This window comes from Halomonas sp. I1, from assembly GCF_032334135.1.
Lineage (GTDB): Bacteria > Pseudomonadota > Gammaproteobacteria > Pseudomonadales > Halomonadaceae > Halomonas.
On the sequence record NZ_JAVXUS010000001.1, the window covers coordinates 508,263 to 563,209 of the forward strand.

Sequence of the window (54,947 nt, forward strand, 5' to 3'; positions counted from 1 at the left end):
AGCAGAGCGCTCCCCCCTAGAACAACACACCATCTACCTCTCTCGTTCACGCGCGTCCCGTCGACCCTGATGCTCGTCGCTCGTCGCTCGTCGCTCGTCGCTCGTCGCTGGGCTATCTTTGGGGCCAATGCTTGATCAACCGCCGCAAGGAGAGCCCCATGACCGTGATGACCGCCACCGCCATCGAGGAGTTTCTCGACGAGGTCTTTCCACAACGGGCCGGTACCATCGAGGGTGTCGACGAGATGCGCGCCACCATGAGTCTGGCCATCGAGGACGAGCACCTGCGGCCCGGGGCCTGCGTCTCCGGGCCGACCATGATGGGGCTGGCCGATGTCTGTCTTTATGTGGCGATCCTGGCGCAGATCGGGCCGGAGCCGATGGCGGTCACCAGTGACCTGCATTGCCGTTTCCTGCGGCGAGCCCGGGGCGACCGTGACCTCATCGCCAATGCGCGGCTCGTCAAGCTGGGCAGCCGTCTGGCCGTCGGTGAAGTACAGTTGTTCTCCGCCGGGGACGAAGCGCCGGTGGCACTGGTGACGGCGACCTATGCACTACCCGAAAGCGACTGATCCTTGCCGCGTGGCCTTCATGGCCCGGGAGAAGCCCGCAGCACGGTGCCGGCCAGGGTCAGCCACCCCAGTATCAGCAGCAGGCCTCCCAGCGGGGTCAGTGGTCCGAGCCAGCTCAGTCCGGAGAGGGCCAGGCCGTACAGCGATCCACTGAACAGCAGCATGCCGAATGCCCAGAGAGCCAGCACCAGGCGCTGGCCGGGCAACGGCACGGTCGAGCGCCAGGCCAGCACGCCGAGCATCGCCAGTGTGTGCCAGGCCTGATAGCGTACGCCGGTCTCGAAGGCGGTCATCAGGCGTGGCGTCAGCTCGTGCGCGAGCATGTGGGCGCCGAAGGCGCCGATCATTACCATCAGGGCGCCGGACAGCGCCGTCGTCAACCACCAGGGGCGATCGTGCATCGTGGGTCTCCATCGGTGACGCGCTTACCGTACCCGCCGAAGCGCTGAGGCGCTACAATAGGGCCCGACAAGTGCCACAGGCAAAGAGGCGAGAGGGTGCCATGCAGATCCATCTCAATGGCGAAGCGCAACATCTGGACAGCGAGATTTCGGTAGCGCAACTGGTCGAGACTCTCGGGCTGACCGGTCGCCGTATCGCCGTGGAGGTCAACGAAGAGATCGTGCCGAAGAGTGTTCACGGTGAAACGTGCCTGGCCGACGGGGATCGGGTGGAAATTGTCCATGCCATCGGCGGAGGTTGAAGGAAGACACTGATTTATCGCTGCGCTCGCAAGAAAAATCAGCGCTTTCCCCAGCGCCATAGGAGAAATACACGTATGACCGACTTCACCCAGGATACGCCGCTGCGGGTCGCCGGCCGTGAATTCAGCTCGCGGCTGTTGGTCGGGACCGGCAAGTATCGCGATTTCGACGAGGCCAGCGCGGCGATCGCCGCCAGCGGCACCGAGGTGGTGACGTTCGCGGTCCGCCGCACCAATCTGGGGCAGGACGCGTCGGCCCCCAATCTGCTCGATGTGGTGTCCCCGGAGCGTTATACGCTGCTGCCCAACACCGCCGGGTGTTTTACCGCCAAGGACGCGGTACGTACCTGCCGTCTGGCCAGGGAGCTTCTCGATGGCCATAACCTGGTCAAGCTCGAGGTGCTGGGTGACGAGGCGACCCTGTATCCCAACGTCGTGGAGACCCTGTCCGCTGCCGAGACGCTGGTCAACGACGGCTTCGATGTCATGGTGTACACCAGCGACGACCCCATCGTCGCGCGCGAGCTCGAAGCCCTTGGCTGCTGTGCCGTGATGCCGCTCGGCTCGCTGATCGGCTCCGGTCATGGCATCCAGAATCCCTACAACACGCGCCTGATCATCGAGCAGGCCGGGGTGCCGGTCCTGATCGACGCCGGTATCGGCACTGCCTCCGAGGCTGTCCAGGCCATGGAGCTGGGGTGCGATGGCGTACTGATGAATTCCGCCATCGCCCATGCTCGGCAGCCGGTATTGATGGCCAGTGCCATGCGACAGGCGGTGAGTGCCGGCCGCGAGGCCTTTCTTGCCGGCCGCATGCCGCGTCGCCAGGAGGCCGAAGCGTCGTCGCCCATGGCGGGCCGTATCAACGGCTGATACCCGTCGGCTTTACCGATGCGGTTTTCCGGTTCGGTTGTCCGACACCGTTTCTCGATCCAGCGACCCGATAGTGAACCACGCATGAATGAACCCGATACCACCGGTCCCGAACGTCCGGACGCCCCGCTGCATCGTCGCGGCATCAAGAGTTATGTGCTGCGCGCCGGTCGCATGACCGCCGCCCAGACCCGTGGCCTCGATGAGGTCTGGCCGCGCCTGGGAATGACGCTCGACGCGGGGCGTCTGGACCTGGACGCTCTGTTCGGGCGCCGGGCACCTCGCGTGGTGGAAGTCGGCTTCGGCATGGGAGCGTCGCTGATCGAACAGGCAACGTCACACCCAGATACCGACTTCATCGGCATCGAGGTCCACGCGCCCGGTGTCGGCAAATTGCTCGACGAGGCCGACAAGCGGGGCCTCGCCAATCTGCGGGTCTATCGCGAGGACGCCCTGGCGGTACTCGAACGCTGCCTGCCCGAGGCCGGCCTGGACACCGTTCAACTGTTCTTTCCCGACCCCTGGCCGAAGAAGAAGCACCATAAGCGGCGCATCGTCCAGCCGGCCTTCGTCGAATTGGTGCGTACGCGTCTCAAGCCGGGGGGCACCCTGCACATGGCCACCGACTGGGAGGCCTATGCCGAGTGGATGGCCGAAGTGATGGCGGATGCACCGGGCTATGCCAATATTGCCGATGCGGACACCGCACCCTATGTGCCGCGTCCCGACTATCGGCCGCTCACCAAGTTCGAGGCCCGCGGGGAGCGTCTGGGACATGGTGTCTGGGATCTGATTCACCGTCGCGACGACGGCTGACGCCACTGCGGTCGAGAGTCGATGCCGGGGCGCCGGGCCGAATGGCAGGGCGCTCGCTCCGGCGCCCGGTCGGGCTCGCCGTGACATCATGACCGTCGGCGCCGCGTCCCTGACGGCGGCCCGCATACAGGGCCGCACCGGCACCGACGAGCCCGAACAGCATGCCGATGACCCCCATCGTGCCGGGGAGTTCGCCGAACATCAGTGCCGTCCAGGCGAGGGTCATGGCCGGTGTCAGTGCGACCAGGCCGGCGCTGTGCCCCACGCCGAAGCGCCGCAGGCTCTCCACGAAGAACCCGTAACCGCCGAAAGTGGCCAGCACGATCAGCCAGATCAGGGCCATCAGAGTGTCCAGGCTCGGCGTCGGCGGGGCCAGGGAACCGCCCATGCCGAGGGCAGCGAGGAAGAAGACGCCGGTGGCAGCTGCCAGTTGTGCCGTCAGGCGGGCTTCCAGAGGCAGCGCCACCGACTGTCGCGTCGTGAGGGCACTGCCCAGGGTCACGCAGGCCACGGCCAGCAATGGCAGGCCATAGGCCCAGAACGGTGCGCCGCCGGCGTGTCGCAGGTCGCCCAGCACGCTCAGTGCGGCGCCCAGGGTGGCCACCGTCATGCCCAGCCACTGCAGGGGGCGGGTACGCTCGCCGAGCCACCCGCTGGCCAGGGTGATGGCGGCCAGTGGCTGTAGCGCGCCGATCAGTGCCGCCACTTCGGCACTGACCCCTGCCTTGATGGCCAGCAGCATGGTCAGCAGGTAGCCGCCCACGGTCAGGCTGCCGACCAGTGCCTCGTGCGCCAGCGCTCGATGGTTCAGGCCGCGCATGCTGTATGGCCGGGACCGCCACCACCACCAGCCGCCTGCCAGCAGTGTCGCCAGGGCGAAACGCCAGGCGTAGAGCGCCAGTACCGGTGTGTCGACGGCGACCGCCAGCCGACTCCCCACGAAGCCACTGCTCCAGCACACCACGAAGCCGACAGCCACGGCCAGGCCGCCCAGGGCCGGTGAAAAGCGTGATAGCGCGATGTGGCGTAGCCGATGGGTGGTGCCCGTCATGATGCCTCCGGACCTGGGGTGGTTGGTCAGGACAGGCTGACGGGTTTAAAGTGTTTCGTGAATCGAAACTTATTGGACCGAGCATTCAATATGGCTGAAGTCTTGTCGGACTCGCTGGATCTCGAGGCGCTGCGCAGCTTCGTGGCGGTGGTGCGATTGGGAAGCCTGGCGGCGGCGGCCGAGCAACGCCACCGCACCGTCAGCGCGTTGAGCATGCAGATCAAGCGGCTGGAGGCGCGACTGGAGACCACGCTGTTGATACGTGGTGCACGAGGTGTGAGTCCGACCCCCAATGGCGAGGCCTTGCTGGGCGAGGCACGGGAGCTGTTGCGTCGACACGATGGCCTGGTGGCCAGGATCAGTGGGCGGGGACTGAGCGGGCAAGTGCGTTTCGGCATGCCGGAGGATTATGCCAGCCGCCTGGTCGGACGCCTGCTGCCCGACTTTCTGGCGCGGCACCCGGATGTGGTCCTGGAAGCGGTCACGGCGCCCAGCGGCGAGCTGGCGCGTCGCCTGGAGCGGGGCGAGCTGTCGTTGATCGTGGCCCTCGATCGCCCCCATCGGCTCAGCGGCGGCGAGCCGCTGTGGCGCTCCACACCGGTCTGGGCCGGGGCGCGGGATCTCGTGCTGACCGCGGATCACCCTCTGCCATTGGCACTGCATCCCGAGGATTGTCCCTATCGTCAACTGGGCATCGAGGCCTTGGGCACCATCGATCGCCCCTGGCATGCGGTTTTTACCAGTACCAGCATCCATGCGGTGGAAACCGCGGTGGAGTCGGGACTGGCGGTGAGCATTCTCGAGCGGGACCGCCTGACGCCGACCATGAGAGAGCTTGGCGTCGCGGAAGGCCTGCCGGTGCTGCGGGGCTGCGAGGCACAGTTGCACTATGGGCGTCGAGTCTCTGCCGAGTCCTGGCCGGCGGTGGAAGCGCTGGGCGAACTGATCAAGCGACAGCTTGGCCAACGGGAATGAATAATGCCCGAGGGCAGGAGCTTCGCGGGACTCAAAAAAACCTGGGGCTCAAAAAAAGAAAGCCGCCCTGGGCGGGGCGGCAAAAGACCGTGACTAGCAATGAGGAGGAGAAACCCGGGCAAGAGACTGGCAGGAATCCTGCCCCGGCATGGCGCCTCATCAACGCCATGTGTGTAGAGTAAATCATTCTCATTTGATCTGTCAACGCAAACGAGAATTTTTTTTATTACGTTCTGGCGTCCGAAGGCCTTCAGCCGGCCAAGCGTAGCCAGAGGGGAAGCGTGGCCATGGCGATTAAGGTCTGGCCGGTGATCAGGGCCGCCATCAGTTCGGCATCGCCGCCGAGCTGACGAGCCAGGATGTAGGCGGAAGTGGCAGTGGGCAGGGCGGCGAAGAGCAGGACGATGTCGCGACTCACCGGATCCAGGCGCAGGATCAGGGCCAGACCGAGCACCAGGGCCGGCATCAGTGCCAGCTTGGCCAGGTTGGCGGTCCAGACGGCGGGGTCGAGCCGCAGTAGCGCGCGTGGCCGCAGGGCGACGCCAACGGCCACCAGGCCGAGCGGCAAGGCGGCCCGACCGAGAAGCTCCGCCGTGGGAGCGCTCCAGCCGGGCAGGCCGATGCCGCTGAGGTTCAAGGCGATACCCAGCAGACAGGCCAGGATCAGGGGGTTGCGTGCCAGGGCCGCGAGGCTGGCGCGCATGCCGCCAGTGTCGAGCGTACCGGCGCCAATGAAACAGGCCACGCACAAGACGTTCACGACCGGCACCATCAGTGCCACGGCCACTGCCGCGACGGTGGCGCCGGCCTCACCGTGCAGGGCCGCGGCGCCTGCCACGCCAACGTAGGTATTGAAGCGAAGCGCACCCTGAAAGACCGAAGTAAACGCCGGTGCCGCCAGACCCAGCCGACGATTGGCGACCCACAGGGCCGCGCCCAGCAACCCCATGGCGCCGAGCAATGCAAGGGCCACACGACCTACTGGGACTTGCTGGATATCGGCACCAGCCAGGGTCGAGACCAGCATGGCGGGGAACAGCAGGAAATAGATCAGTCGCTCCATGCGCGGCCAGAAGTCGCCCCCTGGTTGCTCGAGACGACCGAGCAATGCGCCCAGCAGGATCAACAGGAAGAGGGGCCCCAGGGCTCCTGCTACGCTTCCCATGACACCTCCTCATTTCAATGTCGTCGGACCCCGCCCGGGAGTGGCTTGGATTCGCAGCCGCTAAGGAAGCGCTGCACAAATCGACGAGCGGAGCGAAGCGCAAGGCGCACGGAGCACAGGAACCGGAGCCTATGGGGTATAGGTGAGGATTCCGAGCACCGCGCAACGCAGTGATTTGCCCGCGCAGGCATTTGTGCAGTGTTTCCCTAAAGGACTATCTTGCCATCATCGGCAGCATGACTTCACCGTCATGCTCGAGCCGGAGACCGATTGGCGCCGATCTGGTGTCGAGGAAGCGAGGAGTGGCCATGATGACGCGGCGTTGGCGATATCTGTCGGTAGGGGGCGTCGTGCTGTTGGCAGCATGCGTTCTGCTGGCCTATCAATGGTGGCGTGCCGGAGAAGCCGGGACGGAGCTGGAGGGCGGTCCCATTTCGTTGCCGTCGACCCATGGCGAATTTTCGCTCTCGCAACTGGACGAGGATCAACTTGCGGTGATCTTCTTCGGCTATACCTGGTGCCCGGATGTCTGCCCCATGAGCCTGGCAGTGGTTCGCCAGGTACGCCAGCAGCTACCTGCCCGGCATCGCGATAGGGTCGTGCCGGTGATGATTTCCGTCGATCCCGAGCGCGATACGCTGGCACGACTGGAGACATACCTCGCTTCCTTCGGAGACGACTTCATCGGTGCGACCGGCAGTGCCGAGCAGCTCGAGGATATTGCCGAACGCTATGGCGTGGTATGGCGCAAGGTCGAGGCACCGGAGTCGTCCATGGACTATACCGTCGATCATACCGCGTCGCTCTATCTGGTGGACCCGCATGGCGAGATTCACCAGCGTGTCCTCCACTCGCCGACACCGGGCCCGCTCGAAGCCGCACTGAACGAGACGCTCGGCGCCATGTGAGACGTTTTTGATCTGCAGAACGATGACGGCCGGCTCGTCGGAGCCGGCCGCGGGAACGAGGGTCACTGGCGAAGGGTCACTCGGATGCGCTGGTGCCTTCGGTGTCGCCGCTCTGCTCGGTACCGGCATTGCCTGCCTCGTCCGCGGGGGTGACGTCGAGCAGTTCGACCTTGAAGACCAGTGTCTCGTGCGGGCCGATGGGGCCCTGACCCTGGGCACCGTAGGCCAGGTCGGAGGGAATCACGACTTCCCAGGTATCGCCCACGCTCATCAGCTGCAGGGCCTCCTGCCAGCCGTCGATGACCTGGCCGACGCGGAAGCTGACCGGTTCGCCGCGTTCGTAGGAGCTGTCGAAGACGGTACCGTCGATCAGCTTGCCTTCGTAGTTGACCTGGACGGTGTCTTCGGCATTCGGTGTGGCACCATCGCCGGATTCCAGCTCACGATACTGCAGGCCTGAGTCGGTGACCGTGACGCCATCCTTCTCGGCGTTCTCTTCCAGGAAAGCCTCGCCTTTGGCCTGATTGGCCTCGGCACGCTTCTTGGCCTCGGCGGCGCGCTGCTGCTGTGCCTGCTGCTGGAATTGGGCCAGGGTGTCGGCCATTTCCTGATCGCTCATGGCCAGCTCGTCATCGGCGTAGACATCGCGGATGGCCTGGGTAAAGGCGTCGATGTCGAGATCGGAGACGTCTTGCTGGATGCTCTGACCCAGGGTCACACCGAGGCTGTAACCCAGGCGTTCCTGGTCGGATTCGGGAGCGGCAAGAGCCAGGGGAGCGGCGGTCAACAGGGCCGCCAGTGACGCGGAAGTCAGCAGTGTCTTCATGAAAAAGCCTTGTGGTCCGGCGCCTTGGCGCCAAGAGTGTATGGAACCCATGAGACTCTAACAGGGCCGGACCGGTTCCGCATCCACACACCGGGAGGGCATCCTGCCCGGTGAGTCAACGCGGGAAAGGCGTCACACGACCATGACGGGACAGTGTGCGGAGCCGGCGACCCGCTGGGCGACACTGCCCAGCAGCAGGCTCTTGTCACCGTTGGTGCCCTGGGCACCGATCACGATCAGGTCGCACTCTCGCTTGCGGGCAAAACGCACGATGGTGCGTGAAGGGCGCCCGCCCTTGACGAAAGCCCGTACCTTGTCGGCCGGAACGCCCAGCTCGGTAGCGCGTGTCTTGGCCTGGACGGCGATCTCGGTGGCGTAGTCCTTGAGAGCGTCGTCCGGGATGTCCAGTTGCTCGGGGCGAACCATCGACAGCGAGGCCTCGAGCAGGCTGTGGTGCTTGAACACGCACAGGACGTAGAGTTCGGCGCCGGTCAGCTGCTGCAGGCCCACGCCCTTTTCCAGCGCCTTGACGGCGCCCTTGGAGCCGTCGACCGGCACCATGATCCGATTGAACATCGTCACCTTACTCCTTGTGTCCGGGTAGAATCGCTTACCTGAAGGCGAGGTCGCGCAGGAACAGGGCGATCTGCGGGAACAGGATCAGCAACGCGGCCGCCAGCACCAGCATGAAGATGAAGGGCGGCGTGCCCTTGATCACGTCCAGGTAGGGGCGCTTGAAGATGGCAATGGCGGTGAAGATGTCGCAGCCGAAGGGCGGCGTCGCCGAACCGATGGCCACCTGCAGCGTGATGAGGATACCGACGAGTACCGGATCGAGGCCTGTGGCGTCGATGGCGGGTGTGAAAACCGGCGTCAGTACCAGGATCACCACGATGGGGTCGACGAACATGCAGGCGACGAAGAAGGCAATACAGATGGCGATCAGCACTCCCGTTGGCCCCGCCTCGTTGATACCCACGGCCTCGAGGATGGCCTGGGGAATCTGGGCGAAGGAGATGATCCACGAGAAGCTGTTGCCCACCGCTACCAGGATGAAGACCACGGCAGTGATCAGGCCGGTGGACTTGGCAATGGCGTAGATGTCATTGACCTTCAGCGAGCGGAATACCACGAATTCCAGCAGGATCGCGTAAAGCACGCAGGCCGCTGCGGCTTCGGTGGGACTGAAGATACCGCCATAGATGCCGCCGATGATGATCACCGGGAAGCCCAGTGGCCAGAGTGCCTGACGCACGGCTGAAAGGCGCTCCCCCCAACTGGCCTTGGGTTCGGTGGGTACGCCACGCACGACGGCGTAGATCACGCAGTAGGTAGCGAACATGGCCAGGATCATCAGTCCAGGGCCGATCCCGGCGATGAACAGCTCGCCGATGGAGGTGCCGGAGATGATCCCGTAGATGATCATGCCGATGCTCGGCGGAATCAGAAAGGCGATGTCACTGGAGTTGATGATCAACGCCAGGCTGAAGGAGTCCGAGTAGCCGGCCTTGAGCATGCGCGGACGCAGCGGCGAGCCTACCGCTACCACGGTGGCCTGGGTGGAGCCGGACACGGCGCCGAACAGCGTGCATGAGGCCGCCGTGCTGACCGCCAGGCCGCCTTTGATATGGCCGATGAAGGCCATCACCATGTTGATCAGCCGATTGGCCGACTGGCCACGGGTCATGATATCCGCGGCGAGGATGAACATGGGCACCGCAATCAGCGATGCCGGCCGTATACCGGCCATCAACTGCTGGATCAGGGTTTCCATCTGGCCCAGCCCGCCGAACATCATGTAGAACCCGATGATCGCCGCGGTCGCCAGCGGAATCATCATGGGAAAGCCCAGCAACAGCAGGCCGATCATGGTCGCAACCATTATTGTCGTCATCTTGCATTCCCCCGGGCGAATCGCCCTGCGTCAGACTTCCGTTTCCGTATCCTTGTAACCGTCGACTACCGAGGTCGACAGGTAGACATCGCGTGACGTCAGGTTCTTGATGGCCGTGAACAGGTATTGAATACCCGTGATCACAAAGCCCAGCGGCACCCAGACATAGATGATGAAGATCGGGAAACCGAGCGCCGGCAGGATGCGCCCCTTGTCATACAGGTCGAGGATGTAGAGGAGCGAATAGTAGGCCAGGAAGAACATGATCAGAGAGGTGAACAGCGCGATTGCCACCATCAGGGCACGACGACCGCCCACCGGCAAGGCATCGTAGATCGCCGACATGCGGATGTGGCGGCCATGGCGCGCCGCGTAACCGATGCCCGCGAAGGTGATCATGATGATCAGGATGCGGTTGACCTCGCCGGTGAAGAACAGACTCTCGCCGAGCAAGAAGCGTCCTATGACATTGGCGATGGTATTGGTGGCCATCAGCAGCACACCGATGGCGAGAATGATCGCTTCCAGCTTGCTGATCAGGGTATCGATGGTGCCCAGTATGCCGGGCAGGCCTGAATGATAGTGCTTTTCGGATTCATCGTCGGTCATGGCCGCGCTCCCTTCAGCAGACATGGCGAAATAGTGGATGCCCCATTGAGCAGCGTAACCGTTGCCGGCACTGTGCGGTGCGCGACAGATCAACGTTGGGTGAACGCTGAAGGGTGTCGGCAACTCGCCGAATTACGCATCGAGACTCACTCGGGGCGGGCCCGCCTTGACCCCGACCGCCGCTCGTGGTGCCTGTCGACACCCGCGTCAGGGCCGTAAACAAATCGGGGGCAGCGTAGCTGCCCCCGATTGGTGCGGGAACGGGTCGTGATCAGCCCTCGTCCTGGCTGGTCTCGCCCTCATCCTGTTGCACGGCCTCGAGGTCGGCCTTGAACTGGTCGAGCAGCTTCTGGCCCTGCTCGCCGGTCATCTCGATGAACTTCTCCTCGACCTGGGGAGCACGCTCCTTGAAGGCCTGGATCTGCTCATCGTCCAGACGAGTGACGGTGACCTCGTCGGAGGCTGCCTTGATCTTCTCGAGGGATTCCTCGGACAAGCCCTGGATGTGCTCGATGGTGTGGTCATAGGCCGCGTCGGAAGCGTCCTGCACCAGTTGCTGGTCTTCTTCGGAGAGGCCCTCGTAGAAGTCCTGGTTGGCCATCATGGCGGTGGTGAACCAGCCATGACTGGTGAAGGTCAGGTGCGGTGAAACCTCGTAGAGGCCGCCGGATTCGATCCAGAAGATCGGGTTTTCCTGACCGTCGATGATGCCGGTCTGCAGGCCGCCGTAGACCTCACCCCAGGGCAGGGGCGTCGGGGTGGCGCCGAAGGCGTTGTAGGTCTCGGCCAGCAGCGGGTTGGTCATGGTGCGGATCTTCTTGTTGTCGAAGTCCTCCGGCGACGTGATCGGCTCGTCGGCGGTCACCACCATCTCGCCTTCCGGGTACATCTTGAGCAGCTCAAGCCCGTGCTCGGCGTAGAGCTTCGGGAACATCTCGTTGATGGCCTTGCTCTCGTCGAAGAACTCCAGAACGGTGTCCATGTCCGTGGGCATCAGATAGGGAATGAAGAAAATCTGAGCCGAGGGGATGAGCGAGCCGGTGAAGCCGGGCGACTGGTTCACGAACTGCAGGATCCCATTCTGGGTCTGCTCCATGATGTCGTCGGACTCGCCCAGTTCGCCGAAGCGATAGACCTGTACGGTGTGGTCGGAATTATCTTCGACATAACCCTTGAACGCCTGAGCGAAGACATCCTGAACGTCGCCCTCGTATTCCTCGTGGGCATAGCGCCAGTTGTCGGAATAGGCGGCGGTGGACATGCCGAGCATCAGGGCACCGATGCTCGCGGTAGTCAGCAGCTTGTATGCCTTCATTCTTGTGGTTCCTCTGCAGGTTTTGCCGGAAAATCAATGACTCATCGACCGGCGTAAAATCGATAGTGTCGTTTTCTCGCCGTTCACGCAGTTAATTTCAGGCTAGCGTGGGGGTTATAAGGGGTCAAGCTGGCTTTGCAGCTTTCCCAGGGCCAAAAGGTGTGATTTTTTCTGCAGTTGATGGCCGAAGGGCAGAACTTTTTCGAGAGACGGGAGGGGGTGGGAAATCTCGGAAAGACGGATCGAGCCGTCGTGACTGTAGGCCTCCAGGCGAAGCAGGCACTCGCATTCGGCATCGAGCTCGGCCTGTTTGATGCGCTGGCGCAGGGGGGCCACGCTCGGTCGCTCCCGTTCGGTCGGCTTGAGATCGCGGCGCAAGCGCCTCAGTGGCGAAATGACATCGTGCTGCCATGCCACTAGGTCAGCAGGCACTGCGCTGGCGCGCAGGCCATGACGATACAGCCAGCAGCGCCACAGCAGTTCGGTGATCTCGACCCCGGCCTCGTCCTGCAATACCAGGCAGGCTGACTCGATGCCCTCGCGGGCATAGAGCGCCAGGGCGAAGTCCCAGAGCGGATCGCCGTCGAGACGTGCCCGCAAGGGCGTGGATAATTCGGTAGAATCGTCGCTCATCATGACACGGTGGCCGCCTCGAGGCGGTGATCTCACGCAGACGAGTGGAGTCCGCATGATCGCACTGCGCCAAGTATCCCTGCAACGCGGCCCCCAGAGCCTGCTCGACGCGGCCGACCTGACCCTGCACGCCGGCTACAAGACGGGCATCGTCGGTGCCAATGGCGCGGGCAAGTCGAGCCTGTTCGGGTTGCTGCTGGGCGAGCTGTCGCCGGACCGCGGCGAACTGGAGATGAGTGGCGGTCAACGTATCGCGCACATGGCCCAGGAGGTAGAGGCGCTCGAACGCAGCATCATCGACTATGTGCTCGATGGTGACCGAGCGCTGCGCGATGCCGAGGCGGCCCTGGATGAGGCCCGCGAGCGTGGTGATGCGCACCGCGAGGCAGAGCTGCACGGCGCCATCGAATCGCTGGACGGCTACAGTGCGCCGGCCCGAGCCGCCCAGCTGCTGGTCGGCCTGGGCTTCGGCCAGGCCGATCTGGATCGCCCCCTGGCATCGTTTTCCGGGGGGTGGCGGATGCGTGTCAACTTGGCGCGAACCCTGTTCACGCCGTCCGATGTGCTGCTGCTCGACGAGCCGACCAACCACCTGGATCTGGATGCTCTGTTGTGGCTTGAACAATGGCTGTCCCGCTATCCGGGCACCCTGTTGTTGATCTCCCATGATCGCGATTTCCTCGATGCAGTGTGTGACCACATCGTGCACTTCGAGCAGCGTTCCCTGGTGTTGTATCGGGGCAATTACACCACCTTCGAGCGGACCCGGGCCGAGAAGTTGGCCTTGCAGCAGGCCGAGGCCGCCAAGCAGCAGGCACGCAAGGCGGAAATCGAGCGCTTCGTGGCGCGTTTTCGCTACAAGGCCACCAAGGCACGCCAGGCTCAGAGTCGTCTGAAGATGCTCGAACGCATGGGCGACATTGCCGTGGCGCATGCCGATTCGCCCTTTCACTTCCGCATTCCCGCGGCGGACAAGGTGTCGCACCCCCTGATCGTGCTGGATGACGCCGCGCTCGGCTATCGTCATGAAAGCGTCGAGACACGGCAACTCGAGGCCGTGAACCTGGCATTGCAGCCAGGGCAGCGGATCGGCCTGCTGGGACCCAACGGCGCGGGCAAGTCGACCCTGATCAAGTCGCTGACCTCCGAGTTGCCGCTGCTGGAGGGCCACCGGGTCGAGGGCGAGCACTTGGCCATCGGTTACTTTGCGCAGCACCAGCTGGAGGGGCTGGACCTGTCAGCCTCTCCCTTCCTGCATGTGCAGCGCCTTTCGCCGACTGCCGCCGATGCGGAGATCCGGCGTTTCCTGGGCGGTTTCGGCTTCCATGGCGATGATGTCTTCGAAGAGGTCGCGCGCTTCTCGGGTGGCGAGAAGGCGCGGCTCGCGCTGGCCCTGGTCGCCTGGCAGCGCCCCAACCTGCTGTTGCTGGATGAACCGACCAACCACCTCGACCTGGAGATGCGCGAGGCCTTGACCGAGGCACTGGCCAGTTTCGAGGGCGCGGTGATCGTGGTTTCACACGATCGCCATCTGCTGCGGGCCACGGTGGATGAGTTCTGGCGAGTGGCGGATCACCGAGTGACGCCTTTCGATGGTGACCTGGAGGATTATCGCGCCTGGCTCAAGTCGCGCCTGGAGGAACAACGCCGCGAGGCTCGAGCCGACAAGGCTGAGCGACAAGGCGATGAGGCTGAGTCGAAGGAGGACCGCAAGGCCTCGCGCCGGGCCGCCGCCGAACTGCGTGACAAGCTGCGGCCGCTCAAGCGTGATCGCGATCGTGCGGAGCGCGACATGGAAGCGACGCAGGCGTTGCTGGATGACGTCGAGTCGGCCCTGGCCGATGCCGAGCTGTACACCGACGAGGCACGCAAGGACGAGCTGAATGCGCAACTGGCGCGACGGGGCGAGCTGGCCTCGCGTCTCGAGGAGCTCGAGCAGCACTGGCTGGCCGCCGAGGAGGCGCTGGAGCGGCTGGAGGCCGAACTTCAGGCCTCCTGATCGCTCCTGCACGACGCTCGGCTATTTATTCAGCCTTTCCCTAAGGGGTCAGGACGGGAGCTGACGGGCCGGGTGTCAGGATGAGGCGCGACCGGCCTCTTGACGGGATGAGGCCTCGTCATCGTGTCGGCGGGGTTCGTCACGCATCTGCTCGGCGATCGCCTCCCGCTCGCGGCGCTCGTCGTCGAGACTGCGGCGGGGCAGGACCAGGTTCAAGGTGATCGAGACCAGGGCCGCCACGACGATCGGCGAACCGCCAAACACCAGTTGCAGCATCTGTGGCAGGCCGGCGATGGCGTCCGGGGCCGCATAGATGCCCAGGCTCAGTGCCAGGGCCAGGCTGACGATGGTGACGTTGCGCGACGAGAGTTCATCGCGGATCAGCAGTTGGATGCCGGTCATGGTGATCATGCCGAAGACCGTGATGGTGGCGCCGCCGAGCACCGGATAGGGAATGGTCGTCATCAAGGCACCGAACTTGGGCATCAGGCCGGCCAGCAGGATGAAGACGGCGGCGAGGGCCAGTACCGTGCGACTGATGACCTTGGTCATTGCCACGATGCCGACGTTCTGGCTGAACGAGGCGGTCGGCAGGGCACCGAACACCGAGCCCACGGCGGTGCACAGGCCATTGCCAAGCAGTCCACCGGCGAGTTCCTTGCGATCCAGTTCGCGATCCATGCCTCCCACGGTGGTGGCCGAGAGGTCGCCGATGGTCTGCACCGAGTTGATCACGCAGATGATCACCATGGATAGAATGGCCGCTGGATGAAAGGCCAGCTCGAAGGGCAGCAATGTCGGGGCGCTGAACCAGTTGGCGTCGCGGACCGGGGAAAAATCCACCATGCCCATCGCCAGTGCCAGGACATAGCCCACCAGGATGCCGCAGATGATCGCCGAAAGCTTGAGAAAGCCGCGGGCAAACTGCGAGACGACCAGCACCACCACCAGGGTCAGGAGTGCCACCAGCCACTGGCGAGGCTCGCCGAAACCAGGCTGGCCGATTCCTCCCGCCATGTAGTTGACGGCAATGTCATAGAGCGACAGGCCGATCACCAGGACCACGGTACCGGCGACCACCGGCGGGAAGAAATGACGGATACGGTGAATGAAGAGCCCCACCAGGATCATGGCCCCGCCACCGATGATCTGGGCGCCGAGAATGCCCCCCAGGCCGTACTGGGCACCCACTGCCGTCAGGGTCGGCACATAGGCGAAACCGACGCCGAAGATGGTCGGTAGTCGGGCGCCGAAGCGCCGGATGCCGTAGAGCTGCAGCAGCGTCGATATGCCGGAGGCGAGCAGCGAGATCTGAATCAGTAGCATCTTTTCTTCAAGGCTCGCCCCCACGGTACCGGCGACGATGATGGGGACGGTGACCGTGCCCATGATCATCGCCAGGATATGCTGGAGTGAAAGGGGCAGGGCGCGTGTCATGGGGGGGCGCCCCCGGAACTCGAAGACGGAAGTGCTGTGGCCGGAATCTGGCATGAGGACAATCACCGCTTGTTTTTGTACACAATTTGTCTGCGGTCCATTGTCCACTTTGTGTAATATATTTCCATGAATTTTGTGTACAACTAAAGGAGGGGGCGATGCCGAGGTGCCGGTTCGCCCGGCCATGGCCAGGTGAGCAGTCGACGCCGTACGACAGGTGGTCAGCGGCTCTCGAGCAGGAAGGTCACGGGGCCATCGTTGACCAGGGAAACCTGCATGTCGGCGCCGAATCTGCCGGTGGCCACATGGGGCCAGGCGTTCCGCGCCCGTTCGACGAGGTAATGGAAGAGACGCTCGCCGTCATCCGGTGGCGCGGCGCTGGAAAAGCCGGGACGCAGCCCCTTGCGGGTGTCGGCGGCGAGCGTGAATTGCGAAATCAACAACAGGCCACCTTGGGCCTGCTGCAGGTTGTGGTTCATGCGGCCCGCGTCGTCGGCGAAGACGCGATAGTGCAGCAGCTTGTGCAGGAGTCTGTCGGCCCGGGCCTCGTCGTCTTCCCGCTCCACACCGATCAAGGCCAGCAAACCATGCTCGATGGCGCCGACGCATTCATCGTCGACGCTGACACTGGCGTGGTTGACGCGCTGGATCAGGGCTTTCATGGGGCAGACTCCGAGCGGTTGGGGTGATCGTCCGGAGCCTAGCATGACCTCGGTTCAGCGACCCAGCAGGGCGTCGCGAAAGTCCTCGTCCAGAGGCGCCTCGCCGAGCCAGATACCGAACAGTGCGTTGGCCAGTGCCGGCTCGGCTCGGGAATAGATGGCGTCACCATTCAGCTCGAGGGTCAGGCGTTCTCCGTTCCAGCCGAGAGCGTAACGATCGCCGGGAGTGACGCTGCGGTAGCGGGTGTTGAAGGCATCCAGTGATGGCCGAAGGTCCGCAAATGTGGCTTCACCGAGCTGTTCGCGGAGGGTGTCGCGGGTGACCTCGGCGAAGTCTTCGGCCTCGATGGCGTGAAAGTACTCCAGCACCAGGCGCCGTGGCACCTCGGCGGATTGCGGCGCGGGACGCGGGTAGCCCTCGGCCTGGTAGTAGGCGCCGGCATAGGCATCCCAGACCATGTAGCGGAACAGCCCGTGGCCGATCAACTGGAAGTCGCGGCCGTCGACCTCCTGGGTTGAGGCGAAGCGGGCGTCTTTCACCGACACCTCAGCGACGGCGGGCGTGGCGCCTAGAGTCAGAATCAGCAGCAGGGTGGCGAGCTGCCAGCGTCGGGTCGGCATGGACGATCTCCTTGAGGGGGGGCTTGATCATACCGACATCGATTTTTTGTAATGGTTCTGTACAGGTTTTTTGCGGCCTCACCAGGCGCGACACAGCATGATGTCGCAGTGGGGCTCGGCCAGAAGGCGTTCGGTGATCTGGCTGTGACGTCCCAACTGCCCTCGGCTGCCCAGGGCCAGCAGGTCCGGCGACTGGCGTCGCAGCTGTGTCATCAGCACATCCAGCGGTTCGCCCTGCTGCAACTCGAGGGTGAGCTCCGGCACATCGTCGAGTTCGGCCATCAACTGCTCGGTTTCCTGCTCCAGGTGGCGCCTCAGCCGTTCGACCTCGCGGTCTCGCCAGCGAGCATAACCGGTGTCGGAGCCCAGCTCCCGTTCGCCGGGAATGTTCCAGGCGTGCAGCAGCGTCAGGCGTCCTTCGGGAAAGCGCTTGAGCGTCTCGCGCAGGGTATGTCGCGAGGTCAGCGAGAAATCCACCGGGACCAGGATATCGTTCCAGTCGCGGTTGGCGGGTTGGCTGACGGAGAGTACCGGGCAGGGGGCGCTACGCAGGACCCTGGCCAGGGTGGTGCCGTGCACGAGGTCGGGATGGCCGCGCTTGCGGTGAGCGCCGAGAATGATCATGTCCGCCTCGCGCTCGTGGGCCTCGCGGATGATTTCGGCATAGGGCGCGCCGGTGACCGTCTGGATCAGGCTGGCCGGTTCGGCCAGAGCGTAGTCCTCGCGGATATCGGTGAGGGTGGTCCCGATGTCCGTCACCACGGCTTCCTCGAGGTCGTGCAGTACCCGCCTCGGCAGATAGGGGTCGAGCACGTGGACGATGTCGAGGCGCGCGCCACTCTCGGCGGCCAGTCGAATGGCTCGGGCGAAGGCGGCACGGTTCTCGGCGGAGAGGTCGCAGGCGAACAGCAGGGTGCGGGTCATGGCACAGCCCTCTTGATGCCGGGAGAGACCTTCAGGATGGGTGGCCCCGGCGCCCCGCGCAAGTGATGGGCGTCACCACCAGGCGTGAAAGTGGTGTACCGGGCCTCGGCCATGCCCCACGGCGAGCCGCTGGCTGGCATCCAGGGCACGGTGGAGCCACTGCTTGGCCTCGCCGATGGCGGTGACGATCTCGGTATGGCCGGCATCCGGTGGCAGGTGAGCAAGGTGCGCGGTGATAGCGGAAGAGAGCGCGCAACCGGTGCCGTGCAGGTTGTCGGTATCGATGCGCGGGGCCGGCAACCAGGCGCTGTCGGAGGGGGTGGCCAGCAGGTCGGGGCATGCCTCGCCCGGCAGGTGGCCGCCCTTGAGCAGCACATAGGGGGCCGAAAGCGCCTGCAGGCCGGGGAGCATAGCCTCCATGGCATCGGGGCTGCGGGGCGCTCGGGTGTCGAGCAGCACGGCGGCTTCCGGCAGGTTGGGGGTGATCACGTCGGCCAGCGGGACCAGGATGTCACGCACCGCGGCGATGCCGGCGTTATCCACCAGAGTATCGCCGCTCTTGGCGACCATCACCGGGTCGAGCACGATCCAGCGCGGGCGATGGCGGCTCAGGGCGGCACCGATCGTCTCGGCCACCTCGCGACTGGCTACCATGCCGATCTTCACAGCGTCGATACGCACGTCGTCGAGCAGGTTCTCGAGCTGTTCGCCGATTGCCGCGGGGGATACCGGATGCACCTGTTCCACCCCCTGGGTGTTCTGGGCAATCACCGCGGTGATGACGTTGGTGGCATAGGTGCCCAGGGCGGAAAGGGTCTTGATATCGCCCTGCAGGCCGGCACCGCCGGACGGGTCTGAGCCGGCAATGGTCAGGGTATGGGGGATGGTCTTCGAGGCTGGCATGGTCGTGTCGTCCGTGCTGTCGGGAGTCGCCGAAAGTGGCATTCAGCATACTGCACGTGGTCGGGTGACGGCCATGTCGGCAACGCGACGGGCCACCCGAAGGTGGCCCGTGGAGGCATGACGGCCGTCGGTTACTGGGTGGTATCGCCGTCGGGGTTGCGGGCGTTGTAATAGGCCTGCTCGGAGATGGCGTGATAATTCACCACCTTGTCCTGGAAGGCGCTGTAGGAGTCGTAGATCTTGCTTGCCATGTCGCTGGACTCGGCCAGTTCGGCGACCACATCGGCAGAGATCTTCTTCGCTTCGGCAAGTACATCGTCAGGCAGGCGCCGCAGTTCGACGTCGTGTTCGTCGATCAGCGTCTGCAGGGCATCGTTGTTGCGCGCGGTGTACTCGTCCAGCACGTCCTGGTTCACGTCGCGCACCGCGGTGCGCAGGATGGCCTGCAGGTCCGCCGGCAGCGATGCCATGGCCTCTTCGTTGACAATGGCCTCGAACATGACCGTCGGCTCGTGCCAGCCCGGGTAGTAGTAATAGTCGGCGGCCTGGTGCAAGCCGAAGGCCAGGTCATTGTAGGGACCGATCCACTCGGTGGCGTCGATGGCGCCGGACTGCAGCGAGGTGAAGATCTCGCCCCCCGGCATGTTGACGATGGCCACGCCCATGCGACTCATGACCTCGCCACCGAGGCCCGGCATGCGCATCTTCAGGCCGTCCAGGTCGTCGACGGAGTTGATCTCCTCGTTGTACCAGCCGCCCATCTGCACGCCGGAGGCGCCGGCGGCCATGACGTCAAGGCCGAAGTCGGCGTAGAGCTCGTTCCAGAGTTCCAGACCACCGCCGTAGTGCAGCCAGGCATTCATTTCCTGAGCGTTCATGCCGAAGGGCACGGCGGCGAAGAACTGTGCCGCCGGCGCCTTGCCCTTCCAGTAGTAGGAGGCGGAGTGGCCGATTTCGGCGGTACCCTCGGAGACGGCATCGAAGACTTCGAAGCCGGGCACCAGCTGGCCGGCGCCGAAGACCTCGATCTGCAGCCGGCCGTCGGACATTTCCTCGACCAGCTTGGCGAGGCGCTCGGGACCCTGCCCGACACCGGGAAAGTTCTTCGGCCAGGAGGTCACCAGCTTCCACTCGAAGGTCTCCTGAGCCTGGGTAGTACCGGCGGCGAGGGTCAGGCCGATGCCGGCCATGGCCATGACGAGTGCTTTCGGTTGCATGCGAATGCTCCCCTTGTTGGTGTTGTTTGCCGTGCGGAGAGGCCCGATTGGGCCTGGATCAGGCAGGTGAAGGACACCTGCCATCGATGAAACGTGTCCGGGTCACTATAGCCGGCCTCGACCGTTGGACCGACTGTCCCTTGTCCACGCTCTGCCTTGGCTCAGAACTGATCGGGCAGCCAGGTGGCCAGCTCCGGGAAGAACGCCAGGGCCAGCAGCATGCCCAGCTGGATCAGGATGAAGGGAATCACCCCTCGGTAGATGGACGAGGTCGCCACCGAATCTGGTGCCACGCCGCGCAGGTAGAAGAGCGCGAAGCCGAAGGGCGGCGTGAGGAACGATGTCTGCAGGTTGATGGCGATCATGATGCCCAGCCAGATCGGATCCAGGCCCATGGCCAGCAGGATCGGGCCGACGATCGGTACCACCACGAAGGTGATCTCGATGAAGTCGAGGATGAAGCCGAGCAGGAAGATCACCAGCATGACGACCAGCGTCGCGCCGACCACGCCGCCGGGCATGTTCTCGAACAGATGCGTCACCAGCTCTTCCCCGCCGTAGGCGCGGAAGACCAGCGAGAACAGTGCCGCGCCGATCAGGATCAAGAAGACCATGGTGGTGACGTTGGCCGTGGAACGGAGAGCCTCCCTGAGGGTCGCCAGATCCAGGCGGCGGTAGGCCAGGGCCAGCATCAGAGCGCCGAAGGCCCCGACCGCCGAGGCCTCGGTGGGTGTGGCGAAGCCGCCGAGGATCGAGCCGAGAACCACCACGATCAGCACGATGGGCGGCACCAGCCCCTTCAGTAACAGCCACCCCAGGCCACTCTGGTGGCCAAGCTCTGCCATCAACTCCTGGCGGTCGGCGGCCGGTGCGGCGCTTGGCTTGAGCCAGGCGATGACGGCCACATAGATGATATACAGCACGACCAGTATCAGGCCCGGCACCAGGGCGCCCATGAACAGGTCGCCCACCGATACCGTCTTGGGGCTGAAGATGCCCATGGAAAGCTGGGCCTGTTGATAGGCCGAGGACAGCACATCGCCGAGCAGCACCAGGGCAATGGAGGGCGGAATGATCTGCCCCAGGGTGCCGGTGGCGCAGATGGTGCCGGTGGCCAGCGAAGGACTGTAGTGACGCTTGAGCATGGTCGGCAACGACATCAGCCCCATGGTCACCACGGTGGCGCCGACGATGCCGGTGGAGGCGGCCAGCAGCATGCCGACCAGGGTGACCGAGATACCGAGCCCGCCGCGCAACGAGCCGAATAGCAGTGCCATGGCATCGAGCAGGGTCTCGGCGACCCGGGACTTCTCCAGCAACACGCCCATCAGCACGAAAAGCGGCACCGCCAGCAGCGTCTGGTTGGTCATGATGCCGTAGAGGCGGTTGGGGAAGGCGGCCAGGTAGCCACCGTCGAAATTGGCGTCGATCCCCAGCGTCTCGAGTCCGAGGCCCATGCCGGCGAAGGCCAGGGCCGTACCGGCCAAGGACAGGGCGACCGGGTAGCCAAACATCAACACGATACAGATGACCGCGAACAGCACCAGCGGCATGAGTTCCATCATCACAGGTGCTCCTCGTGCTGGTCGGGTGCATCTTCATCGGGGGGGATTCGCCCGGTCAGGACCAGGACATTGCGACCGGCCTCCACCAGGCCTTGCAGAATCATCAAGACGGCGAACAGCGGGATCAGTGTCTTGAGCAGGAAGACACCGGGAATGCCGCCGGAGTCGGGCGAGCCCTCGAGAATCGCCCAGGACTTGCCGACATAGCCGAGGCTGACGAGGATCGCGAAGACCATCACCGGGAGAAGCAGCAACAGGGTGCCGAGCAGGTCGACCAGTGCCTTGCGACGAGCCGACATGCCCCGGTAGAAGATATCGACCCGCACATGGCCGTCATGGCGCAGGGTGTAGGAAGCGGCGAGCATGAAGACCGTGGCGTGCAGGTACATGACCGATTCCTGCATGGGAATGCTGTTGATGCTGAAGACATAGCGCAGCACCACGATCAGGAACTGGATCAGCATCATGGCCAGGATCAGCCAGGACAGGCTCCTGCCAAGCCATTCGGAAAGGTGGTCGAGCCGGGCGAGGAGGCGCGGCAACTCGCGGGTTTGAGGCATGAGGTTCTCGCTGGGCAGCCGTTGGCGTCGAACCGGCGCGATGCGCCGACGCAGTCAACGCAGACTATACGGGAAAGGGCGAGACCCTGTCAGGCGAGTATGATCAACATTGGTAGTAGAATGATGGGATCCGAGGCCATCAGGGGGCGTCGTCGACCTTCTCTTCTGTCGAGGACCTGGTGTCGGAGCCGGTGGAACGAGACCTTTCGGAGGCCGGTGTGTCGCGGTTCAATAACGTATCGCGGCAGGCATCCGGGACTCGGACATCGATCGCCACGGGCAGGTGGTCGGAGAACAGGTGTTCCAGGACCTCGACACGGTCGGCCTCCAGGGAATCGGACAGCAGGATATGATCCAGGGCACGACGTGGCTGCCAGGATGGATAGCTGAGCGGCGGCCGCACTGGATGCAGTGGCAGCGAGTCGCGGAAACGCGTATGCGCATGCAGCTGGTCGGGCGTGCAGTTGAGGTCCCCCATCACCACCACATGACGCAGCGGCTGGATCAATTCGCTGAGATAGTCGAGCTGGCGCACCCGGGCACGGTGGCTCAATGCCAGGTGCGCGACGAACAGGTGCAGGGCGTCCGGGCCGTCGCCGAAACGGGCATGGATGGCGCCTCGTCCGGGCATCGGGCCGGGCAGGCTGTGCTCTTCGACCTGCCGGGGCGACAGCCTCGACAGCAGGCCATTGCTGTGCTGGGCGAGCTGCCCCAGGTTGCGGTTGAGTTGCTGGAAGTGATGAGGGAAGCCGGCACGCCCCGCCAGATACTCGACTTGATTGACGCGACCCGAGCGAAAACTGCCGCCGTCGACCTCCTGGAGGCCGACGATATCGAAGCGGCTCAGCACCTCGCCGATCATGTCGAGCCGCTTGAGGCGCCGAGGGTGAGGCAGCAGGTGCTGCCAGCCACGTGTGAGATAATGATGGTAAGCCGAGGTCTGGATGCCTACCTGCAGGTTGAAGGTCAGCAGCTTGAGATGGCCACCCTCGAGGGTCGGCCATCGCGCCTCGGCCCAGGACGATCCCATCGTTATTCCGCTCGCTCCTCGCGCACCTTGTCGACCAGATCACCGGCGATCCGAGGCATGTTGTCGAGGCTGCCGGCGCTGCTCGGGGTTACCACGTAGCGGCCGTCGATCACCAATGCCGGTACGCCCATCAGTTGCATGTTGCGCATGCGCGCGTGGGCCTTGTTGACCTGGCTCTTCACGCCAAAGGAGCTCAGCGCTTCCAGGGCCTCATCCTCGCTGACGCCGTAATCGCTGAAGAAGGCCGCGATGGCCTCGGGCTCGGTCAGCTGGCGATCCTGCTCGTGAATGGCATCGAAGAAGTCGGCATGCAAGTCCTGCTGGATACCCAGTTCCCTGGCGGCATAGAAAGCGGCAGCGTGCTTGTTCCAGGCGCCACCCATGGTGGCCGGCATGCGTTCGAAGACGACGTCGTCGGGCAATCCATCGGCCCAGGCATTGAGCGTGTCTTCCAGTGCATAGCAGTGCGGGCAGCCGTACCAGAACGCTTCTGTGACCTCGATCTTGCCGTCCTCGACATGGGTCTTCACCGGCTCGTCGAGGGTACTGTAATGCTGGCCTTCCACGAGGGGGGCGGCAGTGGCGATGGTGGACAGACCGAGGCCCGCCAACGCGACCATCAGGGACTTGAGCATGATGCGAATCTCTCCTTGCGTGATTCAGGTTCCAGAGTGAGCCATCAGGATGGCATCGCCGGGTTGGAGTGCGACGCGGTGCGGGGGTTCCCCATGAGCCGCATTCGAGTCGAACCTGTGCGGCGCGATGCCGGACTCAATGCAGGCCGAGCACATAATTCGCCAGGGCATTCATGTCACGTTCGCTCAACTTGGCGGCGATGTCACGCATGATACCGTTGGGGTCGTTGTCGCGACTCCCCTCGGCGAAGGCCTTCAGGGCGGCGATGGTATAGTCGGTCTTCTGGCCCGATAACGCCGGATAGGCGGCGCTGCCGATGCCGGCTCCGGTGGGAGTGTGGCAGGCACTGCAGGCGGGTAGTCCGCGCTCCAGGTCGCCGGCGCGATAGAGCTCGCGGCCGTGGGCCACTAGGGCCTCATCCGGGTCGGCCTGCCCCAGGGCCGGTGTCTGCTCGGCGTAGAAGGCCGCCACATTGCGAATATCCTGATCGGTGAAGCCGTCCAGTTGGCCGGTCATCTGTGGCACCTCGCGGGTGCCGTCGCGGATCTCCTCGAGCTGTTTGACCAGGTAGGAGGCTTTCTGGCCGGCGAGGTTGGGAAACAGGCCGGAGGGACTGACGCCGGTCTGGCCGTGGCAGGCGGCGCAGGGCGTGGCCTTTTCGCGGCCGGCGGCGACGTCCGCTTCCATGACGGTGTCTGCCGCGACGGCGTTCCATGCGGCCATCAACATGACCAGGCTTGCCAGTAGCTGTCTCATCGCTGTTCCACTCATGTCGTTGTCTTGTTCCGGCGTCGGAGCGTCCGGATTGTTATGGTTCGACACTTGTCTCGCCGGTCGTCGGCGGCGCGGACCCGGTGATATACTTCCGACGCCCGGGTCGCAGACACATGATGCTGCAGTATAACGGAGCCCCCGGAACGCGGAAACGACACCGTTTCACGCTTTCCCACGACCAACATCAGGATCTGCCATGTCGCGACTCAATTACCAGGCTGCCCGTTTCCTCACCAGTGCGCCGACCCTGGCGAAATGCCCGGCGGATACGGGAGCCGAGGTGGCCTTCGCCGGTCGCTCCAACGCCGGAAAGTCTAGTGCCATCAACGTTCTGACGCGTCAGAAGGCCTTGGCAAGAACCTCCAAGACACCCGGCCGAACCCAGTTGATCAACTTCTTCACGCTGGGGGACGACGTCGAGCTCCGTCTGGTCGACCTGCCTGGTTATGGGTATGCCAAGGTACCCGATTCCGTCAAGCTGGAGTGGCAACGCCACCTGGCCGATTACCTGCAACGTCGCGCTTCGTTGCGTGGTCTGGTGCTGCTGATGGACGTGCGTCATCCGCTCACCGAATTCGACCAGACCATGCTCGGCTGGGCCGACGAGCAGGACATGCCCGTGCACATCCTGCTGACCAAGGCCGACAAGCTGAAAAGCGGCGCCGCCAAGAACGCCCTGCAGCAGGTGCGTTCCCAGCTGCGCGAGTGGGAGGATCTGGTGTCCATCCAGTTGTTCTCGGCGCTCAAGAAGCAAGGCATCGAGGAGGTGCATCGGCGCCTCGACGACTGGCTGTTGGCCGAACCCCGGTAAAAACGGGCTGCGCTCGGCCAGGCGGCGTTAACCGCCGCCTTAGAATGCTCATTTACTGCCAGGCCGATATCGTCGACGACTAGTGCCCAAGAGCGCTTGCTCTGTGCCAGGTCGCGGAGCTTACCTGGCGGCAGGCCGTCGCGAGGGCGCTGTGAATACCTCCCTGTACGCTACCGATTCCATCCCTGGAATCGGACCCTCGCTTTGGCCTGCCCCAGCGCCCCGCTCCGGCGCTCCTCGCCGAGCCCTATCCATGTTCCTCCAGCCTGGCGATCAGCTCGGGCAGCTCGCGGATATGCGAGAGCCGATGCACGCCCGCGGGCATGGGGGTGTCGGCCGGGGCGTGCGGGGCGATCCAGGCCGCGCGCATGCCCAGCCGGATCGCCGGCAACACGTCTTCCTTCCAGGAGTCGCCCACGTGAAGGGCTTGAGCCGGGGTTGCGCCCAGGCGGCTCAGCGTCGCCAGGAAGGGCCGGGCATCGGGCTTGGGGGCCGGCATCTCGCCGGCGGCGATGGTCACCTCGAAATGGCGCGACAGTGGCAGTCGTTGAAACGCCAGGTTGCCGTTGGTGATGGCGCCCAGGCGGAACCGCTGCGCGAGGGTTTCGAGCAGCGGTTCCGCCTCGGGATAGGGCGAGACCTCCAGGCGCAGGGCATGGAAGCGCGCCATGGTGAGCGAGGCCCAGAGCCAGGCCGATGCGCGCGACAGGCCGAATGCTTCCAGCAAGTCGATCAGGGCGCGTTCGCGTATCCAGGTGAAGTCGCCGCGGCGCAGTGGATGCGCCTTGGCCAGGTGCTGGCGGTGAGCCTGATAGCGTTCGATGGGCATGGCCGCCGAGAATCGCCGACGCCCACCGTCATGGTGGGCCAGCCAGTCGGCCAGCTGTCCGTCGAGCCAGGCGTAGTGGGCTTCCTCGGTGCGGGCCATCACGCCCTGGTTGTCCCAGAGCGTATCGTCGAGGTCGAAGGTCAGGGCACGGAGCCGGGTATCGAGATGTCGCGTCATGTGTCGTCGGAGTCGCGTCGACGGCGGGCACGAGGGTGGGCGGCGTCGTAGCCGGCCGCCAGGTGTTGCCAGTCGAGTCGCGTATAGACCTGGGTGGTGGAGAGGTTGGCATGGCCGAGCAATTCCTGCACCGCGCGTAAATCCTGACTGGACTCTAGCAAGTGGCTGGCGAAGGAATGGCGTAACCGGTGTGGATGAAGATGTTCCGCAAGCCCGCGGGAGAGGGCCAGTTGCCTCAGGCGTTGCTGGATCGCCCGATGGCCGAGACGGTACCCCCGGATGCCGACGAACAGGGCCGGCTCGCCGTCGGCGGCCAGGGCCCCACGCAGCGATAGCCAGGCCGTGAGGGCCTGATCGGCGCGGCGGCCTACCGGCACTTGGCGAGGCTTGCGGCCCTTGCCGAGAACGCGAACCCGCTGGGCATGAAGGTCGTCGAGGTCGAGGGCGGCCAGTTCGGCCAGACGCAGGCCGCTGGAATAGAAGAGCTCCAGCATGGCCTGGTCGCGGCAGGCCAGAGGCGAGCCATCATGGGGGGTATCGAGGAAGTGTGCCAGGGCATCCACATCCACGGGGCGGGGCAGGTCGCGTGGCACGCGCGGTGTGCGGACCAGCGCCGCCGGGTTGTGGTCCAGGTGCCCCTGGGCCATCAAGTGCTCGGCGAAGCGCGACAGGGCCGCGCGGCGCCGGGCCAGGCTGCGCGGGGCCAGGCCTCGGCTGCGTTCGCCACCGAGGAAGCGGCGCAGCAGTGCGGCGTCCAGGGCGGCGGGGTCGCCGACGTCATGACGTTCGAGAAATTCGAGCAACGCCGACAGGTCGCGGCGGTAGGCGTCCACCGTGCCCGGGCTGGCAGTACGAGCGAGTGCCTCGAGAAAGACGTTGGCTTCTCGGCCGAGCGATGTCGTGGCGTCGAGGAGCCTAGCCATGGTCCGATGGCGCCAACCGCACCAGCAGACGAGCCACCACGTCCCCGACATACTCGGTGAACAGAGTGTCCATGCTGGCGCGGAAATGATCCGTCGCGGGGCTGGCCAGCACCAGGTAGCCAACGGGCTCGCCCACGGCGAGTCGTGTCAGGGCACAGGAGCCGCTCTTGTCGGGGGCCGTGGCGTGGGGCAGCAGGCGTTGCCAGTCGGAGCGCGTTAGCCGGGTGCAGCGGCTGGTGCGGCCATCGAGCAGGGCGGACAGGCGCTGTGCCGTATGATCATCGAGGATATGGCGTGGCGGTTGAGGTGGCCGTGGCTCACGGTCGGTGAGGCTGGACGCACACCAGAGGGCTACCGCCGGTGTCTGGAAGTGCTCGCTCAGTTGGGTGGCCAGGGCCTGCCCCAGCGCATCGCCATCTTCGGCTTCCAGCAGTGCCAGGATCAGTTCTCGCGTGCGGCGGTACTGGGCTTCGTTATGACGGGCGGAGTCCAGCAGTTGCTCGAGGCGGCCCTCGGCATGCTCGGCGCGGCTGCGCAGGTCGGCGACCAGTCGCTCGAGCAGGGACGTTGCCCCCCGAGCCTCGGGGTGGGGGACGCGAAGCTGCTGCAACAGGCCTTCACGGCCGACGAAGAAATCGGGATGCCGGGCCAGCCATTGGGCCACGACATCCGGGTCCAGGGTCTTGCGTGGCTCGGGAGCGGCTCGGGTCATGGCGGGTTCTCCTTGTGTGGCTGTCGGGCCTGGACATCAGTTGATGGCCACGCGTCCCTCGAAGACGCGCTCGGCGGGACCTGTCATGATCAGGTTGGCCTCGGCATCGGGCCAGTCGATTCTCAGTCGGCCACCGGGCAGCTGCACGGTAACCGGGCTCTCGAGCAGCCCCTGGCGAATGCCGCAGGCCACGGCGGCGCAGGCGCCGGTTCCGCAGGCCAGGGTCTCGCCGCTGCCCCGTTCGTAGACTCTCAGGCGTATCTCATGGGAGGACACGACCTGCATGAAGCCAGCGTTGACACGCCGGGGGAAGCGCGGATGGCCTTCGATGGCCGGGCCCAGGGTCGCGATCGGAGCGGCCGCCACGTCATCCACGCGCAGCACCGCGTGAGGGTTGCCCAGCGACGCCACACCGATCGAAAGGCGTTGTCCGTCCACCTCCAGGTCGTGCAAGGGGCGCTCGCCATCGGCCTCGAAGGGAAGGTCCTGCGGCGCGAAGCGTGGCCGCCCCATGTCCACGCTGACCCGGTCGTCATCGCCGACGATCAGGGTCAGCGGGCCACCGGCGGTCTCGACGCGAATTTCTCGCTTGTGGGTCAGGCGCTGATCGAGCACGAAGCGTGCGAAGCAGCGGGCGCCGTTGCCGCAGTTTTCCACTTCGCTACCATCAGCGTTGTAGATCCGGTAGCGGAAGTCCATGTCCGGATCGCGGGGCGGCTCGACCACCAGCAACTGGTCGAAACCGATGCCGAAGCGGCGGTCGGCCAGGCGGCGGATCTGCTCGTCGCGCAACCTGGCCCGCTGGGTGACCAGGTCGACGACCATGAAGTCGTTGCCCAGGCCGTGCATCTTGGTGAACTGCAGCAGCATCAGGGCGAGTCTCCCCCGGTGGTTGCGTCATCCGGCAGCGTCGCTTCACCGGCCCAGAGATCCTCGAGGCGCTCGCGGCGGCGCACCAGATGAACGCGGTCCCCGTCCACCATCACTTCGGGAGGACGCGGGCGGCTGTTGTAGTTCGAGGCCATGACGAAACCGTAGGCGCCGGCGGAGCGCACCGCCAGCAAATCGCCGGCGGCGATGGCAAGACGGCGTTCCTTGCCGAGGAAATCGCCGGTCTCGCAGACCGGGCCAACCACATCGTAGGTGTCGGCCTCTCTCGCCGGGCGGGTATCCACCGGCAGGATCGCCTGCCAGGCCTGATAGAGCGCCGGGCGAATCAGGTCATTCATGGCGGCGTCGACGATGGCGAAGTTCCGGGTTTCGCCGGGCTTGAGGAACTCCACCCGGGTCAGCAGGACACCGGCGTTGGCGGCGATGGAGCGTCCGGGCTCGAACAACAGCGTCAACCGCTCGCTGCCCGGCCAGTGCGACAGCCGTTCGAGCAGCGAGGTGGCGTAATCGAAGGGCTGGGGGGGATTCTCGTCCTGATAGGGCACGCCCAGCCCCCCGCCCAGGTCGAGATGCTCGACCTCGATACCGGCATCGCGCAGGCGCTCGAGCAGGGTCAGCAGGCGATCCAGAGCATCGAGGAAGGGCGAGAGTTCGGTGAGCTGGGAGCCGATGTGGCAGTCCAGGCCGGCCACGCGCACGTTGTCCAGAGTGGCGGCCAGGCGATAGACCTCGAAGGCCTCGTCCACCGGGATACCGAACTTGTTGTCCTTCAGGCCGGTGGAAATATAGGGGTGCGTGCCGGCGTCGACATCCGGATTGACGCGCAGCGACACCGGCGCCACCTTGCCGAGCCCCCGGGCCACGGCATCGAGGCGTTCCAGCTCGGCCCGCGATTCGACGTTGAAGCACTTGATGCCGACTTCCAGTGCCCGGGCCATCTCGTTTTCCTGCTTGGCGACGCCGGAGAAGACGATCCTGGCGGGGTCGCCACCGGCGGTCAGCACGCGCTCCAGCTCACCTACCGAGACGATATCGAAGCCGGCGCCGAGACGCGCCAGCAGGCCCAGAACCGCCAGATTGGCGTTGGCCTTGACGGCATAGCAGATCAAGTGGGGATGGCCGCCCAGGGCCTCGGTATAGGCGCGGAAGTGGCGGGCCAGGGTGGCCTTGGAATAGACGTAGCAGGGCGTGCCGAATGCCTCGGCGATGTGCGTGAGGTCGACATCTTCGCCGTGCAGGACGCCGTCCCGGTAGTCGAAATGATCCATGTCTAGTCGCCTTCTTCGTCGGCGGCCCGCTCGGGCGTGGTAGCGTCGTTGCGTTCGGTCGTGGCCTCGTCACGAGGGCCGTAGCGCTCCGCGGCGGCCTCGTTGTCGGGCTGGTAGAGCGGCCCCTTCTGACCGCAGCCGGCCAGTGCGACGACCAGAAACAGGAGAATGGGCACGAGTCGGCGCATCAGTCACGGCTCCCCGGCGCCGCGAGGGCTTCGCGGGCCCGCTGGGCAGCAGCGCGTACCTGATCCGGGGCGGTGCCGCCGATGTGGTTGCGGGCGGCCACCGAGCCTTCCAGCGTCAGCACCTCGAAGACGTCTTCGCCGATCGTGGCGGAGAAGCCCTGCAGCTCCTCGAGGCGCATCTCCGAGAGGTCCTTGCCCTCGCGCAGGCCATGGGCCACGGACTGACCGACGATCTCGTGGGCATCGCGGAAGGCCACACCCTTGCGTACCAGGTAGTCCGCCAGGTCGGTAGCGGTGGAGAAGCCCTGGCGGGCTGCCTCGAACATGTTGTCCGACTTGGCCTCGATGGCCGGCACCATGTCGGCGAAGGCCTTGAGGCAGTCCTGCACGGTAGTGACGGTATCGAACAGCGGCTCCTTGTCCTCCTGATTGTCCTTGTTGTAGGCCAGCGGTTGCGACTTCATCAGCGTCAGCAGGCTCATCAGGTGGCCATAGACCCGGCCGGACTTGCCGCGCACGAGCTCCGGCACATCCGGGTTCTTCTTCTGCGGCATGATCGACGAGCCGGTGCAGAAACGGTCGGGCAGGTCGATGAAGTCGAACTGAGCGCTGGTCCACAGCACCAGCTCCTCGCTCATGCGTGAAAGATGCATCAGCAGCACGCTGGCGAAACTGGTGAACTCGATGGCGAAATCACGATCGCTCACGGCGTCGAGGCTGTTCTCGGCAGGGCGCTCGAAGCCCAGCAGCTCGGCGGTGACATGGCGGTCGATGGGGTAGGTGGTGCCGGCCAGGGCGGCGGCGCCCAGCGGCAGCACGTTGACCCGCCTGCGGCAGTCGAGCAGTCGCTCGTGATCGCGAGCCAGCATCTCTTGCCAGGCCAGCAGATGATGACCGAAGGTCACCGGCTGGGCGGTTTGCAGGTGGGTGAAGCCGGGCATGATGGTATCGGCTTCGCGATCCGCGAGCTCGATCAGCCCCTCGCGCAGCCGGGCCAGCTCGGCGGCTACGGTGTCGATCTCGTCGCGCAGGAACAGGCGAATGTCGGTGGCCACCTGGTCGTTGCGCGACCGGCCGGTATGCAGTTTCTTGCCGATGATGCCGATCTTCTCGGTCAGGCGCGCCTCGATGTTCATGTGCACGTCCTCGAGGCCCACCGACCAGGCGAAGCTGTCGGCCTCGATCTCGCCGGCGACCTCGTCGAGGCCGCCGAGGATGGCGTCGCGCTCATCCTCGGTGAGCACGCCCACCCGGGCGAGCATGGTGGCATGGGCTCGCGAGCCCTGGATGTCGTGCAGGGCCAGGCGACGGTCGAAGTCGACCGAGGCGGTGAAGCGGGCGACGAAGGCGTCGGTGGGCTCGCTGAAGCGACCGCCCCAGGACTGGTTGGTACTGTTGCTCGTCGGGCTTGAGCTCATCGGCTGACATCCTGCTGACTGTTCGGTGGGTGACGGCGCCGGCGATGCCTCCGGCCGCGCTGGTTGACATGCCGGAAGTGTACCAGAGTCCGAAGGGCAGGCGAGGGGCGGCTATCGCCGACATTGCCCGGAGGCGGCGATTTTTCCTGTTCCCTCCGGTACTTTATGATGATGGAAAATCATGTCATCACCACCGGGCCCGGTCGCGGCACCGCCGCGATGCGCGAACCGGTACGGGGGAACCAGGTGCAAGCCATGCAGACGCTGCGTATCGCCACTCGCAAGAGTCAGTTGGCCATGTGGCAGGCCGAACATGTCCGCGACCGTTTGATGGAGGTCCACCCAGCGCTGAAGGTGGAGCTGGTGGCCCTGTCCACTCGCGGGGACCAGATCCTCGACACGCCGCTGGCCAAAGTGGGCGGCAAGGGGCTGTTCGTCAAGGAGCTCGAGGAGGCGATGCTCGACGGCCGGGCCGATATCGCCGTGCATTCCATGAAGGATGTGCCCATGCAGTTTCCCGAGAGCCTCGGTCTGTCGGTGATCCTGGCGGGAGCCGAGCCTACCGACGCCTTCATTTCCCATCATTACGCCTCGCTCGACGAGCTGCCCGAGGGCGCACGAATCGGTACTTCGAGTCTCAGGCGTGGCCTGCAGATGCGTGAACGGCGCCCCGACCTGGAGGTGCTGAGCCTGCGTGGCAACGTCCAGACGCGGCTCGGCAAGCTCGACGATGGCGAGTTCGATGCCATCCTGCTGGCCACCTCCGGCCTCAAGCGCCTGGGACTCGAGGCGCGGATTACCCAGGAATTGCCGCCGGAGGTCTGCCTGCCGGCTTGCGGACAGGGGGCACTGGGTATCGAGTGTCGCATGCACGATGCGGAGTTGATCGGCTTGCTGGCGCCGCTGGATGACCCGGATACCGCGACCCGGGTGCGTGCCGAGCGGGCCATGAATACCCGCCTCGAGGGAGGCTGCCAGGTGCCGATCGCCGGCCATGCGGTGTTCGAGGGCGATGGCCAGACGCTCTGGTTGCGTGCCCTGGTCGGCAACCCAGAGGGGACCCAGGTGCTGCGCGCCGAGGGGCGCGGTTCCATCCACGAACCGGAGGCCCTGGGCATCCGGGTGGCGGAGGAGTTGCTGGATCAGGGCGCCGGTGACATTCTCGCCGAGGTCTACGGCGCCGGTTGATGGTGAGCATGCCGGTCGTGATCTGCCGTCCGGGGGCGCGTGCCGCCCCGTTGGCCGAGGCCATCGGGGCGGCGGGCTTCGCCGTCGAGTACGGTGAAGTGATGGCGCTGGAGGCGCTGCCCGAGAGTCGGGCGATGCGCAGTGCCTGGCTGGATTTCGACCAGTTCCAGCGGGTGGTGGTGACCAGTCCCTTCGCCGCGGAATGCCTCGCCGAGGCGCTGGACCTCTATTGGCCTCAGTTGCCCGTGGGCGTCGAGTATTACGGTGTCGGACCGAGTACCGCCGAGGCGCTGTACAACGCCTTGGGGGTGCGTGTTCATGTGCCTCCCCCACGGGCCGGGGAACCCTCCAGCGAGACGCTGCTCTCACTGGGGACGCTGCAACGGCTGGAGGGGCAGCGCACCTTGCTGGTCGCCGGTGAAGGCGGTCGCACACTGCTGGCCGAGACGCTGGCCGAGCGTGGCGCACGGTTGACGCATCTGGCGGTCTATCGGCGACGCCTGCTCGAGCCGTCGCCGGCATTGCAGTGCCGGTTGCGAGCGGGCGACTATCATGCGTTGGTGGTGAGTAGCGGAGAAATCCTCGAACATCTGGCAAGATGGTGTTCGCATGCCGCCTTGGACCAACCGTTAATCGTATCCAGTCACAGGTTGGCTACACTGGCCGGCACACTGGGGTTTCGTGTTCCCGTCGTGGCATCGGGAGCCACGCCCGCCGCACTCGCGGCCGCCGTGGCACGGGCCCGGGACCCGGAGGAGACCGATGTCGATCATGACGATCTCGAAAAGGGCTAGCGACAGATGAGCAAGCAATCACAGGATCAGGATGAACAGCAGGCGCCCTCCGGCGAAGCCCAGGGCGGTGCCGATGCAGGGACCACGGAGCGCCAGCCGGAAGAGAACGGCAAGACCGGTGGCTCATCGTCGCGTCGCTCGCGTCGACGTGGCAAGGGCGGTGACGAGGCGGCGACGTCTGCCACGGCCCACGCCAAGGCCGGGAGCGCGTCCAGTGACGCCGTGAGCGGTGCCGGCACCACTGCCAAGCAGTCGGACGGGACCGAGGGAGCGGCCGCCACGTCACCTGGGGATGCCGAGAAGGCCGGTGGAACGAGTACCGAGAAAAGCGCCGAGAAAAAGGACGCCGGCAAGCCATCCGCCGCGACCGCCTCCCGTTCTGGTGGCAGCAAGCGTTCGGCCGGCAAGGGGGCGAGCGGATCGACGGGTAGCAAGACGAATGCCGGGTCCGGACAATCCGGCGGCAGCGGCAGCGGCAGCGGCAGCGGCAGCGGCAATGACAATGGCGAGAAGCCTGCCAAGGGAGGCAAGGCTGGGGCCGTGGCTCTGGTGCTGGTGATCCTGCTGGCGATCGCCGTCGGCGTGTTCGGCTGGCTGGGGTGGCAGCGCCTGCAGGCCCAGCAACAGCGGCTGGCCGAGGTGCCCGAGCAGCCGGCGACCCAGGCGCAAGTGAACGACCTGTCGGATCAGCTGCAGAGCGGTCAGAGCGAGCGCGAAGCCGCCGTCGCTTCGCTTCGCGAGGCGTTCGAGGCGTATCGTGGCGATGTCGACGCCAACCTCGACAAGGTGCTCCAGCAGCTGTCCCGGCAACAGCAGACCGACGAGCGGGAATGGTTGCACGCTGAAGCCGCCTATCTGCTTCGACTGGCCAACCAGCGGCTGCAGCTCGAGCGAGATGTCGAGGGCTCTGCCGCCCTGCTGCGCACCGCCGATGCCCGGCTCAAGGAAGCCGATAACCCGGCACTGATGCCGGTGCGCCGCGAGATTGCCTCGGAACTGGCCGCGCTTCGCTCGGTGCCGGATATCGACCGTACCGGCCTGTACCTGTCACTCAACGCGCTTCAGGAGCAGATCGCCGGTCGCCCATTGGCCCAGGATGTCGAGGAAGTTACCGGCGATGCGTCCATCGAGGAGGCACCCTCCGGCGGCTGGCAGGAGCAGCTGTCGAAGGTCGGCGGCGAGCTCAAGGACCTGGTGACGGTACGCAAGCATGACGAGGCTCTGGAGGCCCTGATCTCGCCGGAGCAGGAGTCCTACCTGCGCCAGAGCGTGCGCCTGGTGCTGGAGCAGGTGCAGCTCGCATTGCTCAAGGAAGAGCAGGAACTTTATGACGCCAGCCTCGACAAGGCGTTGACGCTGATTCGTGGCTACTACGATACCGACGACAGTGGTGTGCAGGGTGTCCTGTCACGGCTCGAGGAACTCAAGGGTCGCCACATCCGCCCTGAACTGCCGGATATCAGCGGTTCGCAACAGGCGTTGCAGGCATTCATCGAGAACCGCTTCGAATCGGGTGGCGACGGCCAGGGAGGCGAGGCATGAGAAAGCTGATTCTGATCGTGGTCGTCGGCCTCGCGATCGGGGCGCTGCTCGGCCAGTTGATGATGTCGGTGCCCGGCTACTGGCTGGTACGGGTCGGTGACACCTCCTACCAGACCACCTTCTGGTTCGGCCTTGTGCTGTTGCTGGCCGCCTTCGTGGTGCTGCATTTCGCGTTGCGGCTGCTCATGCGCCTTTCTCGGCCGGTCAGCCGCTTCAAGGGCTGGAGCAGCCGGTCGCGCAATCGGAGTGCCATGCGTCGAACCGTGCGCGGCCTGGTGGCTCTGGCCGAGGGGCGCTGGAAGCGCGCCGAGAAGGCACTGGTCAAGGCCGCCGACGACTCCAGCACCCCACTGGTCAATTACCTGTCCGCCGCCCTGGCGGCGCATTACCAGGGGCGCTATGAGCAGGCGGACACCCTGCTCAAGCGGGCTCACCTGAGTACTGAAGGGGCCGATACGGCGGTGGGCATGATGCAGGCCCAGTTGATGCTGGACCGCCAGCAGTACGAGGAGGCCCTGGCCATTCTGACGCGCCTGGACCGCCATCTGCCCAATCACCCGCAGGTCCTCAAGCAGCTCAAGCAGGCCTACCTCAGTGTCAGTGACTGGGAGGGGCTGCGTCGTCTGATGCCCCGCCTGGGTGCCCAGCAGTTGATCTCCCGGGAAGAGCGCGAGCAGCTCGAACAGCGGGCCTATCGCGAGTTGATTGCCCAGGAGGCTCGAGACACCGGCGATATCGAGCGAGTGCGCACTCTCTGGGCCGATATGCCCGATCACCTGCGTGGCAACGTCGACCTGATCGTGCTCTATGCCGAGGCCCTGGTGCGCGGCGACCAGCAGGCCATCGCCGAACGTCTGTTGCGGCAGTCGCTCAAGGACCACTGGGACAGCCGCCTGGTATTGCGTTACGGGCTGCTCGAAGTGGACGCGGCGCGTCAGCTGGTGGTGGCCGAAAAGTGGTTGCAGGAGCGTCCCAATGATCCGGACCTGCTGCTGACGCTGGGGCGCCTGTCGTTGCGCAATGCCTACTGGGGCAAGGCGCAGGAGTATTTCGAGGCCAGCCATCGCCAGCGTCCCAGCGGCGTGGTCTGCGCGGAACTGGCGCGGCTCTATGCCAGCCTGGGCGAGCACAACAAGAGCCAGCTTTATTATCGGCAGAGTGTCGAGCTGCTCGACAAGTCGCTTCCCTCGCTACCACAACCTACCGAGCCGGAAGACACCTTGTCACGGAGCGCGCGGAAAGCGTCCTGAGGTTCCCGGCGACACGGTATCGACCCGCGGCGGGGTGGTCTTCGGGCCGCCCCGTCGTCGTTTTCGGCGTCGGCATGCATCACCGTGCACGCCGTCTTGACGGGGCGCCGTCGCGTTACGGTGTCTCGGGGCACTCGGCACGTCGCGAGCATCAGCGCACCATGAAAAGGGGCCACCTGTCGGCGGCCCCTTTTCATGTTCATGGGATTTGGTGAATGCCCCGCCGCAAGACGGCGGGGCGGGCGGCTCAGTTGCCGCCGCCCGGGTTGTCGACGCCACCATCGTCGTCCTGATTGTGGACCTCCTGGGACACCTGTGGCGTGGAGCGTGTCGGTGTCTCGGGATGCTTCGGCTGGCCGGCGGGGCTGCCGTCGATGGTGAAATCCTCCTGCATGATGCGCAGGTTGGCAGGCGGTGCGCCCCCTTCCTTGTCCGCCCCGAAATAGAGGGTGGTATGCGGGAACGGGATCTCGATGCCGGCATCGTCGAAGTGATACTTGACCAGGCGGTTGTAGGCGCGACCCACGGCCCACTGTGTCCCCGGCGTGGTCTTGATGCGTACCCGGATGTTCACCGAGCTGTCGGCCAGGGCGATCACGCCGGCCACCTCCAGCGGCTCGAGCAGGTTGACCTTCTGTTCCTCGTCCTCGGACAGATCATCGAAGGCCGCGTGCAGGGCCTGGATCGCCTCGTCGATGTTCTCGCGATAGGCGATGCCGTATTCGCCGACGTGGTAGGCGAACTCGCGCATGTAATTGGAGACGGTGTCGACGCTGGAGAAGGGCACGATGTGGTAGGTGCCACTCAGGTCGCGGATACCTACCGAGCGGATGCTCAGGCGCTCGGCCGTCCCGGTGATGCCGCCGAGTGTCACGACGTCGCCGACGTTCAGGGCGTTTTCCACCTGGATGAAGACACCGGTGATGATGTCCTGGACAAGCTTCTGCGCGCCGAAGCCGATGGCCAGGCCCAGCACCCCGGCGCCGGCGATCAGCGGGCCGATATTGATGCCGATCTCGGCCAGCACCACCATGATGGTCACGGTGATCAGGGCGATGGCAATGGCGTTGCGGAACAGCGAGAGCAGCGTCTGGGCTCGCGAGGTCGGCTCGCCGCTGCCGGTGGCGGGGTTGAGCTTGTGTTCGATCAGGCTGGCCAGGACCAGCCAGATGGTGATCGCCACCACCAGGATCACGGCGATGCTGAACAGCCGTGCGACCAGCCCGCGGCCTGCTTCGGAAGCGTACCAGGCGGCGAGGTCGAAGACCTGCCAGGCATGCAGCGATACCATGACTACCAGGACCAGCAGAACGGTGCGCACGACCCTGAGTGCCTTGGGCACATAGGCGTTGAGGCGCGCTTCCAGCAGCGGCAGCTTCTGCCGCAGCTCGTCTCTGAGCGTAATGCGCCGGCCGATGGTCTGGGTCAGGAGCTTCGACAGGCCGAGGCCCGCCATGACCGCGGCCAGTGTCTGCAGGGTCGCCAGCAGAACGAAGGGCAGGGCGTCCTCGGGGCGGGTCAGGGTCAGCACCAGTACCATGAAGAAATAGGCGATGGCCAGCAGGTGCCAGATGCGCCCCAGCAGGGTCAGTGCCACGCGCGAGGCCGACAGGCTGGCCCGGGCCGCCTGCCGATGCAAGGCGTCGCGCAGGCGCTGGCGGTTGCGCAGGACCACGACGACGGCATAGATGAAGGCGCCGAGCATGATCAGGGTGCCGACGCTGTGGCCCAGGGTCGGCGAGAGGTAGGCATTGATCAGTGGCACCACGACCATCAAGCCATAGCCGGCCAGTCCGATCAGCCGCGCGATCCAGCGATTCCAGTAGGAGGCGTCCTCGGCACTCACGGGCATCAGGCGCAGGCCCTCGTAGCGCGAGGCGAACAACATGCGGACGCCGGCCTTGAGCAGCTCGATCACCAGGAAGGCGTTGAGAAACAACGAGGCACGCGTGGTTAGTTCTCCGCTTTCCCCCACCACGAAAGTCGCCAGGAGGTTGCCGCCGACATAGGCCAGTGCCACGACCAGGACGTCGACCAGTGCGGCCAGCGCCACGCAGATGACCAGCCGGAGCAACGGCTGAAGCGCCGGCCCGTTGAGCGACCAGAGGCTCAGCCGGGCAAACACCGGCCGGACCAGCCGCCGGATGAGCAGGAACAGCGCAAAGGTGGCGAGGATGACCAGGCCGAGGTTGATGACGGCGCTGCTCACGACACTCATGTCGATAGAGGCCCCGTCTTCTCCTCCGGTGAAGAGGTTGGCCAGGCTGCCGTACAGCAGGCTGACCTGGAGGCCGATGTTACCCGCAACATGGCTGGTGAGTTCCGCCAGTCGGCGAGGCAGAGAGGGTTCTTGCACCGAGGGGGCGGTGCCGGCGTCCATCTGTTCGCCATCCGAGGGGGTGACACTGGCATCGGCCATGCCGCGCAACTGGTCGATCAACTGCTGACGCGTCTCGGGGTTCTCGAGCATGTCGGCCAGGGCGGCGTTGGCCGGGGCGTCGGCCCCCGGGTCCGACTGCGCCAGGGCCGGGCCGGCAAGCGCCACCAGGGCGATCATCAGCCAGCCGAGGGCCAGGGGTAGGAGTCGTGTCTTGCTCACGCTATGGCCTCCGTGTCAGGGCGTAGGAAGGGTGGAAACAAAAGCCGATCAGGCTACCACGGACGGGTATTCCTACATGACCCTAAAGCAGGGTACGAAACTGGTACAAGACAAGAATACTGTGGCGTCGTGCAGGCATGGTATGGGGCGGCTTTGTTCCCGTTCATCGGCTTCTCTATTAACCTGGCAATCAAATAGATCGTCCTGATCTATCTGATTGTCGCCCGCACCACGCTGGCGCAGATGCGTGGATCTTCTGGTGTGGCGCGGGCTCGCGCCGGCCTGGCGGCCGGCGGCGGCACGTCCCTGTGCCGCGATTAACCCGACATAAAAGCTTGCCGGGTTAATAACATGGCGACGTATTTCTGGGGGATATCACGATGACACTCGGCCCGATGGGGTGGCTGATGGTGGCGCTAGGTGGCGCCTTGGGCGGCATGGCGCGCCTGGCTGTCACGGAACTGACGGCCCTCTGGTGGGGGCGCGCTTTCCCCTGGGGCACCCTGGTCGTCAACCTGAGCGGCACCCTGGGAATCGGGGGGCTGGCTGCTCTGGTGGGGTGGCCCGAAGGGAGTGCGGCCGCCTGGGGGTTCCTGGCGGTCGGCATATTGGGTGGCTTCACCACGGTCTCATCCTTCAGCCTTCAGACCCTGACCCTCTTCCAGAGACGTCGACATGGCGCGGCCCTGGCCAACATCGTGGCCACCCTGGTGCCGGGTGTCGCCGTGGCAGGCCTGGGCTGGTGGATCATGGGAGGTGGTGCATGACGGGCTGGCGTGGGTATCTGTCCGTCGGGCTGGGCAGCGGCCTGGGAGCCTCTCTACGCTTGCTGGTTGCCCAGGGGGCCTGGATGTTATGGGGCAGTGCCTTCGTCTGGGGCACCCTGATCGTCAACCTGCTCGGCTCCTGGCTGATCGCCGCCTTTGCTGCCCGAGCGTCCCATCGGATTACCGGGCATGCGGCTCGCTGGCAGCCTTTCCTGGTTGCCGGCTTCTGTGGAGGCTTCACCACCTTTTCGCTGTTCGGCCTGGAAACCTTCCATCTCCTGAACACCGGCCATCCCTGGCTGGCGCTGGCCTATGGCGTCGGCAGTGTGCCCTTGTGGCTGGCGGCCGCCTGGCTTGGGCAACGGGCCGGCACGCCGCGTTGAATGGCGTGCCGGCCGGTCTTCACGCCTTCTTCTTGTTCCGAGGAGAGTTCTTCGCTTGTGCGTCAGCCGGCACTGCGTCGCCCTCCGCGGCCTGGCCAGCGGTGAAGCGTTCGCGCACCAGTTTCAGCAGCCCCTGGGTGGAACCGTCGAAGTCCTGGCTCTGCTCGTCGATGCGCTCGCTGATCTCGCCGGCGATGCGTTTGCCCAGCTGGACGCCCCACTGATCGAAGGAGTTGATGTTCCAGATCACGCCTTGCACGAAAACCTTGTGCTCGTACAGGGCGATCAGGGCGCCGAGGTTCTTCGGTGTCAGCTCGTCGAGCAGCAGGGTGCTGGAGGGGCGGTTGCCCGGGCAACTGTAGGGATCGAGCCGGCTGCCCTCCTGGCTGCCTTCCATGAAGGCGTTGGCCTGCGCCAGCATGTTGGTCAGCAATGCGAAGTGATGATCCTCGACCCCAGGCTCCGGTTTCAGCGAGGCGATGAAGTCGATCGGCACATAGCGGGTACCCTGGTGGAGCAGCTGGAAGAAGGCATGCTGGCCGTTGGAGCCGGTCTGTCCCCAGACGATGGGGCCGGTCTTGTAGTCGACGGGGTGACCGAAGATATCCACCGACTTGCCGTTGGATTCCATGTCGAGCTGCTGAAGGAAGGCGGGAAGCTGATGCAGTGCCTGGTCGTAGGGCACGATGGCGTGTGTTTCGGCACCCTGGAAGTTGATGTACCAGATGCCGATAAGCGCCATCAGTACCGGCATGTTGGCGTCGTTGGGCGCATTGAGGAAGTGCTGGTCCATTTCGTGTGCCCCCTCGAGCATCTCCATGAAGCCGTCGAAGCCGATGGAGAGCGCGATGGGCAGGCCGATCGAGGACCACATGGAGTAACGCCCGCCGACCCAGGCCCAGAACTCGAAGACGTTCTCCTCGCGGATGCCGAATTCCATGGCGGCCTTGCGATTGGTCGAGGCGGCGACGAAGTGGGCGCCCACGTCGGCGTCCTCGCCGGCATTCTCCAGAAACCAGCGGCGTGCCGTCTTGGCGTTGAGCAGGGTTTCCTGGGTGGAGAAGGTCTTGGTGGAGACGATGAACAGGGTGGTGGCCGGGTCCAGGCGTGACAACACCTTCTGGATATGGGTGCCATCGACGTTGGACACGAAGTGGAAGCTGAGCTCGGGGTGACGCTGTTTCAGCAGGGCCCGGCAGGCCATGTTGGGACCGAGGTCCGAGCCGCCGATGCCGATGTTGACCACGTCGCGGATGCGTTTGCCACTGTAGCCCTTCCACTCGCCGCTGCGCACTTCCTCGGAGAAACGCCGGATCTGTTCGCGGGTGCGGTGGATCTCCGGCATCACATCCTTGCCGTCGACCATCAGCGGCCCTTCGCCGAGGTTGCGCAGGGCGGTATGCAGTACCGGCCGGTTTTCGGTGACATTGATGATGTCACCGGAGAACATCTGGGCACGGCGCTGGACCAGCGCGGAGTGATCGGCCAGTTCGAGCAGCTTGTCGAGCACCGCATCCGAGATGTGGTGCTTGGAGTAGTCGAGAAAGAGTCCGCCGACGCGCAGGCTCATGCGTTCGAAGCGTTGCGGATCGGCACTGAAGTAATCGCGGATGCGGTCCTCGGCGGTCTGCGCCTGGAGCTGCTTCAGCGCCTGCCAGGTGACGCTGCGGGTGAGCTGAAACATGCCAATGTTCCTCTCGGTTGTCGTGCGTTGTTGTCGTGGCTTGTCGTCGGGATTGCTGTTGTGCACCGGTGTCGTGATGTCAGGGGGTGCGTGCCGAGACCCAACTGCCGGCATCGGGCACGCTCATTTCGTAGTCCCGGGCGAGCCAGGGCGAACTGAGCAGGAAGTCCGCACTGGCCGGATTGCAGGCCACGGGGATGTTCCACAGGGCGGCCAGGCGCAGCAGGGCCTTGACGTCCGGGTCATGGGGCTGAGGCGCGAAGGGGTCCCAGAAGAACACCAGCAGGTCGAGTCCCTGTTCGGCGATGCGCGCGCCGATCTGCTGGTCGCCGCCCAGCGGGCCGCTCATCAATGGTTCCACCTCGAGCCCGAGCTGGCGCGCGATGCGACTGGCCGTGGTGCCGGTGCCGATCAGCTCATGCTCGGCCAGGGTGTCGCGCCAGCGTCCGGCCCACTCCAGCATCTCTGCCTTCTTTCCATCGTGGGCGATCAAGGCAATGCGCTTGCGGGCCGGCAGGGTGCGGCGGGCGTTGCGTTGCGGGCGTGCGTCAGGCATGGCGGGTCTCCACAGCCAGGATCTTCAGGGTATCGGTGCCGCCGTGGGCGTTCATGTGATCCCCGCGGGTCAGGATCACATGGTCACCCGGCTCGGCGATGCCCTGGGCCACCAGACGCTCCATCGCGCGATCGTTGAGCTCGCCGGCCGACATCGCGCTGGTGTCGAAGGGCAGGGATATCACCCCACGATACAACGCCATGCGCCGCTGGGCGACGGGGTTGTGGGCCAGGCCGACGATCGGCAGCCCCGAGCGGATGCGCGAGGCGATCAGCGGCGTATAGCCGGTGGCCGTCATGCAGGCGATGGCGGCCACGCCGGCGAGGTGGTTGGCGGCGTACATCGCCGACAGGGCGATGGTCTCGTCGATCCGCGAGAAGCCCTCGTGGATGCGGTGCCCGGATTCCTGGGCGATGCGCTCGCGCTCGGCGCCCAGACAGACCCGTGCCATGGCCTCGATGGTTTCCACCGGGAAATCGCCGGCGGCGGTCTCGGCGGACAGCATCACCGCATCGGTGGCATCGAGCACGGCATTGGCCACGTCGAACACCTCGGCGCGGGTCGGCAGCGGCGACTCGATCATCGACTCCATCATCTGGGTCGCGGTGATCACCGCCCGATTGTGGCTGCGGGCATGCTTGATGATGCGCTTCTGGGTGCCGATCAGCGCCTCGTCGCCGATTTCCACGCCGAGATCGCCGCGAGCCACCATCACCGCCTGGCTGGCCTCGATGATGCCGTCCAGGGTGGCGTCATCGGCCACCGCTTCGGCACGCTCGAGCTTGGCCACCAGGCCGATCTCGGCACCGGCCTCACCGAGTCGCTCGCGGGCCTCGTGCATGTCGGCGGCGCTGCGCGGGAAGGACACCGCCAGGTAGTCGACGCCGATGTCGATGGCGGTCTCCAGGTCGGCCTTGTCCTTGTCGGTCAGCGCCGGGGCGGAAAGCCCGCCGCCCTGCTTGTTGATGCCCTTGTTGTTGGAGAGCCGGCCCCCCTGCACCACGGTGGTGTGAATCTCGCTGCCGGCCACGTGCGCGACGTCGAGTACCAGGCGGCCATCGTCGAGCAACAGGCGATCCCCGGCCACGACATCGTCGGCCAGAGCCTTGTAGTCGCAGCCGACCCGGCCGGCGTCGCCGGCCTCGCCGTCCAGGGCGACATCGAGCACGAAGGCCTGACCTTCCTCGAGGTCCACGGCACCGTCGCGGAAGCGGGCGATGCGGATCTTGGGGCCCTGCAGGTCGCCCAGGGCCGCGACGCTGCGGCCGAGCCGCGCGGCGATCTCGCGCACTTCGGCCAGGCGGCGGCGGTGGTCGTCGGGCGCGCCATGGGAGAAGTTGAGGCGTACCACATCGACGCCGGCGGCAATCATCCGTTCGAGCACGCCGGGCCTGTCACTGGCGGGCCCGAGGGTGGCGACGATCTTGGTGCGGCGAGCGGGTAGGGCGGAATGAGGCATGCCGGGGTCTCCTGTGGGCCGTGCGAAAGGTAGCGGCCATTCGGTGGTGCAGAATCCTGTCACCATAGCCCATGTGTGGTTTTTTTACTAAGAACAAGTCTTTCGACTAAGGTCTAGGCACGCCATGTGAAAGCCGCGTTTCCGGAATTTTTGCTTGTTTTATAGCATTTTGCGCCAGAGATGAGGAGGAGTCGGCTTTCCTTTCTGTTGTAAAGTTACTAAAAATGGCTTGTGTCCAGCGCCATCGTGATTCACATTGTGGGGAAACATGAGCCGTCGGCCTGTCCGGTCGGGGATATCGGGACACCCCGGCGCCCTTCCACCCATCGGCTCAGCCACATCCATGAGACGGCACCGAATCGAGAGGACGACACCATGACACTCAAGATCGCCATCAATGGCTTCGGCCGCATCGGCCGCAACGTTCTACGCGCGCTGCATGAAGGGGGCTATCGCGACCGTGTGCGTGTCGTGGCCATCAATGACCTGGGGGATCCCGCCCTCAATGCGCACCTGCTGCGCCACGATACGGTCCATGGCCATTTCCCCTTCGAGGTGGCGCATGATGAATCCAGCCTCAGCGTCGACGGTCAGCGTATCGAGATCCTCTCCGAGCGTGATCCGTCGAAGTTGCCCTGGGGCGATCTCGGCGTCGATCTGGTCATGGAATGCACCGGACTGTTCACCAAGCGTGAGGCCGCCGCTCAACACATCACTGCCGGCGCCGGTCGTGTGCTGGTCTCGGCGCCAAGCCCGGATGCCGATGCCACCATCGTGTTCGGCGTCAATGAAGACGTGCTGACACCGGAGCACAAGGTCGTCTCCAATGCGTCCTGCACCACCAATTGTCTGGCCCCGGTGGCACAGGCGCTGCACGGGAAGGTCGGCATCGACAATGGCCTGATGACCACGGTGCACGCCTATACCAATGATCAGAATCTGTCCGATGTCTACCACAAGGACCCCTATCGTGCCCGCAGCGCCACCCACTCGATGATTCCGACCAAGACCGGTGCGGCAGCGGCCGTGGGGCTGGTGCTGCCGGAACTCGATGGGCGTCTCGATGGCCTGGCGGTGCGCGTGCCGGTGATCAATGTGTCCCTGGTCGATCTGACCTTCACCGCCTCGCGGGAGACCAGCGCCGAGGAGATAAACGCCATCGTCGAAGAAGCCGCAGCGGCGTCTCCGGTCATGCGCGTCAACGCCCAGCCGCTGGTGTCGATCGACTTCAATCACGATGCCAATTCGTCTACATTCGATGCCAACCATACCCGGGTCAACGGGCGTCTGGTGAAGGTGATGGCCTGGTACGATAACGAGTGGGGGTTTTCCAACCGCATGCTCGATACCGCCCTGGCCATGCATGCCGCGAGTAATGGTGAGCGCAACGTCGCCTGACCCTTGTTCGCCATTGAACGATACGACGCCGGGGCGGCTGCCGTCCCGGCGTCTTCTTGTGGACCCGACATGCCCCCATGTCGGGTCAGGCGCGGCATAGGGAGGGACGACAGGCCGCGCGGGGTGGGCGAACATCACAGAGACCGGGACGGCCTCCCTGGTTGCCAGGTTCATCGTGTACAAGGAAGCCATTCATGTTGCCCGATTACGGCTGGTTGGCCTGGACGCTGATCATTGTCTCCACCTACCTGACCGGTGTCTCCAAGGGCGGCTTCGCCGGTGGTTTCGGGACCCTTTCGGTACCGCTGATGGCGCTGGCCATCGGTCCCATCGAGGCGGCCGGTCTGCTGTTGCCGCTGTTGCTGGTCATGGACCTGTTCGCGGTCAAGGCCTGGTGGGGAGAGCATGACGCGAGCGAGGTTCGCCGTCTTGTGCCCGGCATGGCGCTGGGGGTCGTGGCCGGCACCCTGTTGATCGGCTCGCTCGACGAGAATCATGTCCGGCTGTTGCTGGGCGTGGTGTCGCTGCTGTTCGTGGTCTACATGATCGTCAAGCCGGCGGCGTCGCGGCCCATTCATGCACTCTGGGCCTGGCCGGCAGGCATGGGGGTCGGTGTGACCAGTTTTCTCGCCCATGCCGGGGCACCGCCGATGAACCTCTACCTGGTGCCACGTCGGCTTTCCAAGCGCGCTTTCATTGCCACCTGCACCCTGTCGTTCGCTGCCGTCAATCTGATGAAGCTGCCGCCGTACTTGTGGCTCGGCGAGATCAACCTGACCAGCGCCTGGGCCTCGGCGGCGCTGGTGCCGGTGGCCTGGGCCGGGGTGAAGAGCGGGCTGTGGCTGCAGCACCGTGTCAACGAACGGCTGTTCTATCGGCTGGTCGTGCTGGCCATGGCGCTCGTCGGCGTGCAGCTGATCGTCAAGGCGCTCTCGTGAGGCGGTGCGAACGAAAAAGGCCCTGCCGAGGCAGGGCAAGAGAGACGTCCGAATGATCTGGATGGGTTACTGCCTGACGATCCATTCGTGGGCCGGGTCGTTCTGGAATTTCCATTCCCGCTTGGGGCCGGCCATCACGTTGAGGTAGTAGAGCTCGTAGCCGTGGGGAGCGCCGACCGGGTGGTAGCCGCGCGGTACCATCACGCAGCAGCCGTTCTCCACCGCCATGGTCTCGTCCAGGCTGCGGTCGTCGGTATAGACCCGTTGGAAGGCAAAGCCCTGTGAGGGGGCCAGACGGTGATAGTAGGTCTCCTCGAGAATCGACTCCTCGGGCAGGTTGTCCACATCATGCTTGTGCGGCGGGTAGCTGGACCAGTTGCCCGCCGGCGTATAGACCTCGACCACCAGGAGACTGTCGGCCGGCTCGGTCTCCGGCAGGATGTCCTGAATGTGGCGGGTGTTGGTGCCGCCGCCCCGGGTGCTTTTCTTGATGTGGTCGGGGGCGATCAGCCGTGGTTCGTGGTTGCCGTGTCCCGGGGCGCTGCATACCGCGAGCTCCATGTCGGTCGTGGCCTCGACGGCGTAGCCCGCGCCGTCTGGCAGGTAGACGGCATAGGGCGGCACCTTCTCGAAGATATCCATGCGCTCGCCGATATTCTCCCAGCGGTGCTCGCCGCTGGTGATGGTGGCGTGTCCGGACAACAGCACCAGGCAATGTTCCCGGGCGCCGGTGTGGCCCTCGATCTTCTGTCCCTTTGCCAGTCTGTGCACGCGGAAGCCGACATGGTGCCAGCCGGCGGATTCCGGGGTCACCTCGAGTATCCTGCCCTGGGTGTCGGGCTCGTGTGGTCGAACCAGAAGCGAAGTCATCGTTACTCTCCTCGAATCGTCGTGGGTCTCAGTCGATCTCGTCCAGCGCGATGCAACGACCCTCGTGTCGCGAGCGCTCGGCCGCCTCGGCCAGGCGCAGTGCCTGTAGGCCATCGTCGGCACCGGCCAGTGGGGCGCGTTGCTGCTTCCAGGCCGTGACGAAGTCGTCGATCTCGCGACGATAGGCCTCGGCGTAGCGCTCCAGGAAGAACCATTTGGGCGTCTCTTCCCACTGGCCGGGGTCGCCAGTGAAACGCAGGCGTGTCTCGGTCTCGTTCTGTGCCTGTAGCATGCCGGCGCTGCCGAAGGCTTCGATACGCTGGTCGTAGCCGTAGCAGGCGCGGCGGGAGTTGTTGATATGGCAGAGTCGACCGCTGGTCGTGGTCAGGGTGACCATGACGGTATCCACGTCGCCGGCCTCGCCGATGGCTGGATCGATCAGGCAGCTACCCGTGGCGTGGACCGTGGCGATGGGCTCGTCCAGCAGCCAGCGGGCCATGTCGAAGTCATGGATCGTCATGTCGCGGAAGATGCCACCGGAGGCACCGACATACTCGGCGGGCGGCGGCGCCGGGTCGCGGCTGATGATGGTGAGTGTCTCGAGGCTGCCGATCCAGCCTTTCTTCACGGCCCTCCTGAGGGCGGCGAACTGGGGGTCATGGCGGCGATTGAAGCCCAGAGAGCAGGTCACCGGGTGCGACGCCAGCACGTGGAGTGCCGCGACGGTACGTGCCAGGTCGAGGGCAATGGGCTTCTCGCAGAGCACCGCCTTGCCTGCGCGGGCAGCGCGCTCCAGGTAGTCGGCATGGGTCGGTGTGCTCGAGGCGATCAGTACGGCATCGATCTCGCCGTCGTCGAAGATGGCGTCGACATCGAGAGACCTGGCGCCGTACTCGGCGGCCAGGGCCTCGGCGGCTGGTGCGTGGAAGTCGGCCACGGCTGACAGGGCCGCTTCGGGGTGTGCGGCGATGGCCTGTGCATGCACCTTGCCGATGCGACCGGCGCCGATCAGGGCGAGTCTCATAGCGGGGTCCTCTCGTTGTCGGTAGATGACTGTGCGTTGTCAGGCGAGGGGCGATCCCTGGCCGTGTCCTGTCGAATGCCCAGTGAAATGGCCAGGGTCTGGGTCACGCACAGTGAGGCGGTCAGGCCGCGGAAGCTCTTGACCTCGGCTTCGTGCACCACCAGCGAGACGTCGGCGATGCGGGCCAGAGGGCTGAGGCTGGAGTCGGTGATCACGACCAGCGGGATGCCACGCTTGCGGGCCTCGTCTGCCAGCTCGCGCGTTTCCTGGGCATAGGGCGAGAAGCTCACCACCAGCAAGGCATCATCATCGCCGATAGCCTTGAGCTGTTCGCCATACATACCCCCCAGGCCGTTGACCAGGAAGGTGCGCTTGTCGATGTGATGCAGCGCATAGGTCATGTAGCTGGCCACCACGAAGCTACGCCGTGCGCCCATTACGTGGATGGCGTTCGCCTGTTCGAAGATGTCCAGGGCGTGTTCCAGGTGTCGGGGATCGATGCGGCTCGGGAGGTGTTCCAGCACCTCGCGATTGGCATCGGCAAATTCCCACAGTAGTTGGGTGCTGTCCGGCGTCTCCCCGGTAGCGGACCGCACGGCGCGGATACGCTCATTGTAATTGGGAAGTTCGTCCACCAGACGCGAGCGGAACAGGCGTTGCATCTCGGAGAATCCGGTGAACCCGAAGCTGTTGGCGAAGCGAATCAGGGTCGAAGGCGTGACGCCGGCCTGCTCGGCGAGCTGAGCGACGGTGGCGAAGGCCACTTCTCGGGGATGGTCGAGCAGGAAGCGGGCGGTCTGTTGCAAGCGGCGGCTCAGGTCCGGGTAATCGGCCGTGATGCGGGCTTTCAGCTCCTCGAAGTCCTGGGGCGTTTGATTCATGTGAGGTTCCTCGCCGTCGCCGTGGTGGCGTTGACTTGTGGTGCGTTCGTCTTGGGGCAGTCTAGGCGAAATGGAATGAATATTCCATTTATACCAAAGTATAGAATAGAAAATTTGTAAAAACTGCTCTTTGGAATCTATATTCCATAACGTCATCGCGCTGACGTATCTCCCACACAACGATAATCGAGAGAGGAAGTTCATCCATGGCACGTCTATCTCATTGGTTGCTGGCTTCGACCACCGCTGCGGCACTCATGGCCGGCACCGCTCAGGCACAAGAACCGAATCGCTTCGTCATGGTGACCCATGGCGTTCCCTCCGACCCCTTCTGGTCCGTGGTCAAGAATGGCGCCGAGGCCGCGGCCGACACCGTCGGGGCAGAACTGGAGTATCGCGCCCCATCTTCCTTCGACATGGCCAAGATGCAGCAACTGGTTGAAGCGGCAGTGGCCTCGGACCCGGATGGGTTGATCGTCTCCTTTACCGACGAGGATGCGTTGGGGGGGATTGTTCAGGAAGCTACCAACAACGGCATTCCGGTGCTCACCATCAACTCCGGTGGCGACGTTGCGCACAAGTACGGGACTCGCCTGCATATCGGTCAGAGTGAGTACGAAGCGGGCAAGCAGGCCGCCGAACGCATGCAGGAAATGGGCGTCGAGCAGGCGGTCTGCGTCAATCATGAACAGGGCAACCAGGGCCTCGACCAGCGTTGCGACGGCTTCCTCGAAGGGTTCGACGGTAACGCCGAACAGTTGGCGACGACCTATGACCCGACGTCGATCCGTAATGCCATCGTCGCCTATCTCAACGAAAACAGCGATGTGCGCGGCATCCTCACGCTGGGCGCCCTGGCCGCCGAGCCCATGATCCAGGCCATGCGCGAGCAGGGTGCCACCGACATGTTCACGCTCGGCACCTTCGACCTGTCGCCCGGGATTCTCGAGGCCCTCGAGGCCGAAGACCTGAGTTTCGCCATCGATCAGCAACAGTACCTGCAAGGCTACCTGCCGGTGATGTTCCTCGATCAGTATGCCGAGAACGGCTTGCTCCCGGCGGGTGATGTCCCGACCGGCCCCGGTTTCGTGACGCCGGAAAACGCTGCACAAGTGATCGAGCTGAGCGAGCAGGGCATCCGCTGAATACCATCACGCATGTAGGGGCCCGTCCGACGGGCCCCGGGAGTCGACCGTCATGAAGTCCAATCCATCCCCCCAAGCCGACGCGGCGGAACCGCAGGATGAGCGTATCCAGAAGGTATCGTTCTGGAAGAAGGCCTTGAGCCGTCCCGAATTCGGTGCCCTGGCCGGTACGGTGCTGGTGCTTGCCTTCTTCATCGTGGCGTCAAGCGGTACCGGCATGTTCACCCCGGCCGGCATTCTCAACTTCCTCGAGGTGGCGGCACAGCTGGGCATCATCGCTACCGCCGCCTCTCTGTTGATGATCGGTGGTGAGTTCGATCTCTCGATTGGCTCGATGATCGGCCTGGCGGGGATCCTGATTGCCATTCCCGCCGTGGAGTACGGCTGGCCCCTGTGGGCGGCCATCCTGCTGGCGTTCTGCTGCGCAGCGCTTGTTGGCTGGATCAACGGCAACCTGGTCAACAAGACGGGGCTGCCATCGTTCATCGTAACGCTGGGCTTCCTCTTCATCCTTCGTGGCATGGCGATCGGCGTTAGCCGACTGCTGACCGGACGTACCCAGGTCGGTGGTGTCCATGATCATATTCCGGGTGACTGGTTCGCCGCCCTCTTCTCGGGTGAGGTCGCCACGGGGCTCTTCGCCTGGATGGCCTCCCAGGGCTGGATCGCCACCAATTTCGCCGGCAACCCGGTGGTCACCGGTATTCCGGTGTCGATCGTCTGGTGGCTGGCCCTCACCGCCCTGGCGACCTGGGTGCTGCTCTGCACCCCTTACGGCAACTGGATCTTCGCCAGCGGGGGAGACGCCAATGCGGCGCGAAACTCTGGCGTGCCGGTCCACCGCGTCAAGATTTCTCTGTTCATGTTCACGGCCTTCTCCGCGACCATCTTCGCCTGCCTTCAGGTGATGGATACCGGTTCGGCAGACACCATCCGTGGCCTGCTCAAGGAGCTGGAGGCGATCATCGCGGTGGTCATCGGTGGCGCCCTGCTCACCGGGGGCTATGGCTCGGCCATCGGTGCGGCGCTTGGTGCGTTGATCTTCGGCCTGGTGCAGATGGGCATCTTCTATACCGGCGTCAATACCGACTGGTTCCAGGTCTTCCTCGGCGTGATGCTGTTGGTGGCCGTGCTCTTCAACAATTTCATGCGCAAGAAGGCGATGGAGGCCAAGTGAAATGAGCGAACGTATGCCAATGATCGAGATGCGCAACGTCAGCAAGCACTTCGGCAGTGTCATCGCCCTGAGTGGCATCTCGATGGAAGTGTATGCCGGTGAGGTCATGTGCCTGCTGGGTGACAACGGTGCCGGCAAGTCGACCCTGATCAAGACCCTCTCCGGTGTGCACCAGCCGACCCACGGGGAACTGTTGCTGGGTGGGGAGCCGACGCGCTTCAAGTCGCCGGCCTACGCTCTGGATGCGGGCATCGCCACCGTCTTCCAGGATCTGGCGATGATCCCATTGATGTCGATCACCCGTAACTTCTTCATGGGGCGCGAACCTACCGTGGGCTGGGGGCCGACGAAGCGCATCGACTGGAAGTATGCCGACAGGATCGCCAAGCAGGAGATGGCCAAGATCGGTATCGATGTGCGCGACCCCAGCCAGCCTGTTGGCACCCTGTCCGGTGGCGAGCGCCAATGTGTGGCTATCGCCCGGGCGGTCTACTTCGGCGCCAAGGTGCTGATCCTCGACGAGCCGACCTCGGCGCTGGGGGTCAAGCAGGCCTCGGTGGTGCTGCGTTATATCGCCAAGGCGCGGGCCGATGGCCTGGCGGTGATCTTCATTACCCACAACGTCCATCACGCCTTCCCAGTGGCCGACGCCTTTACCCTGCTGTCACGGGGCGGCAGCCTCGGCACCTTCCGCAAGGAGGAGACGACCCGCGAAGAGGTGCTCAACATGATGGCCGGCGGCGCCGAGCTGGAGAGCCTGGACGCCGAACTGGCCGAGTTCCAGCGCAGCGACAGCGAGCGGAAAACCGACGCCGGTGACAGCGATGCATCTGGTACCCGCCTCGCTGCGGGCCAGTGAGAGAGGCGCGACGGTCATGATGGAACCGACACCCTTCACCCTGGCGGCCTGCGCCGAGATGCTGTTTCGCGGCCTGCCGATCACCGAAAGGGTCAAGCGGATCGATGCCCTGGGCTTTCAGGTGGAGATCTGGGACTGGAGTCGCCATGACCTCAAGTCGCTGGCGGCCACCGGCGCAACGTTCTCCTCCATGACCGGTTATCTCGAGGGGACGCTGGCCGATAAGGACGGCGCCGAGCGGCTGGTGGAGACGGCTCGAGCGTCGATTGCCGTGGCCAAGGAGCTGGGTATTCCACGGCTCAACCTGCACGGCACCGGGCTGGATGGCCAGGGACTGCCGATCAAGGCAGGGGCCGAAATGACCGGGCCGATGTGGATAACCGCGGCGGATACGCTGAACCGGCTGGCCGATCTCGGTCAGCAGCATGACGTGACCTTCGTGCTGGAGAACCTCAATACTGCCGTCGACCATCCCGGTGTGCCCTTCGCTCGCGCCGAAGACGTGCTGGCCCTGGTGGCGAGTGTCGATCGCCCGGAGGTGCGCATCATGCTCGATCTCTATCACGCTCAGGTCGGCGAGGGGAACCTGGTCGAGCTGGTGCGTCGCTGCGCGCCCTATACCGGTGAAATCCAGGTCGCCGATGTGCCGGGCCGCTGTGAACCCGGCAGCGGTGAAATCCACTATCCGGCCATTGCCCGAGCGCTGAACGAGATCGGCTATCGCGGAACGGTCGGTCTGGAAGGCTGGGCCTCCGGTGACGATGAGCTGGCCCTGGCACGTTTCCGGGATGCCTTCACCCTTTAACTCCTTGACTGGACCAGCGTCCTGGCGCCCAGGCGCCATGTGACAAGCGACGCGGAGAAACGCTATGCAAGAGATGAAACCCGATAACAGACCACTGGATCTGATCTGCCTTGGCCGCGTCGCCGTCGACCTCTATTCGGAGCAGGTCGGCAGTCGCCTGGAAGATGTCTCGAGCTTCGCCAAGTACCTCGGTGGCAGTTCCGGCAACATGGCCTATGGCACCGCCCGCCTGGGCCTCGAATCGGCCATGCTGTCGCGGGTTGGCAACGAACAGATGGGCAACTTCGTGCGCGAAGAGCTCGAGCGTGCGGGCGTCGATACCAGTGCCCTGCAGACCGATCCCGAGCGACATACCGGCCTGGTGTTGCTGGCGCTGAAGGATCGCGACAGCTTTCCGCTGCTCTTCTATCGCCGTGACTGCGCCGACATGGCCATCGATGCGGATGCCATCGACCCGGCCTTCATCGGCCGCGCCAGGGCGCTGGCGATCACCGGTACTCACCTGTCCACCGAGACCACCGCCCGGGCCTGTCGCAAGGCGCTCGATGCCGCCGCCGAGCATGGTGTCAAGCGGGTGCTGGATATCGACTACCGGCCCGTATTGTGGGGCCTGACCACACCGGGCGACGGAGAAACCCGTTTTGTCGCCGACGACAAGGTGACTGAGGACCTCCAGGCCTGGCTCGGCGATTTCGACCTGATCGTCGGCACCGAGGAGGAATTCCATATCGCCGGCGGCAGTACCGATACCCTCGAGTCGCTACGCGCCGTGCGCAAGGTCAGCGATGCCACCCTGGTCTGCAAGCTCGGCGCCCTGGGCTGTGTGGTCTTCGAGGGCGAGATTCCCGCTCGCATCGAGGACGGCATCCTGGTGGAGGGCGTCAAGGTCGAGGTGCTCAACGTGCTGGGCGCCGGCGATGCCTTTATGAGCGGATTGCTCAGGGGCTGGCTGAGGGGAGAAAGCTGGGAGACCAGCGCCGGCTATGCCAACGCCTGCGGTGCCCTGGTGGTCTCGCGTCATGGCTGTGCCCCGGCGATGCCTACCGAGGAAGAGCTGTTCGATTACCTGGGGCGCCGTGCCGGTGTGTCTCGTCCCGATCAGGATGAACGCCTCAACCATCTTCACCGGGTGACCACCCGCGCTGTCAGGGATTGGCCTCAGGTCTGCGGCCTGGCCTTCGACCATCGCCGTCAGATCACCGACATGGCCCGCGACGTCAAGGCCGATCCGGCACGCATCCCGGCCCTCAAGCGGCTGCTCGTCCAGGCCGCCGAGGAGGGGGCGCGACGCACCGGGCTCGACAAGCCGGCGATCCTGGTCGATGACGTCTTTGGGCAGGATGCGCTGAACGATGCTACCGGCAAGGGCTGGTGGATCGGCCGTCCGGTGGAGCTGCCGAGCTCCAGGCCGCTGCACTTCCAGCATGGCGATGACCTGGGCAGCCGCCTGCAGCATTGGCCGCGGGAGCATGTCATCAAATGCTTGCTGTTCTACCACCCGGATGACCCGATAGCACTGCGTCTGGAACAGGAAGCGCGGTTGCGCCAGCTCTATCAGGCGGCCTGTGCCAATGATCTCGAATTGCTGATCGAGGTGATTCCGCCCGACACCTCGGAGGTGGATGACCAGACTCTGGCGCGCTCCCTGCGACGCCTGTATCACCTGGGGATCCGTCCCGACTGGTGGAAGTTGCCATCCATGTCCAATGCCGCCTGGGGCGCGGTCAGCCAGGCCATCGATGA

55 protein-coding genes (1 of these 55 only partly in view) are annotated in these 54,947 nt (G+C 64.9%); 21 read left to right on the forward strand and 34 right to left on the reverse strand.

All coding sequences use genetic code 11. From position 1 onward, the window contains the following. Window positions 1-158 precede the first annotated feature (158 nt). Window positions 159-572 (forward strand): PaaI family thioesterase, encoded by a 414-nt coding sequence (locus RSO41_RS02315; RefSeq protein ID WP_315617401.1) that lies wholly within the window; start codon window positions 159-161, stop codon window positions 570-572. Between the two features lie 17 nt (window positions 573-589). Here the strand turns inward: RSO41_RS02315 and RSO41_RS02320 are convergent, their stop codons facing one another. Next, window positions 590-973 (reverse strand): DUF423 domain-containing protein, encoded by a 384-nt coding sequence (locus RSO41_RS02320; protein ID WP_315617403.1) that lies wholly within the window; start codon window positions 971-973, stop codon window positions 590-592. Between the two features lie 101 nt (window positions 974-1,074). Between RSO41_RS02320 and thiS the strand changes: the two genes are divergently transcribed. The 3 genes from thiS (at window position 1,075) to trmB (ending at window position 2,964) form a co-directional block, all read left to right on the forward strand. After that, complete coding sequence (gene thiS, locus RSO41_RS02325) at window positions 1,075-1,275, forward strand: sulfur carrier protein ThiS (RefSeq protein ID WP_315617405.1); 201 nt, start codon at window positions 1,075-1,077, stop codon at window positions 1,273-1,275. A 75-nt stretch (window positions 1,276-1,350) separates the two neighbouring features. Further along, complete coding sequence (locus tag RSO41_RS02330) at window positions 1,351-2,148, forward strand: thiazole synthase (protein ID WP_315617407.1); 798 nt, start codon at window positions 1,351-1,353, stop codon at window positions 2,146-2,148. 84 nt (window positions 2,149-2,232) lie between these two features. Continuing rightward, entirely contained in the window at window positions 2,233-2,964 is a 732-nt protein-coding gene (gene trmB, locus RSO41_RS02335; RefSeq protein ID WP_315617409.1) for a tRNA (guanosine(46)-N7)-methyltransferase TrmB, read from the forward strand. Here the strand turns inward: trmB and RSO41_RS02340 are convergent. Then, window positions 2,888-4,015: a DMT family transporter gene (locus RSO41_RS02340; protein WP_315617411.1), complete on the reverse strand. Its 1,128-nt coding sequence runs from the start codon at window positions 4,013-4,015 to the stop codon at window positions 2,888-2,890. The two genes, trmB and RSO41_RS02340, sit on opposite strands and share 77 nt — an antisense overlap. A gap of 90 nt (window positions 4,016-4,105) precedes the next feature. Between RSO41_RS02340 and RSO41_RS02345 the strand changes: the two genes are divergently transcribed. Further along, entirely contained in the window at window positions 4,106-4,990 is an 885-nt protein-coding gene (locus tag RSO41_RS02345; RefSeq protein ID WP_315617413.1) for a LysR substrate-binding domain-containing protein, read from the forward strand. A 250-nt stretch (window positions 4,991-5,240) separates the two neighbouring features. Here RSO41_RS02345 and RSO41_RS02350 read toward each other — a convergent pair whose 3' ends face one another. Then, entirely contained in the window at window positions 5,241-6,155 is a 915-nt protein-coding gene (locus RSO41_RS02350) for an AEC family transporter (protein ID WP_315617415.1), read from the reverse strand. 308 nt (window positions 6,156-6,463) lie between these two features. Here RSO41_RS02350 and RSO41_RS02355 point away from each other — a divergent pair, with 308 nt between their 5' ends. Then, window positions 6,464-7,063, forward strand: coding sequence for an SCO family protein (locus RSO41_RS02355; protein ID WP_315617417.1), 600 nt, complete (start codon window positions 6,464-6,466; stop codon window positions 7,061-7,063). Between the two features lie 76 nt (window positions 7,064-7,139). Here the strand turns inward: RSO41_RS02355 and RSO41_RS02360 are convergent, their stop codons facing one another. The 6 genes from RSO41_RS02360 to RSO41_RS02385 all read right to left on the reverse strand — a co-directional run bounded on the left by RSO41_RS02360 (window position 7,140) and on the right by RSO41_RS02385 (window position 12,343). Continuing rightward, entirely contained in the window at window positions 7,140-7,889 is a 750-nt protein-coding gene (locus RSO41_RS02360) for an FKBP-type peptidyl-prolyl cis-trans isomerase (protein ID WP_315617419.1), read from the reverse strand. Between the two features lie 132 nt (window positions 7,890-8,021). Further along, window positions 8,022-8,465 (reverse strand): universal stress protein, encoded by a 444-nt coding sequence (locus tag RSO41_RS02365; RefSeq protein ID WP_315617421.1) that lies wholly within the window; start codon window positions 8,463-8,465, stop codon window positions 8,022-8,024. Between the two features lie 34 nt (window positions 8,466-8,499). Then, window positions 8,500-9,783, reverse strand: coding sequence for a TRAP transporter large permease (locus tag RSO41_RS02370; protein ID WP_315617423.1), 1,284 nt, complete (start codon window positions 9,781-9,783; stop codon window positions 8,500-8,502). Window positions 9,784-9,813: 30 nt separating this feature from the next. Continuing rightward, window positions 9,814-10,392 (reverse strand): TRAP transporter small permease, encoded by a 579-nt coding sequence (locus RSO41_RS02375; RefSeq protein WP_315617425.1) that lies wholly within the window; start codon window positions 10,390-10,392, stop codon window positions 9,814-9,816. Window positions 10,393-10,663: 271 nt separating this feature from the next. Continuing rightward, complete coding sequence (dctP, locus tag RSO41_RS02380) at window positions 10,664-11,707, reverse strand: TRAP transporter substrate-binding protein DctP (protein WP_315617427.1); 1,044 nt, start codon at window positions 11,705-11,707, stop codon at window positions 10,664-10,666. A 114-nt stretch (window positions 11,708-11,821) separates the two neighbouring features. Then, the gene (locus RSO41_RS02385) at window positions 11,822-12,343 is read right to left on the reverse strand and encodes a TIGR02444 family protein (protein WP_315617429.1); all 522 of its coding nucleotides are present in this window, start codon (window positions 12,341-12,343) and stop codon (window positions 11,822-11,824) included. A gap of 52 nt (window positions 12,344-12,395) precedes the next feature. Here RSO41_RS02385 and RSO41_RS02390 point away from each other — a divergent pair, with 52 nt between their 5' ends. After that, entirely contained in the window at window positions 12,396-14,339 is a 1,944-nt protein-coding gene (locus tag RSO41_RS02390) for an ATP-binding cassette domain-containing protein (protein WP_315617430.1), read from the forward strand. A gap of 75 nt (window positions 14,340-14,414) precedes the next feature. On the opposite strand, the gene RSO41_RS02395 is transcribed toward RSO41_RS02390, so the two are convergent. The 11 genes from RSO41_RS02395 to RSO41_RS02445 form a co-directional block, all read right to left on the reverse strand. Then, window positions 14,415-15,776, reverse strand: coding sequence for a nucleobase:cation symporter-2 family protein (locus RSO41_RS02395; protein ID WP_315617432.1), 1,362 nt, complete (start codon window positions 15,774-15,776; stop codon window positions 14,415-14,417). Between the two features lie 221 nt (window positions 15,777-15,997). Further along, window positions 15,998-16,438 carry a D-aminoacyl-tRNA deacylase gene (dtd, locus tag RSO41_RS02400; RefSeq protein WP_315617434.1) on the reverse strand — a complete coding sequence of 147 codons (441 nt, stop codon included), beginning with the start codon at window positions 16,436-16,438 and terminating at the stop codon, window positions 15,998-16,000. Window positions 16,439-16,492: 54 nt separating this feature from the next. Then, window positions 16,493-17,059: a chalcone isomerase family protein gene (locus RSO41_RS02405; protein WP_315617436.1), complete on the reverse strand. Its 567-nt coding sequence runs from the start codon at window positions 17,057-17,059 to the stop codon at window positions 16,493-16,495. A 78-nt stretch (window positions 17,060-17,137) separates the two neighbouring features. Next, the gene (locus RSO41_RS02410) at window positions 17,138-17,983 is read right to left on the reverse strand and encodes a universal stress protein (protein WP_315617438.1); all 846 of its coding nucleotides are present in this window, start codon (window positions 17,981-17,983) and stop codon (window positions 17,138-17,140) included. Window positions 17,984-18,055: 72 nt separating this feature from the next. Further along, window positions 18,056-18,886, reverse strand: a complete 831-nt coding sequence (gene thiD, locus RSO41_RS02415; RefSeq protein ID WP_315617440.1) for a bifunctional hydroxymethylpyrimidine kinase/phosphomethylpyrimidine kinase — start codon at window positions 18,884-18,886, stop codon at window positions 18,056-18,058. A gap of 131 nt (window positions 18,887-19,017) precedes the next feature. Then, window positions 19,018-20,082 (reverse strand): TRAP transporter substrate-binding protein, encoded by a 1,065-nt coding sequence (locus tag RSO41_RS02420; protein WP_410000311.1) that lies wholly within the window; start codon window positions 20,080-20,082, stop codon window positions 19,018-19,020. Between the two features lie 182 nt (window positions 20,083-20,264). Further along, window positions 20,265-21,668 carry a TRAP transporter large permease subunit gene (locus tag RSO41_RS02425; protein WP_315617444.1) on the reverse strand — a complete coding sequence of 468 codons (1,404 nt, stop codon included), beginning with the start codon at window positions 21,666-21,668 and terminating at the stop codon, window positions 20,265-20,267. Further along, window positions 21,668-22,228 (reverse strand): TRAP transporter small permease subunit, encoded by a 561-nt coding sequence (locus tag RSO41_RS02430; protein ID WP_315617446.1) that lies wholly within the window; start codon window positions 22,226-22,228, stop codon window positions 21,668-21,670. The genes RSO41_RS02425 and RSO41_RS02430 overlap by 1 nt, the downstream gene beginning before the upstream one ends. 139 nt (window positions 22,229-22,367) lie before the next feature. Continuing rightward, on the reverse strand, window positions 22,368-23,258 hold the full coding sequence (locus RSO41_RS02435; protein ID WP_315617448.1) for an endonuclease/exonuclease/phosphatase family protein: 891 nt from the start codon (window positions 23,256-23,258) through the stop codon (window positions 22,368-22,370). Between the two features lie 2 nt (window positions 23,259-23,260). Further along, window positions 23,261-23,893, reverse strand: a complete 633-nt coding sequence (locus tag RSO41_RS02440) for a thiol:disulfide interchange protein DsbA/DsbL (protein ID WP_315617450.1) — start codon at window positions 23,891-23,893, stop codon at window positions 23,261-23,263. 136 nt (window positions 23,894-24,029) lie between these two features. After that, a complete protein-coding gene (locus tag RSO41_RS02445; protein WP_315617452.1) occupies window positions 24,030-24,650 on the reverse strand; it encodes a c-type cytochrome in 621 nt (206 codons plus the stop codon). Between the two features lie 214 nt (window positions 24,651-24,864). On the opposite strand from RSO41_RS02445, the gene yihA reads away from it, so the two are divergent. Further along, on the forward strand, window positions 24,865-25,479 hold the full coding sequence (gene yihA / locus RSO41_RS02450) for a ribosome biogenesis GTP-binding protein YihA/YsxC (RefSeq protein WP_315617454.1): 615 nt from the start codon (window positions 24,865-24,867) through the stop codon (window positions 25,477-25,479). 247 nt (window positions 25,480-25,726) lie between these two features. Here the strand turns inward: yihA and RSO41_RS02455 are convergent, their stop codons facing one another. The 7 genes from RSO41_RS02455 to argH are packed head-to-tail and all read right to left on the reverse strand — an operon-like array spanning window position 25,727 to window position 31,885. Further along, window positions 25,727-26,485, reverse strand: a complete 759-nt coding sequence (locus tag RSO41_RS02455; protein ID WP_315617456.1) for an HAD family hydrolase — start codon at window positions 26,483-26,485, stop codon at window positions 25,727-25,729. Further along, window positions 26,482-27,408: a tyrosine recombinase XerC gene (locus RSO41_RS02460; protein WP_315617458.1), complete on the reverse strand. Its 927-nt coding sequence runs from the start codon at window positions 27,406-27,408 to the stop codon at window positions 26,482-26,484. The genes RSO41_RS02455 and RSO41_RS02460 overlap by 4 nt, the downstream gene beginning before the upstream one ends. Continuing rightward, window positions 27,401-28,120, reverse strand: coding sequence for a DUF484 family protein (locus tag RSO41_RS02465; protein ID WP_315617460.1), 720 nt, complete (start codon window positions 28,118-28,120; stop codon window positions 27,401-27,403). Before RSO41_RS02465 ends, RSO41_RS02460 begins: the two co-directional genes overlap by 8 nt. A gap of 36 nt (window positions 28,121-28,156) precedes the next feature. Continuing rightward, window positions 28,157-28,990 (reverse strand): diaminopimelate epimerase, encoded by an 834-nt coding sequence (gene dapF, locus RSO41_RS02470; protein WP_315617462.1) that lies wholly within the window; start codon window positions 28,988-28,990, stop codon window positions 28,157-28,159. Then, on the reverse strand, window positions 28,990-30,279 hold the full coding sequence (lysA, locus tag RSO41_RS02475; protein ID WP_315617464.1) for a diaminopimelate decarboxylase: 1,290 nt from the start codon (window positions 30,277-30,279) through the stop codon (window positions 28,990-28,992). Before lysA ends, dapF begins: the two co-directional genes overlap by 1 nt. A gap of 2 nt (window positions 30,280-30,281) precedes the next feature. Then, on the reverse strand, window positions 30,282-30,467 hold the full coding sequence (gene lptM / locus RSO41_RS18460) for an LPS translocon maturation chaperone LptM (protein WP_410000304.1): 186 nt from the start codon (window positions 30,465-30,467) through the stop codon (window positions 30,282-30,284). Then, the gene (argH, locus tag RSO41_RS02485; RefSeq protein WP_315617466.1) at window positions 30,467-31,885 is read right to left on the reverse strand and encodes an argininosuccinate lyase; all 1,419 of its coding nucleotides are present in this window, start codon (window positions 31,883-31,885) and stop codon (window positions 30,467-30,469) included. The genes lptM and argH overlap by 1 nt, the downstream gene beginning before the upstream one ends. Window positions 31,886-32,140: 255 nt before the next feature. On the opposite strand from argH, the gene hemC reads away from it, so the two are divergent. The 4 genes from hemC to RSO41_RS02505 are packed head-to-tail and all read left to right on the forward strand — an operon-like array spanning window position 32,141 to window position 36,659. After that, window positions 32,141-33,073, forward strand: a complete 933-nt coding sequence (hemC, locus tag RSO41_RS02490) for a hydroxymethylbilane synthase (protein ID WP_410000305.1) — start codon at window positions 32,141-32,143, stop codon at window positions 33,071-33,073. After that, complete coding sequence (locus RSO41_RS02495) at window positions 33,073-33,867, forward strand: uroporphyrinogen-III synthase (protein ID WP_315617468.1); 795 nt, start codon at window positions 33,073-33,075, stop codon at window positions 33,865-33,867. The genes hemC and RSO41_RS02495 overlap by 1 nt, the downstream gene beginning before the upstream one ends. 6 nt (window positions 33,868-33,873) lie before the next feature. After that, entirely contained in the window at window positions 33,874-35,409 is a 1,536-nt protein-coding gene (locus RSO41_RS02500; protein WP_315617470.1) for a uroporphyrinogen-III C-methyltransferase, read from the forward strand. Then, on the forward strand, window positions 35,406-36,659 hold the full coding sequence (locus tag RSO41_RS02505) for a heme biosynthesis HemY N-terminal domain-containing protein (RefSeq protein ID WP_315617472.1): 1,254 nt from the start codon (window positions 35,406-35,408) through the stop codon (window positions 36,657-36,659). The genes RSO41_RS02500 and RSO41_RS02505 overlap by 4 nt, the downstream gene beginning before the upstream one ends. Before the next feature lie 247 nt (window positions 36,660-36,906). Here RSO41_RS02505 and RSO41_RS02510 read toward each other — a convergent pair whose 3' ends face one another. Continuing rightward, window positions 36,907-39,258, reverse strand: coding sequence for a mechanosensitive ion channel domain-containing protein (locus RSO41_RS02510; RefSeq protein WP_315617474.1), 2,352 nt, complete (start codon window positions 39,256-39,258; stop codon window positions 36,907-36,909). Window positions 39,259-39,638: 380 nt separating this feature from the next. Between RSO41_RS02510 and RSO41_RS02515 the strand changes: the two genes are divergently transcribed. Further along, window positions 39,639-40,025 (forward strand): CrcB family protein, encoded by a 387-nt coding sequence (locus RSO41_RS02515; protein ID WP_315617476.1) that lies wholly within the window; start codon window positions 39,639-39,641, stop codon window positions 40,023-40,025. Then, a complete protein-coding gene (locus RSO41_RS02520) occupies window positions 40,022-40,408 on the forward strand; it encodes a CrcB family protein (RefSeq protein ID WP_315617478.1) in 387 nt (128 codons plus the stop codon). Before RSO41_RS02515 ends, RSO41_RS02520 begins: the two co-directional genes overlap by 4 nt. A 19-nt stretch (window positions 40,409-40,427) precedes the next feature. Here the strand turns inward: RSO41_RS02520 and pgi are convergent, their stop codons facing one another. The 3 genes from pgi to pyk all read right to left on the reverse strand — a co-directional run bounded on the left by pgi (window position 40,428) and on the right by pyk (window position 44,107). Further along, window positions 40,428-42,092 carry a glucose-6-phosphate isomerase gene (gene pgi / locus RSO41_RS02525; protein ID WP_315617480.1) on the reverse strand — a complete coding sequence of 555 codons (1,665 nt, stop codon included), beginning with the start codon at window positions 42,090-42,092 and terminating at the stop codon, window positions 40,428-40,430. A gap of 79 nt (window positions 42,093-42,171) precedes the next feature. Continuing rightward, window positions 42,172-42,648: a methylglyoxal synthase gene (locus RSO41_RS02530; protein WP_315617482.1), complete on the reverse strand. Its 477-nt coding sequence runs from the start codon at window positions 42,646-42,648 to the stop codon at window positions 42,172-42,174. Continuing rightward, on the reverse strand, window positions 42,641-44,107 hold the full coding sequence (gene pyk, locus RSO41_RS02535; protein ID WP_315617484.1) for a pyruvate kinase: 1,467 nt from the start codon (window positions 44,105-44,107) through the stop codon (window positions 42,641-42,643). Before pyk ends, RSO41_RS02530 begins: the two co-directional genes overlap by 8 nt. A 375-nt stretch (window positions 44,108-44,482) precedes the next feature. Between pyk and gap the strand changes: the two genes are divergently transcribed. Beyond that, entirely contained in the window at window positions 44,483-45,505 is a 1,023-nt protein-coding gene (gene gap, locus RSO41_RS02540; RefSeq protein WP_315617487.1) for a type I glyceraldehyde-3-phosphate dehydrogenase, read from the forward strand. A 194-nt stretch (window positions 45,506-45,699) separates the two neighbouring features. Next, window positions 45,700-46,443 carry a sulfite exporter TauE/SafE family protein gene (locus RSO41_RS02545; protein ID WP_315617489.1) on the forward strand — a complete coding sequence of 248 codons (744 nt, stop codon included), beginning with the start codon at window positions 45,700-45,702 and terminating at the stop codon, window positions 46,441-46,443. 66 nt (window positions 46,444-46,509) lie between these two features. Here the strand turns inward: RSO41_RS02545 and iolB are convergent, their stop codons facing one another. Genes iolB through RSO41_RS02560 form a run of 3 tightly spaced genes read right to left on the reverse strand, consistent with a single transcriptional unit; the run spans window position 46,510 to window position 49,218 of the window. Continuing rightward, on the reverse strand, window positions 46,510-47,313 hold the full coding sequence (gene iolB / locus RSO41_RS02550) for a 5-deoxy-glucuronate isomerase (RefSeq protein ID WP_315617491.1): 804 nt from the start codon (window positions 47,311-47,313) through the stop codon (window positions 46,510-46,512). Between the two features lie 28 nt (window positions 47,314-47,341). Continuing rightward, complete coding sequence (gene iolG / locus RSO41_RS02555) at window positions 47,342-48,337, reverse strand: inositol 2-dehydrogenase (RefSeq protein WP_315617493.1); 996 nt, start codon at window positions 48,335-48,337, stop codon at window positions 47,342-47,344. Then, the gene (locus RSO41_RS02560; protein WP_315617495.1) at window positions 48,334-49,218 is read right to left on the reverse strand and encodes a MurR/RpiR family transcriptional regulator; all 885 of its coding nucleotides are present in this window, start codon (window positions 49,216-49,218) and stop codon (window positions 48,334-48,336) included. The genes iolG and RSO41_RS02560 overlap by 4 nt, the downstream gene beginning before the upstream one ends. Before the next feature lie 206 nt (window positions 49,219-49,424). On the opposite strand from RSO41_RS02560, the gene RSO41_RS02565 reads away from it, so the two are divergent. The 5 genes from RSO41_RS02565 to iolC all read left to right on the forward strand — a co-directional run. Then, a complete protein-coding gene (locus RSO41_RS02565) occupies window positions 49,425-50,363 on the forward strand; it encodes a sugar ABC transporter substrate-binding protein (protein ID WP_315617497.1) in 939 nt (312 codons plus the stop codon). Window positions 50,364-50,415: 52 nt separating this feature from the next. Continuing rightward, on the forward strand, window positions 50,416-51,540 hold the full coding sequence (locus RSO41_RS02570; protein WP_315617499.1) for an ABC transporter permease: 1,125 nt from the start codon (window positions 50,416-50,418) through the stop codon (window positions 51,538-51,540). A gap of 1 nt (window position 51,541) precedes the next feature. Beyond that, the gene (locus RSO41_RS02575) at window positions 51,542-52,399 is read left to right on the forward strand and encodes an ATP-binding cassette domain-containing protein (protein WP_315617501.1); all 858 of its coding nucleotides are present in this window, start codon (window positions 51,542-51,544) and stop codon (window positions 52,397-52,399) included. 16 nt (window positions 52,400-52,415) lie between these two features. After that, window positions 52,416-53,204, forward strand: a complete 789-nt coding sequence (locus RSO41_RS02580; protein WP_315617503.1) for a TIM barrel protein — start codon at window positions 52,416-52,418, stop codon at window positions 53,202-53,204. 64 nt (window positions 53,205-53,268) lie between these two features. Then, window positions 53,269-54,947, forward strand: partial view of a bifunctional 5-dehydro-2-deoxygluconokinase/5-dehydro-2-deoxyphosphogluconate aldolase gene (iolC, locus tag RSO41_RS02585; RefSeq protein ID WP_315617504.1) — the 5' portion only. The gene runs 274 nt beyond the window's last position; 1,679 of the gene's 1,953 nt are visible here — the first part of the coding sequence; it begins with the start codon at window positions 53,269-53,271; the stop codon falls past the right edge of the window.

What these genes read in the sequence shown, in the direction of transcription:
- RSO41_RS02570 (WP_315617499.1), top strand. Translation starts at nt 50,416, where the DNA reads ATGAAGTCCAATCCATCCCCCCAAGCCGACGCGGCGGAACCGCAGGAT.
- RSO41_RS02425 (WP_315617444.1), bottom strand. Translation starts at nt 21,668, where the DNA reads ATGATGGAACTCATGCCGCTGGTGCTGTTCGCGGTCATCTGTATCGTG.
- pyk (WP_315617484.1), bottom strand. Translation starts at nt 44,107, where the DNA reads ATGCCTCATTCCGCCCTACCCGCTCGCCGCACCAAGATCGTCGCCACC.
- RSO41_RS02315 (WP_315617401.1), top strand. Translation starts at nt 159, where the DNA reads ATGACCGTGATGACCGCCACCGCCATCGAGGAGTTTCTCGACGAGGTC.
- RSO41_RS02465 (WP_315617460.1), bottom strand. Translation starts at nt 28,120, where the DNA reads ATGACCCGAGCCGCTCCCGAGCCACGCAAGACCCTGGACCCGGATGTC.
- argH (WP_315617466.1), bottom strand. Translation starts at nt 31,885, where the DNA reads ATGAGCTCAAGCCCGACGAGCAACAGTACCAACCAGTCCTGGGGCGGT.
- RSO41_RS02390 (WP_315617430.1), top strand. Translation starts at nt 12,396, where the DNA reads ATGATCGCACTGCGCCAAGTATCCCTGCAACGCGGCCCCCAGAGCCTG.
- RSO41_RS02320 (WP_315617403.1), bottom strand. Translation starts at nt 973, where the DNA reads ATGCACGATCGCCCCTGGTGGTTGACGACGGCGCTGTCCGGCGCCCTG.
- lptM (WP_410000304.1), bottom strand. Translation starts at nt 30,467, where the DNA reads ATGCGCCGACTCGTGCCCATTCTCCTGTTTCTGGTCGTCGCACTGGCC.
- RSO41_RS02410 (WP_315617438.1), bottom strand. Translation starts at nt 17,983, where the DNA reads ATGACCCGCACCCTGCTGTTCGCCTGCGACCTCTCCGCCGAGAACCGT.
- thiS (WP_315617405.1), top strand. Translation starts at nt 1,075, where the DNA reads ATGCAGATCCATCTCAATGGCGAAGCGCAACATCTGGACAGCGAGATT.
- RSO41_RS02545 (WP_315617489.1), top strand. Translation starts at nt 45,700, where the DNA reads ATGTTGCCCGATTACGGCTGGTTGGCCTGGACGCTGATCATTGTCTCC.
- RSO41_RS02575 (WP_315617501.1), top strand. Translation starts at nt 51,542, where the DNA reads ATGAGCGAACGTATGCCAATGATCGAGATGCGCAACGTCAGCAAGCAC.
- lysA (WP_315617464.1), bottom strand. Translation starts at nt 30,279, where the DNA reads ATGGATCATTTCGACTACCGGGACGGCGTCCTGCACGGCGAAGATGTC.
- hemC (WP_410000305.1), top strand. Translation starts at nt 32,141, where the DNA reads ATGCAGACGCTGCGTATCGCCACTCGCAAGAGTCAGTTGGCCATGTGG.
- RSO41_RS02560 (WP_315617495.1), bottom strand. Translation starts at nt 49,218, where the DNA reads ATGAATCAAACGCCCCAGGACTTCGAGGAGCTGAAAGCCCGCATCACG.
- RSO41_RS02375 (WP_315617425.1), bottom strand. Translation starts at nt 10,392, where the DNA reads ATGACCGACGATGAATCCGAAAAGCACTATCATTCAGGCCTGCCCGGC.
- RSO41_RS02385 (WP_315617429.1), bottom strand. Translation starts at nt 12,343, where the DNA reads ATGATGAGCGACGATTCTACCGAATTATCCACGCCCTTGCGGGCACGT.
- RSO41_RS02460 (WP_315617458.1), bottom strand. Translation starts at nt 27,408, where the DNA reads ATGGCTAGGCTCCTCGACGCCACGACATCGCTCGGCCGAGAAGCCAAC.
- RSO41_RS02445 (WP_315617452.1), bottom strand. Translation starts at nt 24,650, where the DNA reads ATGAGACAGCTACTGGCAAGCCTGGTCATGTTGATGGCCGCATGGAAC.
- RSO41_RS02520 (WP_315617478.1), top strand. Translation starts at nt 40,022, where the DNA reads ATGACGGGCTGGCGTGGGTATCTGTCCGTCGGGCTGGGCAGCGGCCTG.
- thiD (WP_315617440.1), bottom strand. Translation starts at nt 18,886, where the DNA reads ATGCCAGCCTCGAAGACCATCCCCCATACCCTGACCATTGCCGGCTCA.
- trmB (WP_315617409.1), top strand. Translation starts at nt 2,233, where the DNA reads ATGAATGAACCCGATACCACCGGTCCCGAACGTCCGGACGCCCCGCTG.
- iolB (WP_315617491.1), bottom strand. Translation starts at nt 47,313, where the DNA reads ATGACTTCGCTTCTGGTTCGACCACACGAGCCCGACACCCAGGGCAGG.
- RSO41_RS02345 (WP_315617413.1), top strand. Translation starts at nt 4,106, where the DNA reads ATGGCTGAAGTCTTGTCGGACTCGCTGGATCTCGAGGCGCTGCGCAGC.
- RSO41_RS02365 (WP_315617421.1), bottom strand. Translation starts at nt 8,465, where the DNA reads ATGTTCAATCGGATCATGGTGCCGGTCGACGGCTCCAAGGGCGCCGTC.
- RSO41_RS02420 (WP_410000311.1), bottom strand. Translation starts at nt 20,082, where the DNA reads ATGGCCATGGCCGGCATCGGCCTGACCCTCGCCGCCGGTACTACCCAG.
- gap (WP_315617487.1), top strand. Translation starts at nt 44,483, where the DNA reads ATGACACTCAAGATCGCCATCAATGGCTTCGGCCGCATCGGCCGCAAC.
- RSO41_RS02340 (WP_315617411.1), bottom strand. Translation starts at nt 4,015, where the DNA reads ATGACGGGCACCACCCATCGGCTACGCCACATCGCGCTATCACGCTTT.
- RSO41_RS02530 (WP_315617482.1), bottom strand. Translation starts at nt 42,648, where the DNA reads ATGCCTGACGCACGCCCGCAACGCAACGCCCGCCGCACCCTGCCGGCC.
- RSO41_RS02505 (WP_315617472.1), top strand. Translation starts at nt 35,406, where the DNA reads ATGAGAAAGCTGATTCTGATCGTGGTCGTCGGCCTCGCGATCGGGGCG.
- pgi (WP_315617480.1), bottom strand. Translation starts at nt 42,092, where the DNA reads ATGTTTCAGCTCACCCGCAGCGTCACCTGGCAGGCGCTGAAGCAGCTC.
- RSO41_RS02330 (WP_315617407.1), top strand. Translation starts at nt 1,351, where the DNA reads ATGACCGACTTCACCCAGGATACGCCGCTGCGGGTCGCCGGCCGTGAA.
- RSO41_RS02395 (WP_315617432.1), bottom strand. Translation starts at nt 15,776, where the DNA reads ATGACACGCGCCCTGCCCCTTTCACTCCAGCATATCCTGGCGATGATC.
- yihA (WP_315617454.1), top strand. Translation starts at nt 24,865, where the DNA reads ATGTCGCGACTCAATTACCAGGCTGCCCGTTTCCTCACCAGTGCGCCG.
- RSO41_RS02405 (WP_315617436.1), bottom strand. Translation starts at nt 17,059, where the DNA reads ATGCCGACCCGACGCTGGCAGCTCGCCACCCTGCTGCTGATTCTGACT.
- RSO41_RS02435 (WP_315617448.1), bottom strand. Translation starts at nt 23,258, where the DNA reads ATGGGATCGTCCTGGGCCGAGGCGCGATGGCCGACCCTCGAGGGTGGC.
- RSO41_RS02430 (WP_315617446.1), bottom strand. Translation starts at nt 22,228, where the DNA reads ATGCCTCAAACCCGCGAGTTGCCGCGCCTCCTCGCCCGGCTCGACCAC.
- RSO41_RS02370 (WP_315617423.1), bottom strand. Translation starts at nt 9,783, where the DNA reads ATGACGACAATAATGGTTGCGACCATGATCGGCCTGCTGTTGCTGGGC.
- dtd (WP_315617434.1), bottom strand. Translation starts at nt 16,438, where the DNA reads ATGAAAGCCCTGATCCAGCGCGTCAACCACGCCAGTGTCAGCGTCGAC.
- RSO41_RS02580 (WP_315617503.1), top strand. Translation starts at nt 52,416, where the DNA reads ATGATGGAACCGACACCCTTCACCCTGGCGGCCTGCGCCGAGATGCTG.
- dapF (WP_315617462.1), bottom strand. Translation starts at nt 28,990, where the DNA reads ATGCTGCTGCAGTTCACCAAGATGCACGGCCTGGGCAACGACTTCATG.
- RSO41_RS02355 (WP_315617417.1), top strand. Translation starts at nt 6,464, where the DNA reads ATGATGACGCGGCGTTGGCGATATCTGTCGGTAGGGGGCGTCGTGCTG.
- RSO41_RS02500 (WP_315617470.1), top strand. Translation starts at nt 33,874, where the DNA reads ATGAGCAAGCAATCACAGGATCAGGATGAACAGCAGGCGCCCTCCGGC.
- iolG (WP_315617493.1), bottom strand. Translation starts at nt 48,337, where the DNA reads ATGAGACTCGCCCTGATCGGCGCCGGTCGCATCGGCAAGGTGCATGCA.
- dctP (WP_315617427.1), bottom strand. Translation starts at nt 11,707, where the DNA reads ATGAAGGCATACAAGCTGCTGACTACCGCGAGCATCGGTGCCCTGATG.
- RSO41_RS02360 (WP_315617419.1), bottom strand. Translation starts at nt 7,889, where the DNA reads ATGAAGACACTGCTGACTTCCGCGTCACTGGCGGCCCTGTTGACCGCC.
- RSO41_RS02495 (WP_315617468.1), top strand. Translation starts at nt 33,073, where the DNA reads ATGGTGAGCATGCCGGTCGTGATCTGCCGTCCGGGGGCGCGTGCCGCC.
- RSO41_RS02455 (WP_315617456.1), bottom strand. Translation starts at nt 26,485, where the DNA reads ATGACGCGACATCTCGATACCCGGCTCCGTGCCCTGACCTTCGACCTC.
- RSO41_RS02565 (WP_315617497.1), top strand. Translation starts at nt 49,425, where the DNA reads ATGGCACGTCTATCTCATTGGTTGCTGGCTTCGACCACCGCTGCGGCA.
- RSO41_RS02515 (WP_315617476.1), top strand. Translation starts at nt 39,639, where the DNA reads ATGACACTCGGCCCGATGGGGTGGCTGATGGTGGCGCTAGGTGGCGCC.
- RSO41_RS02440 (WP_315617450.1), bottom strand. Translation starts at nt 23,893, where the DNA reads ATGCTCAAGTCCCTGATGGTCGCGTTGGCGGGCCTCGGTCTGTCCACC.
- RSO41_RS02350 (WP_315617415.1), bottom strand. Translation starts at nt 6,155, where the DNA reads ATGGGAAGCGTAGCAGGAGCCCTGGGGCCCCTCTTCCTGTTGATCCTG.